General features: G+C 24.4%; 43 protein-coding genes, 1 tRNA gene and 1 other RNA gene (2 of these 45 cut by a window edge). 41 read left to right on the top strand and 4 right to left on the bottom strand.

The features are described from left to right. The 9 genes from pstA to T397_RS0100540 form a co-directional block, all read left to right on the top strand. Window positions 1–554, top strand: the 3' portion of a protein-coding gene (gene pstA, locus T397_RS0100490) for a phosphate ABC transporter permease PstA (protein WP_027123757.1). The gene continues 1,462 nt to the left of window position 1, outside the view; 554 of the gene's 2,016 nt are visible here — the last part of the coding sequence; its start codon lies off the left edge, out of view; the stop codon is at window positions 552–554. Further along, window positions 544–1,239, top strand: coding sequence for a phosphate signaling complex protein PhoU (gene phoU, locus T397_RS0100495; RefSeq protein ID WP_027123758.1), 696 nt, complete (start codon window positions 544–546; stop codon window positions 1,237–1,239). The genes pstA and phoU overlap by 11 nt, the downstream gene beginning before the upstream one ends. 300 nt (window positions 1,240–1,539) lie before the next feature. Continuing rightward, window positions 1,540–1,977, top strand: coding sequence for a hypothetical protein (locus T397_RS03745; RefSeq protein WP_036448548.1), 438 nt, complete (start codon window positions 1,540–1,542; stop codon window positions 1,975–1,977). An 81-nt stretch (window positions 1,978–2,058) separates the two neighbouring features. Then, window positions 2,059–2,511 carry a 50S ribosomal protein L11 gene (gene rplK / locus T397_RS0100510; protein WP_027123760.1) on the top strand — a complete coding sequence of 151 codons (453 nt, stop codon included), beginning with the start codon at window positions 2,059–2,061 and terminating at the stop codon, window positions 2,509–2,511. An 8-nt stretch (window positions 2,512–2,519) separates the two neighbouring features. Beyond that, window positions 2,520–3,191 (top strand): 50S ribosomal protein L1, encoded by a 672-nt coding sequence (rplA, locus tag T397_RS0100515; protein WP_027123761.1) that lies wholly within the window; start codon window positions 2,520–2,522, stop codon window positions 3,189–3,191. Between the two features lie 172 nt (window positions 3,192–3,363). Beyond that, on the top strand, window positions 3,364–6,735 hold the full coding sequence (locus T397_RS0100525) for a hypothetical protein (protein WP_027123762.1): 3,372 nt from the start codon (window positions 3,364–3,366) through the stop codon (window positions 6,733–6,735). 175 nt (window positions 6,736–6,910) lie between these two features. After that, window positions 6,911–7,310, top strand: a transfer-messenger RNA (tmRNA) gene (ssrA, locus tag T397_RS04275). Window positions 7,311–7,439: 129 nt separating this feature from the next. Further along, window positions 7,440–8,423, top strand: coding sequence for a choloylglycine hydrolase (gene bsh, locus T397_RS0100535; protein ID WP_027123763.1), 984 nt, complete (start codon window positions 7,440–7,442; stop codon window positions 8,421–8,423). 131 nt (window positions 8,424–8,554) lie between these two features. Continuing rightward, window positions 8,555–8,956, top strand: coding sequence for a hypothetical protein (locus tag T397_RS0100540; protein ID WP_027123764.1), 402 nt, complete (start codon window positions 8,555–8,557; stop codon window positions 8,954–8,956). On the opposite strand, the gene T397_RS0100545 is transcribed toward T397_RS0100540, so the two are convergent. Together T397_RS0100545 and T397_RS0100550 are read right to left on the bottom strand one after the other, a co-directional pair. Then, window positions 8,949–9,761, bottom strand: a complete 813-nt coding sequence (locus T397_RS0100545) for an ABC transporter ATP-binding protein (protein WP_027123765.1) — start codon at window positions 9,759–9,761, stop codon at window positions 8,949–8,951. The genes T397_RS0100540 and T397_RS0100545 overlap by 8 nt on opposite strands. Window positions 9,762–9,767: 6 nt before the next feature. Beyond that, the gene (locus T397_RS0100550; protein ID WP_155947917.1) at window positions 9,768–10,712 is read right to left on the bottom strand and encodes a hypothetical protein; all 945 of its coding nucleotides are present in this window, start codon (window positions 10,710–10,712) and stop codon (window positions 9,768–9,770) included. Between T397_RS0100550 and T397_RS04345 the strand changes: the two genes are divergently transcribed. The 5 genes from T397_RS04345 to T397_RS0100570 all read left to right on the top strand — a co-directional run bounded on the left by T397_RS04345 (window position 10,702) and on the right by T397_RS0100570 (window position 14,688). Beyond that, on the top strand, window positions 10,702–10,986 hold the full coding sequence (locus T397_RS04345; protein WP_155947918.1) for a hypothetical protein: 285 nt from the start codon (window positions 10,702–10,704) through the stop codon (window positions 10,984–10,986). The two genes, T397_RS0100550 and T397_RS04345, sit on opposite strands and share 11 nt — an antisense overlap. A gap of 76 nt (window positions 10,987–11,062) precedes the next feature. Then, the gene (locus tag T397_RS0100555) at window positions 11,063–12,118 is read left to right on the top strand and encodes a ribose-phosphate diphosphokinase (RefSeq protein ID WP_052663037.1); all 1,056 of its coding nucleotides are present in this window, start codon (window positions 11,063–11,065) and stop codon (window positions 12,116–12,118) included. Beyond that, window positions 12,064–12,624 (top strand): ribonuclease M5, encoded by a 561-nt coding sequence (gene rnmV, locus T397_RS0100560; protein ID WP_052663091.1) that lies wholly within the window; start codon window positions 12,064–12,066, stop codon window positions 12,622–12,624. The genes T397_RS0100555 and rnmV overlap by 55 nt, the downstream gene beginning before the upstream one ends. Then, window positions 12,608–13,444 carry a 16S rRNA (cytidine(1402)-2'-O)-methyltransferase gene (gene rsmI, locus T397_RS0100565; protein ID WP_027123768.1) on the top strand — a complete coding sequence of 279 codons (837 nt, stop codon included), beginning with the start codon at window positions 12,608–12,610 and terminating at the stop codon, window positions 13,442–13,444. Before rnmV ends, rsmI begins: the two co-directional genes overlap by 17 nt. 5 nt (window positions 13,445–13,449) lie before the next feature. After that, complete coding sequence (locus T397_RS0100570) at window positions 13,450–14,688, top strand: replication-associated recombination protein A (RefSeq protein WP_027123769.1); 1,239 nt, start codon at window positions 13,450–13,452, stop codon at window positions 14,686–14,688. Here T397_RS0100570 and T397_RS0100575 read toward each other — a convergent pair. Next, window positions 14,685–15,569: a glycosyltransferase family 2 protein gene (locus tag T397_RS0100575; RefSeq protein ID WP_036448550.1), complete on the bottom strand. Its 885-nt coding sequence runs from the start codon at window positions 15,567–15,569 to the stop codon at window positions 14,685–14,687. The two genes, T397_RS0100570 and T397_RS0100575, sit on opposite strands and share 4 nt — an antisense overlap. Window positions 15,570–15,937: 368 nt before the next feature. Here T397_RS0100575 and T397_RS0100580 point away from each other — a divergent pair, with 368 nt between their 5' ends. The 6 genes from T397_RS0100580 (at window position 15,938) to metK (ending at window position 28,330) form a co-directional block, all read left to right on the top strand. Further along, a complete protein-coding gene (locus tag T397_RS0100580) occupies window positions 15,938–17,581 on the top strand; it encodes an APC family permease (RefSeq protein WP_027123771.1) in 1,644 nt (547 codons plus the stop codon). 54 nt (window positions 17,582–17,635) lie between these two features. Next, on the top strand, window positions 17,636–19,651 hold the full coding sequence (gene uvrB, locus T397_RS03750; protein WP_052663038.1) for an excinuclease ABC subunit UvrB: 2,016 nt from the start codon (window positions 17,636–17,638) through the stop codon (window positions 19,649–19,651). 8 nt (window positions 19,652–19,659) lie between these two features. Next, window positions 19,660–21,507, top strand: coding sequence for a glutamine--fructose-6-phosphate transaminase (isomerizing) (gene glmS / locus T397_RS0100590; protein ID WP_027123772.1), 1,848 nt, complete (start codon window positions 19,660–19,662; stop codon window positions 21,505–21,507). A gap of 207 nt (window positions 21,508–21,714) precedes the next feature. Further along, a complete protein-coding gene (locus T397_RS0100595) occupies window positions 21,715–24,864 on the top strand; it encodes a CotH kinase family protein (RefSeq protein WP_027123773.1) in 3,150 nt (1,049 codons plus the stop codon). A 36-nt stretch (window positions 24,865–24,900) separates the two neighbouring features. Then, window positions 24,901–27,063 carry a CotH kinase family protein gene (locus T397_RS0100600; protein ID WP_027123774.1) on the top strand — a complete coding sequence of 721 codons (2,163 nt, stop codon included), beginning with the start codon at window positions 24,901–24,903 and terminating at the stop codon, window positions 27,061–27,063. A gap of 106 nt (window positions 27,064–27,169) precedes the next feature. Beyond that, a complete protein-coding gene (gene metK / locus T397_RS0100605; protein WP_036448553.1) occupies window positions 27,170–28,330 on the top strand; it encodes a methionine adenosyltransferase in 1,161 nt (386 codons plus the stop codon). Here the strand turns inward: metK and T397_RS0100610 are convergent, their stop codons facing one another. After that, window positions 28,331–30,130: an MATE family efflux transporter gene (locus T397_RS0100610; protein ID WP_027123776.1), complete on the bottom strand. Its 1,800-nt coding sequence runs from the start codon at window positions 30,128–30,130 to the stop codon at window positions 28,331–28,333. A gap of 108 nt (window positions 30,131–30,238) precedes the next feature. On the opposite strand from T397_RS0100610, the gene argS reads away from it, so the two are divergent. The 21 genes from argS to T397_RS0100715 all read left to right on the top strand — a co-directional run. Continuing rightward, on the top strand, window positions 30,239–31,933 hold the full coding sequence (argS, locus tag T397_RS0100615) for an arginine--tRNA ligase (protein WP_027123777.1): 1,695 nt from the start codon (window positions 30,239–30,241) through the stop codon (window positions 31,931–31,933). Window positions 31,934–32,084: 151 nt separating this feature from the next. Further along, on the top strand, window positions 32,085–35,396 hold the full coding sequence (locus T397_RS0100620) for a M64 family metallopeptidase (protein WP_155947919.1): 3,312 nt from the start codon (window positions 32,085–32,087) through the stop codon (window positions 35,394–35,396). A gap of 168 nt (window positions 35,397–35,564) precedes the next feature. After that, entirely contained in the window at window positions 35,565–39,260 is a 3,696-nt protein-coding gene (locus T397_RS0100625; RefSeq protein WP_027123779.1) for a M64 family metallopeptidase, read from the top strand. Window positions 39,261–39,377: 117 nt separating this feature from the next. Next, window positions 39,378–39,451 (top strand) — tRNA-Gly (locus T397_RS0100630). A gap of 65 nt (window positions 39,452–39,516) precedes the next feature. Next, entirely contained in the window at window positions 39,517–41,343 is a 1,827-nt protein-coding gene (locus tag T397_RS04280) for a hypothetical protein (protein WP_155947993.1), read from the top strand. Between the two features lie 13 nt (window positions 41,344–41,356). Continuing rightward, window positions 41,357–43,348: an NAD-dependent DNA ligase LigA gene (ligA, locus tag T397_RS0100640; protein ID WP_027123781.1), complete on the top strand. Its 1,992-nt coding sequence runs from the start codon at window positions 41,357–41,359 to the stop codon at window positions 43,346–43,348. 118 nt (window positions 43,349–43,466) lie between these two features. Next, window positions 43,467–44,393, top strand: a complete 927-nt coding sequence (locus T397_RS0100645) for an adenine nucleotide alpha hydrolase family protein (RefSeq protein WP_027123782.1) — start codon at window positions 43,467–43,469, stop codon at window positions 44,391–44,393. 4 nt (window positions 44,394–44,397) lie between these two features. Then, window positions 44,398–46,290, top strand: a complete 1,893-nt coding sequence (mnmG, locus tag T397_RS0100650) for a tRNA uridine-5-carboxymethylaminomethyl(34) synthesis enzyme MnmG (RefSeq protein WP_036448709.1) — start codon at window positions 44,398–44,400, stop codon at window positions 46,288–46,290. Further along, entirely contained in the window at window positions 46,277–46,930 is a 654-nt protein-coding gene (rsmG, locus tag T397_RS0100655; RefSeq protein ID WP_027123784.1) for a 16S rRNA (guanine(527)-N(7))-methyltransferase RsmG, read from the top strand. The genes mnmG and rsmG overlap by 14 nt, the downstream gene beginning before the upstream one ends. A gap of 1 nt (window position 46,931) precedes the next feature. Continuing rightward, window positions 46,932–47,690, top strand: a complete 759-nt coding sequence (locus tag T397_RS0100660; RefSeq protein ID WP_027123785.1) for a hypothetical protein — start codon at window positions 46,932–46,934, stop codon at window positions 47,688–47,690. 111 nt (window positions 47,691–47,801) lie between these two features. Then, entirely contained in the window at window positions 47,802–49,109 is a 1,308-nt protein-coding gene (cysS, locus tag T397_RS0100665; RefSeq protein ID WP_027123786.1) for a cysteine--tRNA ligase, read from the top strand. 13 nt (window positions 49,110–49,122) lie between these two features. Continuing rightward, the gene (rlmB, locus tag T397_RS0100670; RefSeq protein WP_081794282.1) at window positions 49,123–49,878 is read left to right on the top strand and encodes a 23S rRNA (guanosine(2251)-2'-O)-methyltransferase RlmB; all 756 of its coding nucleotides are present in this window, start codon (window positions 49,123–49,125) and stop codon (window positions 49,876–49,878) included. An 87-nt stretch (window positions 49,879–49,965) separates the two neighbouring features. Next, window positions 49,966–50,259, top strand: a complete 294-nt coding sequence (gene rpsP / locus T397_RS0100675) for a 30S ribosomal protein S16 (RefSeq protein ID WP_027123788.1) — start codon at window positions 49,966–49,968, stop codon at window positions 50,257–50,259. Window positions 50,260–50,268: 9 nt separating this feature from the next. Further along, window positions 50,269–50,970, top strand: coding sequence for a tRNA (guanosine(37)-N1)-methyltransferase TrmD (gene trmD / locus T397_RS0100680; protein ID WP_027123789.1), 702 nt, complete (start codon window positions 50,269–50,271; stop codon window positions 50,968–50,970). Continuing rightward, window positions 50,963–51,346, top strand: a complete 384-nt coding sequence (gene rplS, locus T397_RS0100685) for a 50S ribosomal protein L19 (protein ID WP_027123790.1) — start codon at window positions 50,963–50,965, stop codon at window positions 51,344–51,346. Before trmD ends, rplS begins: the two co-directional genes overlap by 8 nt. Window positions 51,347–51,386: 40 nt before the next feature. After that, the gene (locus tag T397_RS0100690; protein WP_052663040.1) at window positions 51,387–52,751 is read left to right on the top strand and encodes a DUF2179 domain-containing protein; all 1,365 of its coding nucleotides are present in this window, start codon (window positions 51,387–51,389) and stop codon (window positions 52,749–52,751) included. A gap of 1 nt (window position 52,752) precedes the next feature. Then, window positions 52,753–53,577 (top strand): ribosome biogenesis GTPase YlqF, encoded by an 825-nt coding sequence (gene ylqF / locus T397_RS0100695; protein ID WP_036448556.1) that lies wholly within the window; start codon window positions 52,753–52,755, stop codon window positions 53,575–53,577. Beyond that, entirely contained in the window at window positions 53,567–54,187 is a 621-nt protein-coding gene (locus T397_RS0100700; RefSeq protein WP_036448559.1) for a ribonuclease HII, read from the top strand. Before ylqF ends, T397_RS0100700 begins: the two co-directional genes overlap by 11 nt. Before the next feature lie 24 nt (window positions 54,188–54,211). Further along, window positions 54,212–55,435 carry a tyrosine--tRNA ligase gene (gene tyrS / locus T397_RS0100705; RefSeq protein WP_027123794.1) on the top strand — a complete coding sequence of 408 codons (1,224 nt, stop codon included), beginning with the start codon at window positions 54,212–54,214 and terminating at the stop codon, window positions 55,433–55,435. A 3-nt stretch (window positions 55,436–55,438) separates the two neighbouring features. Then, window positions 55,439–57,304, top strand: coding sequence for an oligoendopeptidase F (gene pepF / locus T397_RS0100710; RefSeq protein WP_052663041.1), 1,866 nt, complete (start codon window positions 55,439–55,441; stop codon window positions 57,302–57,304). A gap of 111 nt (window positions 57,305–57,415) precedes the next feature. Further along, on the top strand, window positions 57,416–57,671 hold the start of the coding sequence (locus tag T397_RS0100715) for a ribonuclease J (RefSeq protein ID WP_027123796.1). The gene runs 1,460 nt beyond the window's last position; 256 of the gene's 1,716 nt are visible here — the first part of the coding sequence; it begins with the start codon at window positions 57,416–57,418; its stop codon lies beyond the right edge, outside the window.

The raw sequence follows: 57,671 nt of genomic DNA on the forward strand, positions 1-57,671 counted from the left end.
TAGGTTTTGCTTCTGGTGGCACAACTAGTAATTCATTGATAGCAGGGATATTAACTATATCAATTGTAATTGTTCCTACTTTTATTCGCACAATTCAACAATCATTAAATAATGTTCCAAAAGAAATTAGAATGAATTCTTTTGCGTTAGGAATTAGTAAATTCGAAACTATTTATAAAGTTATTATCCCAATGGCTATTGAAGGTATTTTAGGAGCTATTATTTTATCTATAGGTCGTATTATTGCTGAAACAGCTCCTTTATATTTAACTGCGGGATTAACTTCTTCCAATCATATTGATTTAGGTCTTTGAGGTCAAACGCTTACAACTAGAATTTATGCACAATTATTTTCAACATCATCGGATGCCACTTCAATAATGTTTGAAGCAGCTTTTATGAGTATTGTTTTAATTTTAATCTTAGTTGTTATTAGTCATTTGTTTATTCCATGAATTTTTGGTAATTGAGCGAAAATAAAGTTTGAGTTTGTTAACAAAATTAATTTAATAAAAAATAAAATATATAACAAGGTGAATAAAAATGGCAATTAATTATGGAACGTTAAAACAATCTGAAAAAGAATTGATACAAAAATTTTATGAATATTTAGAACATACATATCAAATGCATTTATTACTTTTAAAAGCATTACAACAAAGTGATTTATTAAAAACAAATGATTTAATTGAAAAAATTCAAAATATGGAAAAAATTTCTAACATAACTCATGCAGATTTATTAGATGAATGCACTTGAATGATTTCAAAAGAACAACCTCAAGCAAGTCATTTAAGATTTGTTATTGCCATAATTAATTCGATAAATGATTTAGAAAGAATTTGCGATTATGCTAATAATTTATCTAAATTTATAAAACATAATCCCAACATTTATAAATCAGCTTTACAAGTTGTTGAAGATTTAGAAAGCTTAGCAATTATTACATATCAAAAAATATTTGATTTCTTCAAAAATAATGATGCTCAAGATACATACAAATATGGTTTGAAACTCCAAGAAGAATGTACAAATAAATATTTAAATGCTTTAAAAGCATTGCGAACTATTTATGCTGAACCAACTGATTCTTTTAATCATCCACACGATAGTAAAGAATTTGTTCAATTGGTTTTAGCTATTAAAAATATAGAAAGAATTGTTGATCACATTATGAATATTATTGAACATTTTATTTATATAAAAGAATCTAATTTTTTCTTTAGTAAAAACAATTAATTATGGTTTTGAATATAAAAATTTTAAAAAACATTAGTTGATGATTATCTGGTTTATATGTATTTTGGTTAGGTTTTTTAATAGCTTTATGCTTAAATTCTCAAAACCAATTATTAATTCCATTAATTATATTTTTTGTGGTTGTAACAGTAGCAAGTGGAGTGTTGTTATTTTTTTTGTTAAAAAAAATTAAAATGTTAAAAAACTTAAATTTAAAAAATTGAAAAAAAATTTTTTTAGTTGTTGTATTTCCATTTAGTTTTTATTGATTAATTAATAATTGGCAAAAGAGTTATGACAATGAATCAAAACAATAATTTAAATGAAATTAAAGATCTAAAAACTTTACGTAAATATTTTTTATTCATGTTTTCTTGAATAATAGGTTTAATTATTTTATTTTTTATTGGTTTTATTATTGTTATTGTTATGGCTATTGTTTTTAGACAAAAAGAAGGCAATAACAATCCTTTATTATATTCATTAGTTATTTATTTAATTTTATTTTTTATAGGTTTAACAATTTATTTTGTAATTGGTGCGAAAGGTGTTAAATTTTTAAATAATAATCCAGTTGCATTAATAATTTATGAACATCAAGATATTTTTAAAAATCCTTTTATTTTAAAAAAAGAAGCTAAAAAAATATCTAATGCAATTAATGAATTAAGTAAAGGGGCAACAATCAAAGAAATTAAAGAACAATATTTTTATGTGAATTCACAAGATTTAAAGTAAAATGTTTTATGCATTATTTGTCATGCAGAAGAATTTTCAATTCGTTATACTGCAAAAAGAACATGAGGTGTTGCTTTCATAATGGCAAAAAAAGAAATTACAAGAATAGCTAAAATTGAATTAATTGGCGGTCAAGCTAAACCAGGGCCTGCATTGGCTTCTATTGGTATCAATATGGCTGAATTTACAAAACAATTTAATGATAAAACAAAAGATCGTATGGGAAAAGTAGTTCCATGTGTTATTACTGCTTTCAATGATAAATCTTTTACTTTTGTTTTAAAAACAACTCCAACAACAATGCTTTTAAAAGAAGCTGCAAAAATTGAAAAAGGTGCTAAAAATCCTAAAACTGATAAAGTTGGAAAAATTAGTAAAGAAGCAGCAATAAAAATTGCTGAATATAAAATGCCAGATTTAAATGCAAATGATTTAGATGCTGCATTAAGATTAGTTGCTGGAACAGCAAAACAAATGGGATTAGAAATTGAGGGTGTTGACCCAATTACAAAATCTAAGAAGAAAGGTAATTAATTTTTATTATGGCTGGTAAAAAATTAAAGACTGCATTAGCTAAAATTGATCCTAAAAAAATTTATGAACTTTCTGAAGGTATTGATGTAATTAAAAACGCTTCATTTACAAAATTTGATTCATCAATTGATATTGCAGTTAAATTAAATTTAGATACAACTAAAGCTGAACAACAATTACGTGGCGCTATTTCTCTACCTTATTATACAGGTAAACCAATTCGTATTTTAGCTATCACAGATAATCCAAAAGTTGCATTAGATGCTGGCGCTGATTTTGCGGGTGATAACGATAAAATTAATGATATTAAGGCGGGTTGATTAGATTTTGATCTTATTATCACTACACCTAAATTTATGCCTGAATTAGGTAAATTAGGAAAAATTTTGGGCCCAAGAGGTTTGATGCCTAATCCTAAAACTGGAACTGTAACTAATGATATAGCAGCTACAGTTACAGAATTTAAAAAAGGTAAAAAAGAATACCGTACTGACACATTTGGCAACATTCATTTAGTTGTTGGAAAAGTTTCTACTCCAACTGATCATATTGTAGAAAATTGTAATGTTTTATTAGATTTAATTAAATCTAAAAAACCTTCAACTGTTAAAGGTATTTATATTCAAAATATAGCATTATCTTCGACAATGGGTCCAAGTGTTAAAATTAAGATTAATTAATAAATAAATTTAAATACTTGTTTCAAAAAATATCTTGATTTTGTTTTCTAATTTTGATATTATAAATCACAAACACACAATACATGCTAAATGCATGTATTTTATTTTATGAAAAAAGGAAATGTTTGATTTGTACTATTTTTAGAGAAACAAAACATTAAACCATTTATTTATGAAAAAAAACAAACATTATAAATTTTGATTAATAAGTTTTTTATTAAGTATTGTTTTATTTTTTATAGTTATTTTTAATATTGATTCAATTTCAGAAATTTTTAAAAATAAAAATTTAGATATTTCGTTTCAAAATCAAACAAATAATTTTTCCAAAAATACAAATATTGTTCCTAAAGATTTAATAGAAATTAAAGACTTGAAAATTACATCTCAAAATATTCAACAAGGGAAATTAAGTGCTGAAGAAGCAACATTTGGTGATAATTATATTTTAGCTGCTACAAATGACAATAATACTAAAGCAAAAGTTGTTAAATTAAATTATCAAATGAAATACTTATATGAATGAGAATTTGAAACTATTAATTATCATACTAGACAAATAATAGCTGATAAAGATGATATTGGTTATTTTTATGTATTGTTAGTAAACAATAATTTAACTATTAGTGGATCAAATATTAATTCAGCAAATACTTCTTCTTTTTTAGTACAAAATCCTGCAATTGTTATTCAATTATTTGATAATGGATCAAGTTTTGAAAAAAGAAACACATATAGTTTAAATTTACCTGATTTTAAAGTTAATGATAAAACTAAACATAGTTCTATAATTACAAGCAATGAAGCAGCTAACAATATTTGAGATCATATTTATGTTCAAGAAGCTATTCAATCTTCAGATGAAAATTCAAAATTATCATTTATTCGTAACACCAATTTAAATAATTCATCAGCAAACTCTAATAATGACATTTATATAAATGACAATTCCAAATCTGTTATTTATAAATTATTAAGTTCAGAAGGCAAGAAAAATTCTAATAGTGAAAATAGCACAGAACAATCATATTATATCCTTAAGCAATTGTATTTAAACAATGCAAACAATATGGTTTATTTAAAAGATAAAACAACAAACAAAAAAATGATTTTGTTATTTGGGGGCAATTCATATCAAAATTTTTGATTTTATGATTTTGAAGTAACCATTTCAAATTCTTATTCAAATTATTATGTAAATCCATTGCTTTACGCAAACTATAATTTTGATCCCTATGGAACAAAATATCAAGATGAAGTTATGTATAAAGCACAAAAAGATAGAAATAACTCTGATGTTTTGAAAAATTATTTTTATCCCTTGTTTATGCGTGTAAACAAAATTTCAAATTTAGCTTGATATGTTGGTGGTGCCAAAACAATCACTTTAACAAATCAAAGTAATAATCAATCAGAATCTTATGTGTTTTTAGCAATGATGCAACCTAATGTTTCTGATTTCCATAAAGATTTGTATAGCACAAATAGCAATAAAGATACAAATTCAATTGATCAAATTAAAAAGGGAACATTTGGTACACCAACAGAGGTAAGTTTATGAAATGAAACGAATATAAATAGTTCTAATAGACCTAACTATATTAGTTTCAAAAATCAAAATTTTAATCCACAAAACGACTTTTTTGCTGATGCACAAAAATATTACAATAAGGAATTGCTAGTTGGTTCATCATCAATTAATGCTTCATATCAAACTTTTTCATCTCCAGAAAACAAACCATGAGGTTCTTTAGTATCTAATTTCTTTTATTCTTTTACTGCAATTCAATCATCTACTGTTTTACCTGTAATGACTAGTGATGTTGCTTCACTAATTTGTGTGAAACCTCAAACAAGTCAAAATATTTCATCTGATGAAAAAATTTATTTGAATACTTTTTTAGATTTAGATAAAAATACTACTAAAACTTTAACTAATTTTTCTTTATTTAATTCATTTCCTTTAAATGACAAATTTTATAACTTTGATTTTGCAAAAGAAATGATTACAAACCCATATGATTGAACACAAGATATTGATACTTCTTCAAATTCCAATTACAAAGTTGGTTATGATGATGCAAACATGTCAAGAATTTTATTAAATAAAAATCCCACAAAATCAACTAAATTTAAAAGTGATGGTTGAGAAAATACGGCTAGTCAAAAAATTATTGCTTTTTCTCCGCAATTAACATCCGAAAATGTTCAAACTCCATATGGAACATATAAAAAAGTAGCAGCAACTTTAATAGTTCGTGGTTACATTTATTCATTTACTTATGATTTTGAAGTGCAACCTAATGGTTCTAGAATATTGCCTATTGCTAACCTTACAAATAAACAAATTACTGAAAATGATTTAAAATTTACAAATATATTGTCAATTTCATATATCAATAACATATGAATGATAACTTTTCAAGATAATGTTAATAGAAGTGGTGAAACTTTATTTTATTCAATTAAATATTTACCCAACAATAATAAACAATCTTGAAATGTAGTAAAAAATAATATTTTGCCAGCAAACACTGGTAAAATTTCCAAAATATTTAATTTAGCAAACAATAATTATCTTTTCATAATTAAAGAAGATAAAAATGTTAATTTAATTAATTATGAAGCAGGTCATACTACTAATTTTGATATTAATTCATTGATGACAGATCCAAGCATTTGAGGAACAGTTAGTTTAGTTAGTAGCAAATTTATAATAGATAGTGGGTTGGCAAATATGACACCAACACAAATAGTTAATGATTCTAATCTTTTGTATCAATTGATTGAATATACTGGTGGTTGAAGTATGGATTCAACTACAAATAAACCAACAGAATCCCCATTAATTATAAATGTTCAAACTACTAGCACAACCATATCTTTTGATGTTGCTATTAAATTTATTAATGGAAATTATTACACTTCAGCTAATATTGATTCTTCACAATATTCAAATGTATTTAAAAATGAAAATTTAAACATTCCAAAATTTGTTTATGAAGGTTTCGCAACAAATTTAGTTGATTGACATTTGTATGTTATTCTTGGCTGTATATTTGGTACTACAGCTATATCATTATTAATAATATTTTTAGCTTTACATTTCCATAATAATAAAAATTTTAAGAAACGTAAAAAGCCATTACCTGTTCCTGCTGATCAAAATAAATTGGATATCAATGAAAAATTATTGTTAACTAATTCTATGTATCAAAATGTTTATGATGGCGCAGTTTCTTATCCTATATATGCAACAAGAAATCTTACTTCAACAATCCAAACTACACAAACTAAATATCCAATGCTACCATCAAAAAATAATATTCCATTGATGACTAAAACAACTAAACCTATAAATAATTCTACGCAGCCTTTGATAACACAACCAATAAAAAATAATACTCCCCCAATAAAACGTAAACCAAATTCTAATTCTAAAGAACAAACAAGAAACATTCCAACTTTGACTAAAACAACTAAACCTATAAATAATTCTACACAACCAATAAAAAATAATACTCCCCCAATAAAACCGAATTAAAAATGGATCAAAGAAGAACTAAAAAATAGTTTTAAATTTAACCAAAACAATTAAATTTAAAAATAATTTTAAATAAATTGAATAATAGTGAAGTTTTGATAATAAATGACTTTTTCAATAAAAAAGTTTAGCTTTAAAAAACAATAAATTTTAATTGTAGTTATAATATGTATATGGGGATGTCACGGTTTCGACATGAATGATGGACCCATAGAGGCAGTGGGGTATGCCCCTTATAGCTCAAGGTTTAAATTAACCGACAAAACTGACGAAAACGTTGCCGTTGATACAAATTTATTAATCAACCAACAAGCTCAATTTAACTACGCATTTGCATAGTATAAAAAAATAAATTGTGCTACTCATTGTAATTAGGTTACTAAATTACTTTGTTTTATATAGTCCTGTAACTAGTTCTAGTGATGTCTATAAACTAGAATGAGATTTATAGACTTATTTGTTGGCGGTTGTGCCATAGCCTAAATCAACAAAGACAATTTATTTATGGTACTAAACTGTAGATTCTATGATGAAATTATTTGTGGAAACGGGTTCGACTCCCGTCATCTCCACCATATGACAAAATGTCACCAAATAACCTTAATATTTCAAAAATATTAAGGTTTTTTTATTTTTGAAAATATTTTAATTTTTAATTTCGTTAGCATTATAATTAGTTTAATTGTATTTAGGAGATAACTATAATGTGTACTGCAATTAATTATCATAATAACTTTTTTGGTAGAAATTTAGATTTAGAATATCCAATTGATTTTTCATCTATAGCCATTACTCCACGTAATTATTTATTTAAGAGAATAAGCAATAATAATGAAACATTTAGTGTTAAAAATGCAATAATTGGAATGGCATTTGTACTTGAAGAATATCCATTATATTTCGAGGCAATGAACGAAAAAGGTGTATTTATTGCTGGGCTAGATTTTCGAGGTTATGCACACTATTTTGATTCAATGGATGAATCAAAAATTAATGTAGCATCTTTTGAATTTGTTCCATATTTACTAGCACAATATGATTCAGTAGATGAAATAAAAAAAGTTTTAGGAAATATAAGAATTATTAATAATCAATTTAATAAAGATTTAAGAACTAGTCCATTACATTGATTTATATCAGACTCTAAACAAGCTATTGTTGTTGAACCAACTAAAGATGGATTAAAAGTTTATGACAACCCTTATGGAGTTTTAACAAATTGTCCAGATTTTTCATATCATTTGGAAAATATGCGTAATTACATTCATCTATCGCCAATTGCGGCACAAAACACAATGGATAAAAATATTCAAATGAAACCTATATCTAATGGTAGTGGTACCGAAGGATTACCGGGCGGACTTGGATCTGTATCTAGATTTGTTAGAGTTGCTTACACAAAATTAACTAGCAAATCACAAACAGATGATGAATTATCACACGTTACTCAATTTTTTCACATTTTAGATTCTGTCAAACAAGTTAAAGGTCAAGTGATAGGTTTAGAAGATCAAAATGAAATCACAATTTATTCTTCTTGCATCAGTTCTAACACTTTAACTTATTATTATAAAACTTACACTAATAATCAAATTAATGCTGTATCAATGAATAATGTTGATTTGAATGCTAAAAATTTGTATGTTTATCAATTAAATAAAAAACAAAATATAAATTACCAACAATAATTTAATTAATTTTTTGTTTTTATACAGAATTATTATTCTTTAAAAAGCAAGTTGAACCACAAGTGCAACTTGCTTTTTTTTTTTTTTTTTAGAATGCAAAATTCAATTTAAAAATTTAATTGGAGAAGTGTATGCAAAAAAAGTACAAATTAATTAAAAAGTTAAGTTTTGTAATTTTAATTTTAGAAATAATATCTATTATATTTTTAGCTATTTCACCAGTAGTTGTAGTAACTTCACAATCAGTTGGCGGTTCATCAGCATTACTTGTTTTGGGAATTATATTGTTAGTTATTGCATTTGTGTTTAATATTTTAAATGCAGTTAATATTTTTACTTTCCCAAATCCTAAAAATAATAGTGAATTAAATAATTACAAAATTATATTTGGAATTTTTACTATTATTTTATTAGGTTGAATAGCATCACTTATATTTGTAGCAATTTCAAAACAATATATAGTTGAAGAAAACATAACAAATCAAAACAATGTTTTAAATAATCAAGAACAAATAAATAATGAAACTATTTAATATTTAAATCAAAAAAATTCATTAAAGAACCATATTGATTAATAATTTCTTTTTTAGTTGTATCAATAACCTTTTTGCCGTTTCTCAAAAAAATAATATGTTCAGCAATATATTCAATTTCTTCTATATCATGAGAAACAATGATAATTGTAATCTTATTTTTAAATGCATAATTTTTAATAAATTGTTTTATTTTAGTTCGAATTTTAATGTCTAAACCTGTAGATAATTCATCTAAAAATAAAACTTGAGGATTATGAATTAAAGATAAAAGTGTATTAACTCTTTGAGCCTCACCACCAGATAATGATGAAGCGTTCTTTTTATAAATTTTGTCTATTCCAAAAACATTTATTAGTTCATTTAATATTGAATCTTTTTGCTTGATATTATATAGTTTCATAACAAATTTAATAACATCTGCAACTGATAAACTACTAGGATAATTAGCTCCTTGAAATTGAATACCAATTTGATTTTTATAATTTTCGCTTCTTAAGTTGTATATGATTTTTCCTGAAGTAGGTTTATTTAATCCAGCAATGATTTCAACTAAAGTAGTTTTACCTGCTCCATTAGCGCCCAAAATAGCTGTATGTTCATTTTCTTTAATTTGAAATGAAACATCATCTAAAGCAATCTTATGAGTTTTTTTTATTACTCCACTATTAAAAACTTTTCTAATATTTTGAACATCTATAATTGTAGATCCTATTTCATTCATTAATGCATTATTGTATCCAAAAGGTTCATCAACATTAATAATTTCTGAAATTAATTTGCTATTTTTATGTTTTATTTTCATACATTATTAACCCCTAGAATTTCATTTAAAGTTAGCAGTAGAAGTACCAAAAAATAAACCCATAAATACAAAAGGCATAACAAAAGATAAAATTTTGTCTATATTTACAAATATTTCTTGAATTTCGGGAATTGATTGATTAATGTTAGCGCCCATTGATGCAACTACTTGCATAAATGGATTATTTATTTGTCAAATATTACTTGTTTGAAAATTAAATAAACTGTTTGTAGGTAATATGAATGTTTGCTCTGTGTTTTTTAGTTGTTCAATACTTGTTTGATAAACAAATCCCTTTCCTGAATCTATAAATGTTATATAAAATTCATTGTCTGGTGGCAAAATTGCACCACCTATTGTTTGAATAGGTTCAAAAACATAATTGCCTGTATTAGAATTTAAAACAAAATGTCCCGGTATCGCAGAACTACCATATTTGCTTGCAGCTATTTTTATTAACATATCAGTTTGTGTATCAGTTGAACTAAAATTAAATTGTGATATATCAATTTGATAGTTGCTATAATGAAATAAATTATTAATGTTAGCAAACCATGATTCTATTCCTAATGCTGATGTATATCTAAATGGCATTAAATATGCTAAGTATTTTAAAATTGGTATATTTGCTACCATAGAAAATGGCACTAGTGCTCCACCAACAAACATAGCACCAATGATAATAATTAAACCTGCTGTTTGAATTGCAAGAACACTTTTTAAAATACTAGCAGTAACAAAGCCGATTGAAAGTGATAAAAAAATTGTTAATAATTGAGCTAAAGTTCATGATAAATAATCTGCAGAATTATAAATGCTATAAAAATCCGTTTGACCAAATTTACTAGAATCATTCCCAAATACTAAATACACATATAGCATTGAAATAAGTAAATTTAAAATAACTGAAACAATCATGAATGAAGTAAAGTAAATAAATATGGATGTCATAAATAAAATTGGTTTAACATCTGTGACACCAATTCTTTTTAAGATTACTGAACTTTTAAATTCAAAAATAGTTTGTGGAACAATTGTAACACCCGTGCATATTATTGGAATAGATAAAGCGTTTGCCAAAATAACAATTGGTGATGAAAATAATGACATTGAAATTATCATTATTATTGGTGCAATGATAAAAGTAAAGAACGGCCCTGATCAAGACTTTCAAAAATACTTATTAATTATGTTTAAAACACCTAGCATCTTTTATTACATCTAATAATTTATAATACATATGAATATATTCAAAAATTATACTATACATAAACTTTTTGTATTTAAGAAAGCAAAATTAAATGTCTCACAAATTTGGAAATAAAAAAGAAAATTATTTTTTAAATAATCATGTAATTTTTGGTTTGACAGGTAGTAAAGATTTAGCTAGTAAAATTTGTAAGTCATTAGGAATTAATTTGGGTAATATCGAAATTAACCATTTCGCTGACGGAGAAGTTTATGTTAGATCTGACATTTCATTAAGAAACAAGGATGTAATTTTAGTTCAATCTACATCAAAACCTGTAAATGAAAATATTATGGAATTGTTGATTGCTATTGATTCAGTTAAAAGAGCTTCTGCAAAATCTATTACTGCTTTTATACCATATTACAGTTATGCGAGGCAAGATCGAAAATCAAAGGGCAGAGAACCTATAAGTAGTAAATTAGTTGCTGATTTATTAGCAGTAGCAGGCGCAACAAGAATTGCTTTAACAGATATTCATAGCGAGCAAATTCAAGGTTTTTTTAATATCCCTGTTGATACATTACGTGCTGCACAAGTTATGTGATGTAAATTGCTTACTCAATTTTCTAAAAAAGATTTAGTAATTGTTTCACCAGATTATGGTGGTGTAAAAAGAGCTAGAAAAATAGCTGAATCATTTAATTTACCATTGGCAATTATTGACAAAAGAAGACCAAAGCCTAATACTGCAGAATCAATTAATGTTTTAGGCGAAGTTGCTAATAAAAATTGTGTATTAGTTGATGATATGATTGATACAGGGGGAACTATTCTTTCGGCTTCTAAATTATTAAAAACTAAAAAAGCCAAAAATATTATTGTTATGGCAACGCATGGTTTGTTTAATGGTGATGCAATTAAAAATTTTAAACAAGTAGCTAAAGAAAAAACAATAAATAAAATTTATATTACAGATACAATTGAACCAAGAAAAGAATTAAGTGAGATCTCTAATTTAGAAATTGTTTCATTATCTAATTTTTATTCTAAGATTATTAAATGTTATATTTATGGAACATCTGTTTCAAATGTTTATCACGAGTATGATAAATGAGCACAATCAAAAGATCTAGCAAGCAACGCAAAACTATTAAAGAAGTTGTAGTTGTTGAAGGTAAAACTGATACTCAAAAATTACAAAAATTGTTTAATGTTGAAACAATTGAAACAAACGGATCAGATTTAACTAAATTAAAAATAAATCTAATTAAGAAAGCTTCTAAAAATCAAGGTGTAATATTGTTTTTAGATCCCGATTATCAAGGAAATAAAATTCGTAAACAAATTGCTCAGCATTTGGATTCTTATAAGGAATGTTTTATTAAAATTAGTGATGTTGATTCAAAATCTAAAAAAATAGGTATAGCAGAAGCTAATGATGATGCGATTATCGATGCTTTAAAAAACCACATAACAAATATTTCAAATATACAATCTATTTCATGAAATGATTATTTGAATTTTGAATTGAATAACAAAAACAAAAGATTAGTTATTTGTAATTTTTTAAAAATTCCTTATAGTAATCATAAACAATTATTTAAAAAGTTGAATTTGTTAGGCATTACAAAAGAAGAATTAGGGAAAATAGTTAATGAAAGAAAAGAATAAATTTTTTGTAATAGCTACACCTATAGGAAATTTACAAGAAATTAATCCACGAATAATTGCAAGTATTGAAAATTGTGATTATTTATTTTGTGAAGATACAAGAATAACTCAAAAATTATTAAATCTAATTAATATCAAAAAATTTCCAAAACTTATTAGTTATCATAAATTTAATGAAAAAAGCAAATTAGAAAATTTAATAAATTTAATTCAAAATCACACATGTGGTTTAATTTCTGATGCTGGCTATCCATCTATATCTGATCCTGGACAAATAATTATTAATTCCATAAGAAAACAATTACCTTTTTATAGTGTTGAGGTAATAAATTGCTCAAATGCAATAATATGTGCTTTAGTGGGTTCTGGTTTTAATACTTCTAATTTTTATTTTGCTGGTTTTTTAAATCGTGATAATTTAGATAAAGAATTGGAATTATTAAAAAACATTAAAACAACAATTGTCATATATGAATCTGTTCATCGAATTCAAAATACTTTGTTAACTTTAGATAAACATTTTCCAAATAAAAACTTATGTGTTGCAAGAGAACTAACCAAACAAAATGAAACATATTATTTTGGTTCAGGATCAGAAATATCTAAACAATTAATTTTAAAAGGTGAATTTGTTATTATTTTAGATAACCGAGATGAATTATATTCTAAAAAAATAGCAATAAATTCTAATCATATTTCAGAGGTTAAAGAATTATTGAATTTAAATGTTAGATTAAAAGATGCTTGTAAATTTGTAGCAAAAAAGTCTAATATAAGTAATTCTGAACTTTATAAATATTTTCAAAATAAGAAAGATTAAATAAAATGGCAGATTTTTTAGCAAATAAAATGCGGCCCAAAACAATTAAAAATGTTTTTGGACAAGATCATTTATTAAATAGTAATGGCATTTTAACAAGAATGGTTAAAGCTAAAAAACCCTTTTCTTTAATCTTTTATGGAAAACCAGGAATAGGTAAATCTACTTTAGCAATTTCATTAGCAAATGATTTGAAAGTTCCATATCAAATATTTAACGCAGCAAATGATAATAAAGAAAAACTTAACAACATTTTATCAATAGCTAAAATATCTAAAAGTTACATTATAATTTTGGAAGAAATTCATCAGTTAAATAGAGACAAACAAGATATTCTATTATCTGCATTAGAGCAAGGTCAAATCTTTATGTTTGCTACAACAACAGAGAATCCATTTTTTGTGATTAATCCCGCAATTAGAAGTCGATGCCAAATTTTACAATTAAAACCATTAACAAACGATCAAGTATTTGAGGGTTTAAAAAAGTTAATAAATGATTTGAAAATAAAAAACATTGATTCAGAAATTTTAAAAAACATTTCTTATAAAGTACAAGGTGATTTACGTGCAGCATTAAACATTATTGATGTAATAGTTAATTTGTATTCAGATAAAAAAATAGATAAAAAAATTTTAGATAATATAACTAATGAATCATACATAACTAATTCTCATTATGATGATGAATTCCATAATTTAAAATCGGCATTGCATAAATCTATTCGAGGTAGTGATGTTGATGCCTCACTTCATTATCTGGCTAGATTAATATTAAGCCATGACTTGGTTTCTATTTCTCGTAGATTAATAATGGTTGCGTATGAAGATATAGGATTAGCAAATCCCAATTTATGTATGCGCACTTATTTAGGTTTGCAAGCTGCCAAAGAAGTTGGTTTTCCAGAAGCATCAACAATTTTAGGTAATTTAGTAATTGAATTAGCATTATCTCCTAAATCTAATTCTGCTTATTTAGCAATTAATGATGCATTAACAGATGCTTCCAGTGGTAATTCTTATGAAATTCCAAAACATCTTTGAGATAGTCATTATGCATCAAGTTATAAATTAGGTGTTAAAGGTTATAAATATCCCCATGATTATAAAAATGCATGAGTGGAACAGCAATATTTACCAAATGAAATAATTGATAAACAATATTATTTTCCTACTGAACACAGCATTAATGAAAAAAAATTAACAGAATGGTTGAAAAAATTGAATCGGTATAAAGAAGATTAATTTTGTCTAAAATATTTTTTTAAAAATAATTTAAAAATAATTCACATAATTCAACGATAACTCATAGGTAGAGATTTAAACTTAAATTTTCGATTTGTTTTGAATGAAAACATACTTTGATTTAGTAGTTTGCGAAATTTGTTCCGCATAATATGAATAGCAACAATTTCTTGAGCATCTAATTTCAATAAATTTAAACAAATTTCAATCTCCGTTCGATAACGTTGATTGTCTCAAGGTTTAGTCATTGAATTACCTATTCTTTTGTAATTGTAAATACCCATTGGTTTTTTAATGTGATAAATGCTTTCTGCTAAATAAATAGCATTAGCTGTATATATTGCATCTTGATAAGATATTTTTTCTTTTAATTCAGGTAGTTGATAAAAAAGTTTGTTATTTAAAAATTTACCCAATGGTATGCAAAAAGGTGTTTGTGCTTGAATTTTATTTTTTGTTTCTTTAACAAAAACACTATATGTAGGAACATAAAATTTTATTTTGTTTCCTTTTTTGTAAAAATCCCCAATCACAAGATCGTAATTTTTATTTAAATTGTTAACACATTCCAATGCATTTGGCAAGTATGTATCATCAGCATCTAGAACTGTAATGTATTCTCCTTTTGCTAAATTTTGAGATTTTACAAAATTTATAACAGAACCCCAATTGTTATTTTTTTTATAAAAATATTCAATATTTAATTTTGTTTTATTTTTTCATTCATCAACAACTTGTTTTGTATTATCTATTGATTCATCATCAACAATTAAAACTTGAATATTTTCGTGTGCAAAAGTTTGATTGTTAATTGATTCTATTGCATTTTTTAGATAGAAAGCATTATTATATGTTGGAATAATTATTGTAAATTTATACATTTTTAATTAATTTCAAATTTGTAAAAAATAAAAACTAGTCAATTTATCTTTATTTTTTTATTATTGTGTTTCATAATATTATAAATATTTAAAAATTAGATACAAACTACATTAATAAATTTATTTGTAAACTTTATAAGTTATTGCAAAAAAATAAAAATAATTTTATAATTTACTTGTAAATTAATACATAAATTTCTTACATGTTATGAATTAAAAGTACTTTAAGTATTTTTATGTATTTATTAGAGAGAATATAAGTTGACTTATAAAAGAATTTTTTTAATTCTAAGTCAACTTTTTTCTTTATATTTACCATTAAACCATTAGCAATTTTTATTAAAATTTTTATCAAAGGAATTAAGTAAATGAAAGTAGAACATGCTAGAAAAATTGGTTTTTTTAGTGCATTAGCAATGTCACTAGGAACAATTATTGGAATAGGTATTTTTTTTAAAAATATTCCAATAATAAAAGCACAAGCAATAGAAAACAGTGATATGTTTTCTTTTTGAAGTGGCATTGTTTCTTGAATTATAGCAGCAGTAATTATTTTGTGTGCTGCAATCTCTTTTTCTAAAATAGCTACAAATTATTCATCTAATGGTGGTTTAGCAAGTTGAACAGAAAATTTATCTAGAGAAGTTTCGACAACTAGACTAGGTGGAAAAATGAAAATTCAATATCTAGGTAGATTTGTAAGAATTCAACATTCAGCTTATTACTTAGGTATTTTCGCGGGAGTATTACCTTTTCTAGCAGTTGAAGGTTTATATAATGCAATTGACATAGCTGTTAATAATACACCATCTGGTCAAGTGCATTTTGGATATATATTTTTAGGTGGTTTTATAATATTAATATCATTAATAGGAATTAATTTTTTGAGCTCACGTGGTTCAAGATCTTCTTCATATATTCAAAATACTTCAATGCTTTTAAAAATTATTCCTTTAGGTATAGCTTTAATAATTGGTTTATCCAATATTAATCAATCTAATATTTTAGATAAAAATGTAAATGATTTAATGAATTCGCCTATTAAAGATTTATATCCAACAGATATTACAAAACAATTAATTCCTACGACAACTATTTTTAATGTTAAGGGCATGTTTATTGCTTTGCCAAGTATTTTATTTGCTTTTGATTCATTTACAAATGTTGGAAATCTACCTGATAGAGTCAACAATCCTAAAAAAACTATTCCAATAGTTTTAGTGGTTTCAATTATTATTGCATCAATTGTTTACATTTTGATTGCAATTGGTGCGGGTTTTACTGGTTTTGGAGATGTTGGAACTATTTTTAAAACTCTTGTCCCAGATAATTTGGCAAATGCAGCTAGTATTAGAAAAGGTCTTGATATAACAATTAACATTTTTGTTACCATAAGTGCAATCGGAGTTGTTAATGGAATGTCATTTACTCTTTTTGAAAGCTGCAAATCTTTAATTGGTTCTGGGCAAATTATGGGTTGAAAAAAATTAAGTGTATTGAATGAAAAATACAACAATAGAGGCACATTAATTCTAATTTTAATTATTACTTGTTCATTTAACATCATAATTGGTTCTGTTGCTACAATTGTAAACAATGATGCTCTCGTGGATTCGGTTACAAATTTTCCAACGTTATTTTTTATACCAATATACGCAATAGTCTTATTGCTTGGTTCTATTCAAAGAAATAGATTTGTTCGTAACAGTAAAACTATATCTTTTGAAATTATTACAGGAATTGCTATCTTAGGTTTTTTTGTTGTTTTTGGTTACTTCTTTTTTTATCAATATATTTATGAAGTAATTGCTAACGCTAATATGGATTCTAATTCTGGATTATTTTTTAATTCAAATATTGGAGCTCAAAAATGAAAAAATTATGATGATGCAATAGTTTTTTGAGTTTTATTAGCTTGATTTATAAGCTTTCCATTTATTAATCACTTTGTTATCAAAAAAACAGGCGGATATAAAGTGAGTTTTAATGATGCTATTATTGAACATAAATAAAATAAATATAATATACTAAATCAACTTTAATAATTCTTAAATTATGCAAATTAAATGAAACAAGCAAATCAAACTAAATTTCAACTTGTAAGTAAGTATAAACCAGCAGGCGATCAGCCTAAAGCAATACAAACTTTAGTTAAAAATTTAAAAAATAAAATTAAAAATCAAGTTTTGCTTGGAGCAACTGGTACTGGTAAAACTTTTACAATTGCCCATGTAATTCAAGAAATAAATAAACCAACTTTAGTTTTAGCCCATAACAAAACTTTGGCTGCTCAATTATATTCTGAATTCAAAGAATTATTTCCTAACAATGCAGTTGAATATTTTGTTTCATATTTCGACTTTTATCAACCTGAAGCTTATATTCCCAGAACAGACACATACATTGAAAAATCATCAGTTACTAACCAAGAAATTGAAATGTTAAGATTAGCAACATTAAATTCTTTAACATCTAGAAAAGATGTAATAGTTGTGGCTTCTATAGCATGTATTTATCCAAGCGCCCCGCCTGAAGATTTTGAAGAATTTAGAATTATTATTAAAACAAAAAACCAATATAAAATTAATGAATTTAAACATAAATTAGTTTCATTAAATTATAAGTTTAATCGTATTGATTTATCCCCTGGTAATTTCAGAATTAATGGAGATATTATCGATATTGCACCAGGATATACAAATGAATTTTATATTCGGTTATCGTTTTTTGGAGATACTCTTGAAGAAATAGTGAAAGTTAATCCTATTGATGGTGTTGTTTTGGAAAGATTAACAGCTTATGTAATTGGTCCTGCAGATGAATATCTAATGAATCGAGATCGAATGGATGAAGCTTTAAAAAGAATCAAGGATGAATTAAAAGATCGTTTAATGCAATTTACAAGAGAAAATAAATTACTTGAAGCAGAACGATTAGAACAAAGAACTAATTATGATTTAGAAGCATTAAAAGAATTTGGGTTTTGCACAGGTATTGAAAATTATGCTCGCCATTTAGAGTTAAGAGGACCTGAAGAAACTCCTTATACATTATTTGATTATTTTGGTAAAGACTGATTAATGGTTATTGATGAATCTCATATGTCTGTACCTCAAGTTAGAGGAATGTATAATACTGATAAATCTCGTAAAGAAAGTTTAATTGAATATGGTTTTAGATTACCTTCAGCCAAAGACAATCGACCTTTAAATTTTGATGAATTCCAATCAAAACTTTCAAATGTAATTTTTGTTAGTGCAACACCTAACGAATGAGAAATTGATTTTTCAAAAAAACACGTGATTGAACAATTAGTTCGACCTACTGGTTTAGTTGATCCTGAAATTGAAATTAGACCCACAAAATATCAAATTGATAATTTAATTGAAGAATTACACAAACAAATAGCAAAAAAACAAAGAACTTTTGTAACTGTAATGACAATTAAAATGGCTGAAGATTTGACAGAATATTTAAAAGAACGAAATATTAAAGTTGCTTATTTACATAATGAATTAAAAACATTGGAACGTTCTTTAATAATTAATGATTTGCGACGTGGTAAGTATGATTGTGTAGTTGGAATTAATTTGTTGCGTGAGGGTTTGGATGTACCCGAAGTTTCATTAGTTTGTATTTTTGATGCAGATAAACCAGGTTTTTTTAGAAGTGATAAATCCCTGATTCAATTAATTGGTCGAGCTGCAAGAAATATTGAAGGTAAAGTTATTATGTATGCTGACGTAATAACTCCCGCAATGAAAATTGCAATAGATGAAACAAATCGTCGTCGAAAAACACAAATTGAATTTAATAAAAAACACAACATTAAACCCCAAACAATTGTTAAACCAATATATGATGATTTAAGTAACAAAGAAAGCGCTAGAGATTTACAAAATTTTGTTTCTAAAAAGAACAAAGGTGAGAAAGCTACTAAGAAACTAATTGAAAGTTTTAGAATTGAAATGTTGGAAGCTGCAAAAAAGCAAGATTATGAACGAGCTGCTGAATTGCGAGATATTATTTTAGAATTAGAAGCACAAATGCCTTATACAAAAAATAAAAAGAAAAATAAATAGTAAAAATTATGTGTGGTATTATTGGTTTTATTGATAGTCAAAAAAATGTTATTCCTAACATTATAGAAGGTTTAAAAAATTTAGAATATCGTGGATATGATTCTGCTGGTGTAGCTTGATTTGAAAGAACTAACTTTAAAATTGTTAAATCTAAAGGCAGAATTAATTTTCTTGAAGACAAATTAAAAAAAATTAAAAATCTAAATTCATTTTGTGGAATTGGACATACACGATGAGCAACTCATGGTGAACCTAAAGATGTTAATTCACACCCCCATTTAGGCGGAATAGATTCATACAATTTTGCAATTGTTCATAATGGTATTATTGAAAATTATCAAGAAATTCATGAATTTTTAAAATCTAAAAACTACACTTTTAAATCTGAAACTGATACAGAAAATGTTGCTCATTTAATCGATTATTATTATCGTTTGAATCCAAAACGTCCTATTCAACAAATTATCAGAAAAGTCTTAAATCAAATTAAGGGCTCTTTTTCTTTTGCTATTATTCAAAAAGATCGTCCAGATCAAATAATTGTTACTAGACGAGATAGCCCTTTATTAATTGGATTAGGTAAAACTTTTAATATAGTTTCATCAGACACAACAGCATTAATTAAGCACACGAAAGATTACATAATTTTAGATGATAATGAAATAGGTATTATTAAAAGTAGCAAAGTTACTATTTTTAATAAAAATAATAATCCTATTAAAAAACAAATTAATAAAATTACTTGAGATATTTCAAAATCACAAAAAAACGGTTTTAAGCATTATATGCTTAAAGAAATTCATGAAGAACCTAAAGTTGTTGAAAATATTACAAATGTTTATTTAAAAAAGAAAAATTTTAATTTTGGTTTTAATAATGAAATTATTAAAAAACTTAAAAATATTGAAAATATTTCAATAGTAGCTTGTGGTTCTGCTTTATACGCTGGAATGATTGGAAATCAATTATTTGAGAGTATAGCTAAAGTAAAAAGCTATTCTTATGTTGCAAGTGAGTTTAGATATCAAAATCCTATATTAAATAAAAATGATATTTGTTTATTAATTAGTCAATCGGGCGAAACAGCTGATACGATTGCTGCTTTAAGAGAAGCTAAATCAAAAAAAATATTAACAGTTGCAATAGTTAATGTTGTGTCATCAACAATTGCTAGAGAAGCAGATGTTGTTTTATATACACATGCTGGACCCGAAATTGCTGTAGCAACAACCAAAGCTTACCTTTCACAAATTAGCTTGTTATCACTTTTGGCTTTATATATAGGCAAATTAAAACAAAAAGTAACTGATAATGAAATTGATAAAATTATTAGTGATTTTTACAAATTGCCTAAATTAATTCAAAAAATTTTAAATAATAAAAAAGATATTCAAAAATTAGCAACAAATTATTATTCACATAATAATGTATTTTTTATAGGTAGAGGTTTGGATTATGCTTCATGTTTGGAAGGTTCTTTAAAACTTAAGGAAATATCTTATATTTATTCAGAAGCATATGCTGCTGGTGAATTAAAGCATGGCACAATATCTTTAATTGAAAATAAAACATTAGTGATTGCTCTCGCAACTCAACCCCATGTTTATGAAAAAATGATCTCAAATATTGAAGAAGTAATTGCTCGTGGAGCTTCTATATTAATGATTTCAAATAAAAAAATAGATAAGAAAAAATTAAAAATTAAGAATTTAATTCAAGTACCTGAAATTAATTCAAATTTAACTTTTGTACTAAATACAATTGTTTTACAATTATTTGCTTATTATATTGCAATGAAACGCGGATGCGATATAGATAAACCAAGAAATTTGGCTAAATCTGTGACTGTTGAGTAATTCAAAATTTTTATATTATATATAATAATATAATCCAAATTTAGAACAAATTTCTCTTGTTGCTCCCTTTAAATTTCGAATTAAAAGAATATAATATTTAGTATCAAAATTTCAAAATATGTGCATTAAAATTTTTTAAAAATATATGTATGTATTGTTGAATTGAATAAAAAATATTTGTTAATAATTTAGTAGAGGGAAACAAATATGGCTAAGCTATCATGAAAAAAAGTCACATTTTTTTTAACTAGTTTTGTATTATTATCTTCAACATTAATGCTTACTGCTTGTGGCACAAGCACTAATGATAGCAATTCAAATAGTTCATCCGATCAAAATCAAGATATAAAAAATAAAGTTAATTTAATCTTTGCGGGTGTTCAAGACTATATAAACAAAGATTTAGATAATGTTAAAAATAGTCTTCCCTCTGATTATTTAGTAAGCATTAAAACGGGTTTGGATTCAATTTTTGAACAAAGTGGTTTAAATGTCTCAGGATTAAAAATTATTTCAGATGATACTTCGGGAATTATAGAACTTTCTTATAAAACTGAAAATGGATTAGTTGTTAAAACTACTATTAGTGGATTTAAAAAAGATACAGAAGAAAATAGTCCCACTCCTGAACCAACTCCCCCAATTGAATCTAATCCCAATCCATTACCACCACCTACGCCAACACCATCAATTACTCTAGATCAATTTAAATCAAAAATAGATGAATGTTTTGAAAAATTAAAAAGTTATATAGATTCAAACAATTTAAAAAATCAATTAGCTTCACAATCAGAATCAAATATAGAAGCAGAATTAAGAAGATTATTAGGAAATGTAAATATAACTATTAAAACATTAAGTCTTACATATAATGATACAGATGGTTATATATTAATTAACTATACTTTGACTTATGAAACTTTAGAAGTTTCCAACAATATAAAATTAGAAAACTTTAAAACTAAACAACAACTTAAAAATGAAGTAGATGGCAAAATAAAAGAAATTTTTTCTAAATTTGAAACACAGTGTGAGGCATATAAAACAAATTTGCCATCTAGATCAATTTCTGTGATGCAAACCAATTTAGAAAACTTATTTTCAAATGCTAATTTAACACCTAATGTAATTGAAATTGTTCCTAATGATGATAATGGTTCAATAAAAATTAATTATGAATTAACATTAAATGGGTTAGATCCTATTAAGGATAGTAAAGAAATTTTTAATTTTAAAACAAAATCTAAATTTGAAGAAGAAATAACAGATAAAGCAAATAAAATTCTAGAATCGTTTCAAAATGAAATTTCTAGCAACAGTGAAATTATTAAAACAAAACTTCCATCTGAATGTGTAGATCAACTTAAAGAAAATTTAAAAAAAGCATTTATTGGCGCAGGATTCACAACAACTTTAACTAGTGCAATTAATTTATCAGAAGGTTCAATTACAATTCAATATGAATTAGTTTTAGATGGTTTTACAATAACAAATAGCATAAAATTTGAAGGTTTCCAAACATCAGAACAAAATAAACAAGAATTACAAGACAAAATTGAATCTATTTTTACAACATTGCAAAATGATCTTACTAGTAGTAGTTCAACAATAAAAACTTTTGCTTCTGATTGTGCTGATCAAATTAAAACACGTTTACAAAATGTATTTAGAGAACAAAACTTAGAATTTACATCACTTGAAACTATTCCAAATAATAATGACGGCACATTAACTATAAATTATGCAATTTCTAGTAATGGGGAAACAATAAATGGTAGTAAAATTTTTACAGGATTTTCACAAATAAAAAAACCAACAGCGCCTACTCCAACCGTTCCATCAGATAAATATGAACCACACTTGCGTGAAAAAATACCAGAAATTCGTATTGATACAGAAACAAAAAATAATGAATTTGCAACAAAAAATTATTGAACTGATGATTCAGATATAAAACCCAATTTTCCTTATATTAATGCACAAGTATCAATAAACGATCCAAATGATGAAAATAATGACAAAAGCAATTTAACAGGTCAAGTTAAAGTTCGCGGTAACTCTACAACTAAGTATAAAAAGAAACCATTTCGTATCAAGTTTGACGCAAAACAAAGTATGCTAGGGTTAAATAATAATGTCCAAGCTAAAAATTGAGTTCTACTTGCTGATTATAAAGATTTAACAATGTTAAGAAATCAAGTTGCTTTGTATTTAAGTAATCTTTTAAGTAGACCGCAAGGATTGTATGTAACTGATTTTAGAACAGTAAAATTATATTTAAATAATGAGTATTGAGGTCTGTATTTACTTTGTGAACAAAATGAGGTTGGTCCAAATAGAGTTAATATTACAGAAACACCTAAATATTATACTGGTACTGACATAGGTTATTTATTAGAATTAGATACTTATGCTATATGAGAACCAGCACTTGAAAAATTTGATATAGATTATGATGGCGGAAAACCATTAACACCTATTAATCAATCTAAAAATCCAAATGATGATTCTCCTGATTATGAGGATATTATTAATACAGATTTTGATCCAGCCGTAAGATCTTATGTTATTAAAAGCAAAATATATAGTGAAAATCAACGTGATTTTATTCAAAAATACTTAAGTAACGTTTATTGTATTTTGTATCGTGCTATTGTTGAAAAAGAAGCATGAAAATTTAATGATGATAAAAGTAGTATCATAAAAGATGATTCAATAAATATAGAAACCGCTATAACAAATGTATTAGATGTTGACTCTGCAGCAATTACTTTTTTAATACAAGAAATTGCTTGTGATTCAGATTTATGACAATCTAGTTTTTATATGACAGTTGATTTAGGTCCGAATGGTGATGGTAAATTGCGTTTCCAAGTTCCTTGAGATTTTGATAGTGGATTTGGATTTGATAAACATTATGGAAATATTAATATAAATTGAGCTGCAGGTAGTTATAGAACTGAAGGCGGATTTAGATATGGTGGTAATGTTTGAACTATACTAATGTATAAATCAGAATTTATTAAATCTAAAATTATCGAACAATGAAATAAAGCAAAATCAAATAAAATGTTTGACAAAATATTTGGATATATAGATTATTGTTCAACTAAATATGTTGAAGATTACAAAGAAAATTTTGATAAATGACAAAATATTGGCGATTCCTTGATAGCAGCAATTAAAAATGAAACATATGATTCTGGAGAGGCAGACATATACATGGCGTTTCCTGAATTTGCAGAAAAATGCAAAACTCAAGCCGATGCTGCAAAATACTTAAAATTATGATTAAAAAACCGTCTAAATTATTTAGAAACTAATTGAAATTCTTCAGAAGATGGTAGCAAAAGATAAACATTAAAATTATTTTAATTTTTGTAAAAGTAAGTTATGCGTAAGTTAAGATTTAAAAAATATATTATTTATGCAAGTTCATTCTTGTTTTTATCTAGTATACTAGTTGCTACCAGTTGTGGTGCAAATAATAATTCAAACAATAATCAACAAAATCCATCAAATGAAATTCAAACAAAAGTTGAATCTATATTTATGGATTTAGAAAATAAAGTAAATAATCAAATTAATTCATTATCAACTAAATTACCTTCAGAATGTGTTGATGACATTAAATTGTATTTAAATCAATCTTTTGTTGAAAACAATATTGATTTATCAGGATTGACAATAACACCAGATAATAAAAATGGAAAAATATTAGTTGTTTATAAAATATCCAACAATAGCACATTAGTTGAAAAAACTTTATTAGGTTTTAAAAAACAAGAAAACATTAATGATGAATTTAGGAATACAATTGATCCAATATTTACTGATTTGCAAAATCGCATTACATCTAATGCAACAACAATTAAATATCCCCAAGACAATTTGAATGAAATAAAATTGTATTTAGAAACTCAATTTAAAAATTCTAATTTTGATGTAATAAAACTTGAATTAACACCTAATAATCAACTTGGAATTATATCAGTTTATTATGAGATTAAATTTAGTAATAATGTTTTTATAGAAACAAAAGAGCTTAATAATTTTTTAAAAGTGACAAATCCTGTTGCGCCAACACCGACTCAACCGTATAATTACACACCACATTTAACTCAAGAATTACCAATTATAAATATTGTTACAAATTCAGGTAATAATGATTTTGCTACAGAAAAACGCGATTATTTTACAGAAGATCATGAATTTATTAAACAAGAATTTGCATATAATACTATGAAGTTAAGCATAGGTAATTGCAATGAATCATATAAAAAATTAGATATTCCTGGTCAAATCAAAATTCGTGGAAATTCAACTCCACAATATGATAAAAAACCTTTTCGAATTAAATTTGATACAAAGCAAAGCATGCTAGGTTTGAACAACCAAGCTCCAGCAAAAAATTGAGTTTTACTTGCTGATTATAAAGATGCCTCTCTTTTACGCAACAACATAGGTTTTTATTTATCTAAAATTTTATATGGATCACAAGGTTTATATGCAAGTGATTTTCAAAATGTAGATCTTTACTTGAATGGAGAATATTGAGGTGTTTACTTATTATGTGAACAAAATGAGGTAAGTTCCAAACGAGTAAATATTACTGAAACTCCAAAATATTATACAGGTACAAACATTGGTTATTTAGTTGAATATGATTGTTATGCTCATTTTGAAAAACCATTAGAACAATTTCAAATTGATTACGATAATTGAGCTGAATTAAAGCCTGTAGATTCAAATAAAGATATAGTTAGTGGAATTAATGATTTATATGCAATAAAAAATGATGTATATAGTCAAGAACAACAAAATTTTATTTCAAAATATATTGCTAATGTATATCGCATTCTTTATCGTGCTATTGTTAAAAATGAAGCATGAAAATTTAATGATGATAAAAGTGATATCATAAAAGATGATTCAATAAATACAGAAACTGCTATAACAAATGTATTAGATGTTGAATCTGCTGTAAGTACTTATATTTTGCAAGAAATTGTATGTGATGCTGATCTAGCACAATCTAGTTTTTATATGACTGCTGATTTTGGTCCAAATCAAGATGGAAAATTAAGATTTCAGGTTCCATGAGATTTTGACACATCTTTAGGTTTTTATAATATGTGAGAAACAGGTAGCCAATATTATGGAATAGATAGAGTATTTGCTGGAAACTATAATGGTAATCCTTGAACAGTATTATTTTATAAATCTGATTTTATAAGAAATAAAATTAAAGAAAAATGAAATAATCTAATTACAAGAGAAAACATCCAAAAAATATTTAGTTATGTAGATTCTTGTGTAACTAATTATGAACAAAGTTACAAAAAGAATTTTGATAAATGGAAAAATATTGGTGAGAATCTTAAAATTGAAGCTGAAAAAGATAACCCAAACAAAGGTTTTTCTGAAATGTATTGAGCATTTCCAGATTTAGCTAATGTTTGTACATCACAAGCTGATTATGCAGGATATTTAAAATATTGATTGCAAACTCGTATTGAAAATGTACATAAAATTCTTACAACATCTCAAAATTAAAAAATTTTTTGTTTTCTTTTTATATATTTAAATTCTAATATTTATAAAACAACTATTAATTTTTCCAGTTTATAATATTTAAACAAAACTTTTAGATGGTTAAAAAATGAATTGAGTAGAAATTAAACACAAAAGACAAGGTTTATTTACAAGCGAATCCGTAGGTAAAGGGCATCCTGATAAAATATGTGATCAAATTGCAGATTCTATTTTAGATCACATTTTAAAAAAGTCACCTAATAGTAGAGTCGCATGTGAAGTTTTAGCAAGTAATCGTTTAATTTTAATTGGTGGTGAAATAACGACAACTAAATATGTTGATGTAGTTCAATGTGCTTGAGATGTTATTAAACCATTAGGTTATACAGAAAATGATTTCACAATTATTTCTAATATTAATTCTCAATCATTAGAAATAGCAGAATTAGTAAATCATCTTGATGGAGATATTGGTGCAGGCGACCAAGGTATAACTATAGGATACGCTGTTAATGAAGCTAACAATTATATGCCTTGAGCTACATTTTTGGCAAATGAACTTTTAGAACAAGCAGAAGAAGTAAGAAAAAAATCTATTGTTAATGGTTTAAAAAGTGACATGAAAAGTCAAGTAACAATGGAATATGTTGATAATCAAGTTAAAATTAATAAAATTATAATTTCAGCGCAACATGAAAAAAATATTGATTTTAATATTTTTAGATCTCAAATTATTGAATATGTAATTACTCCTGTTTTACTTAAATATAACTTTATAAACACTAGAGATGATTTAGATAAATTAATATGTCTTGTTAACCCATTAGGTACATTTGTTGTTGGTGGTCCTATAGGAGATACTGGATTAACAGGTCGCAAATTAATGGTTGATTCATATGGTCCATATGCTCACCATGGTGGTGGCGCATACAGTGGTAAAGATTTTACAAAAGTTGATCGGACTGGTGCATATTATGCTCGATGGATTGCTAAACATATTGTTGCATTAAATTGAGCAACAGAATGTGAAGTAAGAATATCTTGGGCTATTGGACAAACTAAACCATTAGATATTTCCATTGAATGTTTTAATACAAATCAAATTCCTTTAGATGAAATAAAATTTAGAATTAATTCTGTGTTTAATCATAGTGTTAAAGAAATAATAAACATTTTAAATTTACAAGAAATTGATTATTTGCCTTATGCTACTTTTGGACATTTTGGTAAAGAAATAGCACCTTGAGAAAATTTAAAACTATTAGATGAATTAAAAAAAGATATTTAATTATTTTTTAAATAATTTTTTTCTAATATTGTTAATTGCTTCATTAGGATTTGAATATTTTTCTTTTTTACCCATGTAAATATGTAAGTAAATTAAAGAAATGATAAAAATTACTATTGATGAAATTACTATATTAATAAATCCACAATAAATCATTAATTGTCATGAATGAAGCAATATAGCAATTCAACTCACAATATATAAAATAGGGAAAAATGTAATTATTCCTTGGATAATTGAACAAATGATGTTTAATCACATTTTTCCTGTTGATTGGAATAAACATAAACCACTAATAGTAAGTGATAAAAAAGGTAATTGAAGCATCATTGAAGGAATCAATATATATAAAATTTCTTGTCTAATAGGAATTATTGTTCCATTAGAATTTCCAGCACCTAAAAATATTAAAAATTGATTGTTATCTTTAGGTACATATGTTGGTATATAAATAATAATGTTTACAATGATAGCATAGATTAAACTTAAGTAAATTGCATTATAAAAAGCTTGTTTAACTCTTTTATAATTTTGAGACATATAATTGTATGAAAGTATAGGCCTTAATCCATCAATGATTCCAAAAATGGCAAAGAAAAACAAATTATATATTGGAGCAGCACTAACACCCCCAATATCTATTAAAATGTTAGCACTTCCTGTAGAACTTATTGTTGATGTTCAAACAGGTAAATAGAGAATATTTGCAATTGCTAGTGATAAATCTCTTAAAAAAGTTCCAGATCCTAAAACAAAAGATATAAATAAGATTTCTCAATTCAATTCAAATTTTCTTAAATAAGTATATTTGATATCTGTTAAATTTTTTAGATTTAAAAAATATAAGTAAACAACAATAGAAATTAAATTAATTAAATAACCAAGTAGGGTTGCTAAACCGCTGCCTAACATACCTAATTTGGCATAGTATAAAAAAACAAAATCAAATAAAATGTTTAAAAAACTAGCACCGATAGAAAAAAGTGTAATTCATAAATTTTTTCCTTCAACTCTTAATAAAAACATTCAAAGATTTATTATTGAAACAAAAGGGATACTTGCTGATAAAAAATAAATGTATTGATTACTTAAATTTAAAATTACGTCATTTCTTGATGAGTAAAATCCTGTTAATATTTGTTTTATTTGATCAAAGTTATTTGTAGAAATTAATACTTGCTGTTCATTTGTTAATGCTGTATTAGGATTAAATAAATTATTAGTAGAATCTATTGCAGTTAATGTTGGATTAGGCAACATGGAATTAATAACCAAATTTTGAATTCCAATTATTATTAACATGAAAATAAATCCACTAATTAATGAACCATAGAATCCATTAGATACAATTTTACTTTTTGAAAAATTATCACTTGTAGCAAAAGACTTGCTATAAATTATTGATGAACCTGTATTAATAAATAATCCAAGTGAAAGTATTACAAGACTAATAGTACTTGAATATGTGATTGCTGATCTAATTAAATCTTGATTTATTTTAAATGTTTCAACATTATTTGTTCCATAAACAGCAATTAAGGCATTGTTCCAATTTGCACCCATTTGATTTTCCATTAATTGAAAATATTTGTTTCCATCAAACGGGGCAATATTTTGCACGATAATCTGATCAGCAAAAATAAAAATGCCAAATAGTAGTGAAACCATTAGTGCGGGAAAAATTATTTTTAAACTTAATTTCCATAATTTTTCATTTGAAAATAAATAATGAATAGATTCAGATAAATTTGAATCTAGTTTTTTCTGTTTAGATTTTTTAATGTTTTTTATTGAATGCATGTTAATGAAATTTATTTAAAGTTTAATTTATTAAAATTTTATATATAACATATTAATAATATAGAATTTATATTGAAACTATTATATTAAATCTTTTATTTCAAAATTATGAATTACCTATTTATAAATAAATGTATTGATAAAGCTTTAAAAAATTTAAATTATAAAAAGCCAAAAAACTATATTGTTGAGCCAACTAGAGATATTTTATTTGGAGATTTCGCTACAAATATCGCAATGATCTTAGCTAAGACATTGAAAAAAAATCCAATAGATATTGCAAATGATATTACAAAAATTATTAATAAAAACAACAAACAATTTTTTTCAAAAATAGAAGTGGTTAAACCTGGTTTTATTAATTTTTTTGTTAATCCAATTTGTTATAACAAAGTGTTATCTCAGTTTGTAAAAACTTCTAAATACAAACCTACATTATTACCAAAATCTAAAAGAAAATATATTAATTGTGAATTTGTATCAGCTAATCCAACTGGTGCATTGCATTTGGGTCATGTTCGCAATGCTTATATTAGTGAAGTTTTATACAATGTTTTAAAATCTTTAGGTCATAGAGTAGTTAGTGACTATTGGTTAAACGATATGGGAGCTCAAATTGATTTATTTGAAGTTTCATGTTTATGTAGATATTTAGAATTGTTTGGCAAAAAACCAAAATTTCCTGAAAATGGTTATAAAGGAGAAGATCCTTTTGTTATTGGTAAAAAAATGAAAGAAAAATTTGGTAATAAATTTTTAAACACCAAATTTAATGATTTAAAAATTGAGGATACAAAAGCAAGAACAACAATTTGAAAATTTGCAATTGGTTGTATGGTTGAACAAATCAAAGATCATTTAAAAATGATTAATGTTTTAGATATTAAATTGTGAACTAGTGAAACATGAGTTTATAAATCAGGTATTTTAGAAAAACTTTTAAACACATGTTTAAAAAAATATACGTACACAAAAGATGGCGCAGTTTGATTAAAAACTACAATTGCTGGCCAAGATGATAAAGATCGAGTTTTAATTAAAAATGATGGAACAAGAACTTACATGTTAACAGATATTGGCTATCAATATTACAAGAACATGAGAAAATTTGATTTATTTTTACAAATTTGAGGATCTGATCATGAAGGTCATTTACGTAGAATGAAGTCAATTATGCCAATGTTAGGTATTAAACCTGAAAAACTTTGTGTTGTTATGATGCAAATGGTTAAGATTGTAAATAACGGACAAGAAATTAAATTATCAAAAAGATTGGGTAATGCAATCACAATACCAGATATGTTAAAAATTATGTCTGTAGATACATCTCGATGATATATATTGGCACAATCTCCATCTACGTCAATCATCATTGATTTAGCTAAAGTTTCTAAAATGGATAATACAAATCCTGTATTTTATGTTCAATATGCACATGCACGAATTTCGCAATTATTGAAAAAAGTTAAATTAAAAGATAAAAAATTACCAACTTCATATAAAAAATTAACATCTAATAACGAAAGACATTTAATTAATATGTTAATGTCATTAGAACCTGTATTGCATTCAGTTAGTGCTACATATGAACCTAATCGTTTGGTTACATATGTTCATGAATTAGCTAAAACTTTTCATGCTTGATATAATGAATTCAAATTAAAAGATTTAAAAGATGATGAATTAAAAAAACAAAGATATTATTTAGCTAAATCTGTTGGAAATGCAATTAAATTTGTTTTAACTTTATTAGGTATTAATGCTCCAAATAAAATGGATCATTTAAATAGTAAAAATTTTTAAAATTTAAAATTTCTTTTTTTATATTTATATATTAAATATTTTTATTAAATTTGATTTTTTGATCAATGCTAGTTAAAATTAAATAAGCTAGTTGAATTTCATTGTATACATTTAAATTTTTATTAAATTAATTTGCATTATCATAAATAAAATGAAAAAAACAAAGTTCATATATAAACATATACATTCTCTAATAGTTTTATTAGTGATTTCAGTTTCTTCTTTATTTGTATTTGATTTAAGTAATACAGTTATTTATTCTCCTATTAACACTAATAATAGTTCTGAAGCTACTGAAAATCTTGATTACTACAAATATGCAAAAGTAGATCCTCTTTATCCTGTTAAAATTTTAAGAAAAACTGGAAATGATCGAAAGAAAATTAATTTCCTTTTTTTAGGTGATAATTATGCAGAAAACGCTGATCCAAATGCATTTGCAGATTTTATATATCCTAAAGTAGTTTTACCTTGATTGTCTAGTTCCTCAAAAAAAAGTAGTTCTACTATTAGATATCCTTGAATACCTAGAGCAAGAGTTCCTTATCAAACATTTTTGAATGATAAATTTAATATTTATTCTATTCAACCTAATTACAAAATAGAATCTAGTCCAAGCTCTCAGGAAAGTTTTTTTGGAATGACAACTTCACGTTTTATCTCTACCCCTGATTTTGGAGTAACAAAATTAAGAGTTTTATCCTATGATCTTTCTAAAAATTTCTTAGAAGATGGAGGAATAATAAAACCTAATTGAATTGGTATGGTTAGAAATGGTGGCGTAGGTCGAGCTAATTCATCACCAAGCACTGGACAATACAATACTACTACAAGTGATTGATGATTAACTCATGTTCATGAACAAGGACACTCAATATATGGATTAAGTGATGAATATGTGGAAAATATGCCTACTAATTCTCCAAATAGTATTTATCTTACTGGAGTTAAAGATGATTTGAGTAATGCAAAAGATTATTTATCTAACATCCCTTGAAGAGAATTTCTAGGATTTCGTGGAATAACTTTAGAAGAAAATACAAAATTTCATAATTGATATGTTCCATCATATAGTTGCGACATGCGTAGTCTTTCTCATTATCAAGATTTTTGTGAAGTATGTACTCATGAAATGATTAAAAGGGGAGCGAAAATAACTCAGGAAGAATTATTTTATATTGCTGATCCACAATTGACACCACAAGAAAACCGTCCTATATGAAATAAAAAATTTTCTTCAGATAACACATATTCTAGAGCTTCTTTAGAACAAATGGAATTATATAGTTACAACATTAATACTGCTTCAAACAAACATTTAGATTTTAGAACAGTTGTTGATAATCTTACACCTAAAACAAAAAGAATAAAAGCCAAAATATTAATAACAAATTCATCTGGAAAATCTAAATTTTCTGAAGATTCAGATATTTATACAATTCAACCTCGAGAACTTAAAGGAATTACATTCCAAACTAAAAAAAAGGTTTTAGGTGAATTAGTCAATGATCAAGACAAAATAATTGGTGAAATCATTGATGTTGATACGAATGAAGTATTAGCAACAAGTTTGGATAGAATAAATGCTTATAATCAACAATACAAAAAAAATGAAGAAAATATAGGTAAAGAATTATATAAAGTTACAATTAATTTTATTGATAAAAGTACAAATAAACCATTGGCTGACGTCAAACCAACTATTTTAATAAAAAGAGACAAAACAAAATTTAAGTTAGAAAAAATTCTTTTTGATGGTTATAAATTAGATTCATCTCTAAGTAAGATTAATAATCAGGAATTAATGATTAATGGTCAAGATAAAGAATTTAATTATTATTATGATAAATTGCGATCAAAGAAATTAAAGCTAAAATTAATTGATCCTTCAAAAAATAATCAAACAATTCAGCAAAAAGAAGCAACTGTTTATGAAGGGCAAACTTTTGTTCCAAGTGATTCTGATTTTTTCTTATATGATTTAAAAAATCTTAACAATAAGAACCCAAATTATAACGCTGAATGAAAACAATCTGTTATTTATCCAAAAATTAATTATGATTACAACAAAATTAATGATGATAGTGAACTAATATATTCTGTTAGTGATAAAATTCCTTATTATACTCTTGGTAATAATTTTGAAATTAATCAAGGAAATAATATTGAATCCATCAAAAATGATTTTGATCATTTTGTTGAATACAATTATACTTTCAACCAACAACATAATAATAAAAATATAATTTGAAATGAGGTAGATACTTCTACACCCGGATATTACAAACTTTACTTTTTTCATGATTACAATGAAATAAACAGAAAAAACAAATTAAGTGATCCTTTTGCTTTTCAAATAATTAATGTTAAAGTTAAAAAAATTGATAGTTATATACCAGATCAACTAGAAGCAGAAATTAATCGAATAAATTCATTAATGTTATGAATGAAAAATTTTGAAGAAGATCGCGGAACTCTTAAAGATTTTGAATCTTTAAATAAAGACAACTTACTTGATAACTTGTCAAATTTTAATTTTAATAAAACCAAATTTAATTACGAAGTTGTTAATTTTCAAAAAAATGACTGAGGATCTACGGGTAATTCTAAAGAAATAAAATTTAATATTAAAGTATTAGATAAAAAATCAAAAAAAATTAAAGAATCAAAACTTTTTGATAAATACATTTATTTAAATGATGATCCATTGATACCAAAAAAAGATTTGATTGATTTAGACAATGAAATTATTAAACTTAACTCAAAAAATATTTTATTAAATAAAACAACATTTACTAAAGATGAAATTAATGTTATTAACGAATTAAATTTCGTCAATTATATAAATTGAAGTGATATAGCTATTGATTCAAACAGAAAAGATTATTCTATTACAAACTTTGATAAAGAAAACAATATTTTTACTTTTCAAATTCAAATCAAATTAAAAAATTATTCAATGTCTCAAAAAACAAAAATGTTTATCTTAAACTATAGTATTAATAATAGTGAAAAAGATAATGAATTGAATATTGAAAAAGAAAGAATTGATGGTTTGACATTATCTTTAAATAAAATTTCATTCACTAACGACGAATTGAATAGTTTAGTTAAAAATCCTAATTCATTATCAAATTATTTAGATGATTGAAATCCAATAAGTGGATTTTTATATAAATTTGAAATTACAAATAATTTAGAAAATAAACAATTAAATTTAGTAATTGAAATAAGTAAAAGTAATGATATTGATAATAAAGTGTTATCTAAAATTTTTGTTTTTAATTATTCACTTGAAAATGAAGGATCCAAACCTGATCAGCCAATTATGCCTAAAAACCCTGTTAATAAAGAAGATAATTCAAATAACACGTTATTAATTTCTTTATCAGTCTCAATACCTTTAATTATTATAGTTGCTTCAATAATTGCTTTTTCTATTCGTAGAAAAACCAGAAAATAAAGTTATTTTGAAAAAAATTATTATTTATAGTTATTTTTTAGACCAATAAATTTAAAGGCAAAATAATTTAAATTTTTTATATTGCTTAACATTAAATATTAGAAATAAGTAAGTCATTTTAGTACAATTATATACATTTAAATTTTTGTTTGCTGGACATGCGTTATTATGAAAAAATGAGAAAAAACAAAATCCCTATATATATATATATATTCGCTAGTAATTTTATTAGTAGTTTCAGTTTCTTCTTTATTCATCTTTGATTTAAGCAACACTGTTCTTTATTCACCTATTAATACTAGCAATAGTACTAAAGTTAATGAAGATCTTAATTACTATAAATATGCAAAAGTCGATTCAATGTATCCAGTTAAAATTTTAAGAAAAACTGGTGATGATCGAAGGAAAATAAATTTTTTGTTTTTGGGTGACAATTATGCTGAAAATGCAGATCCCAATGTTTTTTCAAATCTTATGTATTCCAATATAGTTTTGCCTTGATTATCTAGTCCAACGTGGGGCAATAATACTGATGGATATTATAAATCTTATACACAAAGAACAAGAATTCCATATCAAACATTTTTAAATGATAAATTTAATATTTACTCTATACAACCTAATTATAAAACTGAATCTAGTAGTTCAATTCCAAATAGTTTTTTTGGTATGACAACATCGAATTTTACTTCTGTGGCAAATTTTGGAGTAACTAAATTTAGAGTTTTATCTTATGATCTTTCTAAGAATTTTTTAGAAGATGGAGGATTAATAAAACCCGATTGAATTGCTATGGTTCGAAATGGTGGAGATGGTAGAGCTAACACAAACCCATTTGGTAAACAATACAACACTACTACAAAAGATTCAACATGAACTCATATTCACGAGCAAGGACATTCTATATATGGTTTAGAAGATGAATATGAAGAAAGTAAACCTGATGGAGCAGCCAATAGTGTTCATATTGTTGGTATTAATGATGACTTAAGTAATGCAGAAAATTTTTTATCTAGCATTAGATGAAGAGAATTTCTAGGATTTAGAGGCATAAGTTTAGTAGAAAATTCTAAATTTCCCAATTATTATATACCGTCATACGATTGCTTGATGTCAAACGGAAAAAATTATATAGATTTTTGCGAAGTATGTACTCATCAAATGATCAAAAGAGCAACACAAATAACTCAACAAGAATTATTTTATATAGCTGATCCACAATTAACACTGAAAGAAAATCGGCCAGTATGAAATAAAAAATTTTCTGCAGATAATATATATTCTAGAATTACATTAGAAGAAATGGAATTATATGATTACAATATTGAAAATGCATCAAGCAAACATTTAGATTTTAGAACAGTTATTGATAATCTTACATCTAAAGCAAGAAGAATAAAAGCTAAAATTTCAATAACAAATTCATCTAAAAAATCTAAATTTTCTGAAGAATCAGAAATTTATACAATTCAACCTCAGGAACTTAAAGGAATTACATTTCAAACTAAAACTTCTGCTCCAAGTGGTTTAATCAATAATCAAGATGAAATAATTGGTGAAATTGTTGATGCTGATACAAATGAAGTATTAGCAACAAGTTTAGATAGGATAAACGAAAATAATCAAAAAAAAGTGAATAATTCAAAAGAAAATGAAAACAATAATATTGAAAAAAATGTAGGTAAAGAACTACATAAAGTTTCAATTAATTTTATTGATAAAAGCACAAGTAAGCCATTACCCGATATAAAACCAACTATTTTAATAAAAAGAGACAAAACAAAATTTAAATTAGAAAAAATTCTTTTTAATGGTTATAAATTGGATGCTAATCAAAGCAAAATTGATAATCAGGAATTAATGATTAATGGTCAAGATCAAGAGTTTAATTATTATTATGAGAAATTGCCATCAAAAAAATTAAAACTAAAATTAATTGATCCTTCAAAAAATAATGAAACAATTCAACAAAAAGAAGTAACTGTTTACGAAGGACAAACTTTTGTTCCAAGCGATTCTGATTTCTTCTTATATGATTTAGAAAATTTTAATAATGATAATTCAAATTATAATAATGAATGAAAACAATCAGTTGTTTATCCAAAAATTAATTATGATTACAATAATATCAATAATGATAGTGAATTAATATATTCTATCAGTGATAAAATTCCTTATCATACTTTAGGCAATGATATTGAAATTAATCAAGGTGATAATATTGCATCTATCAAAGATGATTATGATCATTTTGTAGAATATGATCATACATTTAGTCAAAAAATTAACAATAAAAATATAATTTGGAATGAGGTAGACACTTCTACACCTGGATACTACAAGCTTTATTTTTTCCATGATTACAGTGAAATAAATAGAAAAAATAAATTAAGTGATCCTTTTGCTTTTCAAATGGTAAATGTCAAAGTTAAAAAAATTGATGGGTATACCCCAGATCCATTGGAAGTAGAAATTAATCGAATAAATTCATTAATGTTATGAATGAAAAATTTTGAACAAGATCGTGGAACTCTTAATATTTTTGAATCTCTAAATAAAGATAACTTACTTGATAACTTGCCAAATTTTAATTTTAATAAAACCAAATTTAATTATGAAGTTATTGATCTTCAAAAAGATAGTTGAGGATCTACAGGATATTCAAAAGAAATAAAATTTAAAATTAGAATTACAGAGAAAATTTCCAAAAATTTTAAAGAATCAAAACTTTTTGAAAAATATATTTATTTAAATGAAAATCCATCTACACCAACAAAAGATTTAATTTCTGTGGATAATGAAATTATAAGAATTAATTCTATAAAATTTAAGTTAAAAAAAGATAAATTTACTCAAAATGAAATTAATTTAATTAATGAAAATAATTTTGCTAGTCAAATAAATTGAAATGATGTAACAAATAATTCTTTATTAACTAATAATTACTCTATTGTAAATTTCAAAAAAGGAAATAATATTTTTACATTTCAAATTCAAGTAACTTCAAAACAAAATTTAATAAGTCAAGATTCTTATTCATTTATATTACCTTATACTATAGACAATAATATTCAGGAAGATGAACTAGTAAATGAAAAATTAAGAATTGATAGTTTGAATTTGTCATTAAAGAAAAATTCTTTTTCTTCTCTTGAAATAAACAATTTAATTAATAATCCTGATTCATTAAAAAATAATTTAAATAATTGAGAACCAAAAGAAGGTTTTACATATAAATTTGTACTAGAAACTAAGCAAAATGAAAATCAATTAAGTTTAGTCATTAATATAAACAAAAATAATGAAGTTGATAGAGTTTATTCTTCAAAAGAATTTTTATTTGAATATCAACTTAATGATCCAATACCTGAAAAAAATGATTTACAAATTGAAAAAGAAAGAATTGATAATTTGTCATTATCTTTAAACAAAACTTCATTTACTAATGATGAATTAAATAATTTAATTAAAAATCCTAATTCATTATTAAATTATTTAAACAATTGAAGCACAACAACTGGATTTTTATATGAATTTGAAATTACAAACAATTTACAAAACAAACAATTAAATTTAATAATTAAAATAAGCAAAATTAATGATTCTAACAATAAAATTACATCTAAAACTTTTGTCTTTAATTATTTACTTCAAAATGATGAATCTAAACCTGATCAACCTAGTATTCCTGAAAATCCAGATGTAAAACCAGAAGATAAACCAACTATAAATCCTGAAAATCCCATTACAAAAGAAGATAATTCAAATAATACATTACTAATTTCTTTATCAGTTTCAATACCTTTAGTTGTTATAGTTGCTTCAATAATTAGCTATTTTGTTTTTAAAAAAATTAAAAAATAGTTTTTAGAAATATAAAAATGTTTAATTTATAAAAATTAAAGTTTTGAATTAAAAAATAAAACACATAAAATTTACAAAACTAACAAATATAAAAATGTTATAATATTTGTTAGTTTTGCAGATGTAGTTCAATGGTAGAATGTGACCTTGCCAAGGTCAAGACGCGAGTCCGATTCTCGTCATCTGCTCCATTTATTTTTTCAAATTTAAATTCTATTTAAATTTTCAAATTACAAAATTAGCGGAGGTTATTCGCTTGCCATTAACAATAGTTGGGGCATGCGTAGTCCCGCTAATTTATTTTTTTAATAGTTATTTTATTGGAAAGCTTTTTAAAAGATTTTTCCCACAATATAATTCATATTTTTTAACAAGTTTAGGGATGTTTGTATTCTTAGGGTTAATGTTTATTTTTTCATTATTAACTTTTACCCTTAATACCACTATATTAAATTATTCAATCATTCTTTTAGTTGCTCAAATATTTGCATTATTTTTTTATCTAATTAATTGAAAATATAGCTTTTCATTTGAAAGAGTTTCTTGGAAAACAATTGTAATATGTTTTGCAATTGCATTAATAATTTTAGGTAGTTGATTTTTATCCAATAATATTGTTTATGTCAATAACTCAAACAATTTTGATCAAACTTTAAGTTTTAATTCTTATCAAAATGCTTTAAATACTTATTTATCAAAAAAAACCACTTGAGATACTTTAGTTTATGATCATAATACTGATCCTTCAGTTATTCAATATAGTTCTTGAAATTCATTAAATTTACTGTGAATTTTTTTATTTAATATTCCAAAAAATACTTTATTTAGTTCTTATAGCTCTTATTTTGCTAGTTATTCATTATTAGTTATTTATGCAATAATAACTTCAACTGCAATTGTGGGTATTTTTAAAAACAATATTGATAACGGAGATCATTTAAAAATTGTTATGATTTTTCTTGTCAATTTTGGAATTAATATTAGTTTATTTTTATTTGTAACAAATCCTATTAACGGTTTAACATGAATTGTTCCAATAACAATTTTAATTTTAAGAATAATGTATGATAACAACTTAAAAAATTTAAGTTTTAAATTAGATTTTTTATTTGCCTTTTTAATGATATCAATGTTTTCATTAACTCAAATTTTTATTATATTGATAATAGCTTTTGTTATTTTTAAAATAATCATGGGTTTACTGGTAAAACAACAACACGTGTTATCAAGTTTTATGGTTTCATCATTAGGTTTGATGTTTGTTTTAATATTTTTAATACAAAAATTTTCACAAATAGGTTCAATTATCTACATTATCTCTTTTATTGTATTTTATAGTTTTTGATTTATTTTTATAAGACAAGTTAAATTTAAATCATTGGTTAGATATTTAGAACTTTTTTTGCAAAAAAATCTTTTTATTATTTTGGCATTGTTTTTGTCAGTTATTTATGTAGTTTCAATTATTTTGACTTTTGCAAATGGACAAATTAATTTTAATATCAATTCTTGAATTATTTTTTATAACCCATTTAATATTATAGGTACTAATGTTGAAAATTCACAAACCATAATTAAGATATTTATCAATATTGTTTTTTGATTATTAAATTTATCTATTTTAGTTTTTTGTTGTTGAAAAATTATATTTTCAAAATTACCTTTATATATAAAATTAAAAAGTAACATTAACCAAAACAAACAAATTTTTTGGAATCGAACTATTAATTTTAATAAAAAAACAAATACTAATTTAATTATGGTTAACACTAATTCTTTGCAATCAAAATTGACAAAACAAGAAATATATTTAAAAACAGTTAATTTTGAAAATGAATATTTTGTTTTTCTATCATTTTTAATTTTGTTGGTTATTTGAAACCCTTTATCTACGAATATTATTGATAAAATAAACATTGGATGAAATTTAGATGTTTCTTGATTATTTTTTCTATTAATTATTAGCTTGTTGTTCAACAATTTACATTTTAAGAAAGTCTGAATGAATATTTCTTTAATAAGTTTGTGCTCTGTAACATTATTAACAATCACTACTTTAATTAGTGTTTACAATTTTATTTAATTTAGGATTAATTATGACTGACAAAGAGTTAATGGATAAATTGGTTAAACTTCTCACAGAATGAGAATATGCATATTATGCTTTAGATAATCCTATTGTGTCTGATGCAGAATATGATCATAACCTACAAAAATTAATAGAATTAGAAAAAAAATATCCTGAATGGAAAGACAAAAATTCACCTACATCAAGAGTTGGTGGAATTGTTTTGAATAAATTTCAAAAAATTGCACATGAATATTCAATGCTTTCATTAAATAATGCTTTTGATGAAGGGGACATATTGCATTTTGATAAACAAATAAATGAATTTATTAAAAAAGATGTTAATGAATATGTTGTAGAGCCAAAAATTGATGGTTTAAGTATTTCTTTAATATATGAAAATAATGAACTAAAACAAGCTTTAACAAGAGGCGATGGTATTAATGGAGAAGATGTTACAGAAAATGTTAGATCTATTAAAACAATTCCATTAAAAATAAAAACACCTTTTAAAAAAATTACTATTCGTGGCGAAGTGTTTATTAGCAAAGATAATTTTGAAAAAATTAATTCTACTTTGCCAGATAATAAAAAATTTGCCAATCCTAGAAATTTGGCTGCTGGTTCATTACGCAATTTAGATTCTAAAGTAACTGCTAAACGTAATTTAGATGCATATTTATATTATGTACCAAATGCACAAGAACTAGGCTTTAAATCACATTGAGAAACAATTGAAAATTTAAAACAGTGAGGATTTAAAGTTGCACCTCAAGTTAAACTTGTAAAAAATATAAATGAAGCATGAAAAGAAATTTTAAATTTTCAAAAAATTAGATCTGATTTATCTTATTCTATTGATGGAGTTGTTTTAAAATTAAATGATATTAATACTTATGAATTATTAGGAAATACTAGTAAGTTTCCTCGTTGAGCTATAGCATATAAATTTCCAGCTAATAAAGTTCTTACTCAATTAATAGACATTACTACAAGTGTTGGCAGAACAGGCAGAATTAATTATGTAGCTAATTTAAAAAAAGTAAATGTTGATGGTTCATTTATTAGCAATGCCACTTTACATAATTATGAATACATTAAAGAAAAAGATATAAGAATTAATGATTATGTTTATATTTATAAAGCCGGAGATGTCATTCCTAAAGTTTTAGATGTAGCATTTGAAAAACGCGATTCTAAGGTTTATGAATTTTCTAAAATAAATGTTTGCCCAGAATGTAAAGAAAAATTAGAGCAAATTAATGGAGAAGTTGATCAATATTGTATTAATTTACTTTGTCCAGCTAGAACTTTACAAGGCATAATTCATTATTGTACAAGGGACGCAATGAATATTGAAAATGTTTCTGAAAAAATTATTGAATTACTTTATCGCCATCGGTTTATTGAAAATATTTTAGATTTATATAGTTTAAATGAAAAAAGAGACACTATCATTGCTGGTTCTTTTAAAATAAAAACAAAAAAAATGAATAACATTTTAGATTCAATTGAAAAATCAAAAAATCGAAATTTAAGTAATTTAATTTTTGGTTTAGGGATTAGGCATGTTGGGTATACAACAGCAAAAGTTTTAGCAAAAAAATATAACACTATGGATAACTTGATGAATGCTACGTTTGACGAATTATGCATAATTAAAGATATTGGCCCAATTGTTGCAAAATCTATTGTTGATTGATTTGCAATGACTAGTAATCAAGAATTAATTAAAAACTTGAAAAAATTGAATGTGAATATGATAGAAAACACTATTTCAAATTTTTTAGTTGATTCAAGTTCACCATATTATGATAAGTCGTTTTTAATTACTGGCTCTTTTTCTATATCAAGGAATATTATTAAAGAAATAATGTCTCAAAAATTTAATGCTAAATTTAAAAGTTCAATTAGTAAAAATATAGATTATATTTTAGCTGGTTCCAATCCCACTAATTCCAAAATTAATTTGGCAAAAGAATTAAATATTCCTATTATTTATGATGAAATTTGAAATTAATTTTTTTTATTTGTTTTGATTTCTTTTTAATCTTTTCAATCAGCAAAATTCAATTATTTTATAATTACACCATTATCATTAATAATGCTTTTTAATTTAAAGAGAGACTATATTTTTAATGTCGTTAAATCAATGAAATCCTTCAGAATATATAAATAGTAAAATTCAATCAATTAGAAAAAAGGTTGGAAATAATTATGTTATTTGTTTAGTTAATTCAGATTTGAATTCTGCAATTTTAGCATCAATTCTTAATCAAGCATTAGGCCCTCAAGTACGATTTCTTTTTATAGATACAGGATTAATATCTATCAATGAAGAAGAAAAAGTAGATAAATTATTTAATGAATTTCTTAAACTTAAAGTAATAAAATTAAAATCTAATGATTTGTTTTTTAATAATATTGTTTTGGAATTAAACAAAGAAAACAAAGATTCAGTAATTTTAAACACATTTATGGAAGTTTTTTGTGATTTTATTAACGAATTAGATATACCTATTTATTGCGTTGCAGATGGAACTTTATTTACTACAGTTTATAAGAGTGAAGATAAACAATATATTGAATACATTCAAGCAATGAAAGATTTAAATTTATTAATTTTACAACCATTACGTAATTTAGAGCGCAATCAAATTTTGGATTTAGCTAAATTTTTAAATTTACCAATGAATGTTGCAGAAACTAATTGAAATTCTATTTATGGTTGTACTGATGCCATGAACTCACCAATTACTAAAAAGAAATTAGAGCTATATTCAAAAATTCAAGATTTGTATACAAAAGAATTACATAAAAATAAATTATCAGTATTGAATACAAGATGTTTAATTAATTTTTTAACTAATCAAAGTTTGCGTTATAAAACTTTTTTAAAAAATGAATTTTATATTTCTTTAAGTGTAGTTGATTTATCCATAAATAAAAATTCAAACAAAATTAATTATTTAAATTTTCCAATTAATTTTTGATCTTCTTTATCTAAAAATATAAAAAATGAAATTCCTGAAATTAAAGGAGTATCATTAGATTTAATTGAATAACAAAATGAAAAACAAACATTCAAATAAAAAACCTATTGTTGTTGTAGTTGGTGCAGGTCATGCTGGTTTGGAATCAGCATTTAGTGCTTCAAAAATGGGTTGTTATGTTTATTTAATAGTTTTAAAAAAAGAGTATATTGCAAATTGTCCTTGCAATCCTTCAATTGGTGGCCCCGCAAAAGGAATAGTAACTAGAGAAATAGATGCATTGGGCGGAATGCAAGCTATAGCTGCAGATGCATGTCAATTGCAAATGAAACTTTTGAATAGTTCCAAAGGTCCGGGTGTCCAAGCTTTACGTGCGCAAATAGACAAAATTAAATACCATGAGTGGTTCTTAAAAAAAATTAATAATTCAAAAAACATAAAATTAATAGAAGATGAAGTAACTAAAATTGTTGTAAAAAATAATAAAGCAATTGGTGTTGAATTAAGCAGTAGAAAAATTGTTAAATCAGATGCAACTATTCTTACTACTGGAACATACATGCAATCAGTTACATTCCAAGGTAAAAAACAAATTGCTGAAGGACCTAGTGGTTTTAAAAGAAGTCAAAATTTATCAGAAAACCTAAAAAATTTAAATTTTAAATTAATTAGATTAAAAACAGGAACTCCACCACGTATTGATAAAGATACAATTGATTATTCATCAATGAATTTAGAATTAGGTAGTGATGGCGAATATGCTTTTAGTTTTTCAACCAAAAAATTTGTGCCATTAAATAAACAATTACCTTGTTATTTAATCCATACCAATTCCAAAACGCACGATATAATTAAAAAAAATTTTAAAGATTCAGCAATGTATTCTGGTCAAATTCAAGGTATTGGCCCTAGATATTGTCCTAGCATTGAAGATAAGGTATTCAAATTTTCTGATAAGGAACGCCACCAAATTTTTTTAGAACCTGAATCATTAAAATTAAACACAATATATTTAGGTGGTTTTTCGACTTCATTTTCAAACAAAATTCAAAATCTTTTAATAAAAACCTTACCTGGATTAGAAAAATGCAAGATTATATCTTATGGTTATGCAATTGAATATGATGCCATTGATCCTTTACAACTTTTCCCAACACTTGAAACTAAATTAATTAAAAACTTATATACAGCAGGACAAATTAATGGATCTAGTGGTTATGAAGAAGCTGCAGGACAAGGAATTATGGCAGGAATAAATGCGGCCTTAAAATTACATAATAAAAAACCTTTTATTTTAAAACGCGATGAAGCTTATATAGGTGTAATGATTGATGATTTAGTTACAAAAGGTGTTACTGAACCATATAGACTTTTAACTTCCAGAGCTGAACATCGTTTACTTTTGAGAAATGATAATGCACAAAAAAGATTAATTGATTATGGTAAAAAATTTGGTCTAATAAGCAATAAGGTTTACAATGAATATCTTATTTCAAAAAATAAAATAAAAAAAGCTATTGAATTTTTGAAAAAAAAGAAAGTGGGAGAGTTTTCTTTTTTAAAGAAGAAAACAAATAACACAAATTTCACTTTATATCAATATTTAAAAAGACCTGAAATTAAATTAAAAAAATTATTGTCAGATTTAAAAATTAAGAATTTTAAATTAACAAATTTAGAAATTAATATTATTGAAATAGAAATAAAATATGAAGGATATATTAAAAATCATCTAAAATCTTTAAAGAGTATTGGAAATTTACAAAATGTAGTTATTCCTGCAAATTTTAACTATAAAAACATTTTAAATTTATCTAATGAAGCAATTGATAAATTAAGTAAAATTCAACCATTAAATTTAGATCAAGCTAGTCGAATTAGTGGAATAAATTTTCCTGATATTGTTGCTATAAAAACTCATTTAGTTAAATTTTCATCTAGAAAGAACAATAAAAATGGACAACAATAAAAATTTATTGTTAAAAAAATATGCTAATTTAATTTTTGAATGAAATAAAAAATTTAATTTAACAGGATTAAAAACTATTAATGATATAAATGAAGTTTTAATTGATGAAACTTTATTGTCAATAGCAAACATAAATTTTGAATTTTTAAATGTTAAAAAAATTATAGATGTGGGTTCTGGTAGTGGTTGTCCAGGGATTTTACTTGCTATAGAAAAACCTAATATTGAAGTTACTATTATTGAATCTAACAAAAAAAAATGTAAATTTTTAGAAATTGTAAAACAAGAATTAAATATTGAAAATGTAAAAATTATTTGTTCTAGAGTAGAGGAATTAGATCATAAAATTTTTACAGAAAAATTTGATTTAGGTATAAGTCGTGCAGTTTCTTCTATATCAATAATGAATGAATTATTATGTAGATTTATTAAAATAAATAAATTTATTTGTCATTTAAAATCTTTAAATTTTCAAAAAGAATTAAATGATGCTGAAAAATTTTTAAATGAACTAAAATTAAAGTTTTACAATAAAATTATTGTTGCACAAATTCCTAAATTTGGTATTAATATTTTTTATCAAAAAATAGATCAAACACCTTCAAAATATCCGAGAAGATGAAAAGAAATTAAGAAATAAAATGCAAATTATTGGTTTTTTTAATTTAACACATAATTCTGATAAAACATTATCTGCGTTATCATTTGCAAATGCTTTGATTGCAAACGGGAATAATATTCTTTTTTTAAATATTAATTTAAATGAAAATCATAAAATTTTAGAACCTTTTTGTGTCGGAAATTTTATTGATTTTGTTAATAAAAAAAATAAATTAATGCAAATTACTACTAGATTACATTTTTTTAATTTTGATTTAATAAATTTACTCAATACTGATTTTGAATGATTAAATAAAATGGAAGAAACATATTTAAAAACAATTATTGATAATTTTTTTAAAATGATTGCTAATTCTAAAAAATATGATTTTGTGATAGTAAATATGTTTTCAAATTCTTTAGATAATTTAAATAAAAATTTAATAAGAAAATTAAATTATTTAATTTGTCCTACAAATGCTTCTATGGTAAATCAAGAATCTTATAATTTAATTTACAAAATAATAAAATCAGAAAATAAAAATAATTTATTTAAAAAAATTTTTATTTTATTTACAAAATTTGAAAATTTTTCCAAAAGTACTATGCAAACTATTGATCAATTTAAAATTTCTTTTCCTTTAATGATTATCGATTATCATGTTCCTCAATTAATTCTTAAAAACAATAAAAAAGTTAATTTTTTGGAAAATGAAAAATCTTTTAATATTTGAAATACAAAAACACATTTTTTATTTTCTCAAATAGTTAATTTTTTAAAAATAGATAAAAATACTTAATAACATGTAAATTTTCAAACAAATTTAAAGTATTTAAATTTCATTTGTTTTATAATATTTGAAGTAAATTATTTAAGCTAATTTATAATGAAATAATTTAATATTTAAAATATGAAAATTTTTGATACGTATTCTCAAGAATACCAAGAAATAAAAAACAAAATTATCAATATATATGTTTGTGGACCTACAGTGTACAACCATGTGCATTTAGGTAATATTCGACCATTAATTACATTTGATGTATTGAACCGATATTTTCAGTTTCAAAAAATTAAAGTAAATTATGTACATAATATAACTGACATTGATGACAAAATTATTAAACAAGCTGCATTTGAAAATGTTCCCGAATTAGTTTTATCTGTAAATTATGCAAATGCTTATTTAGAGATTATGAATAAATTAAATGTTATTCCCATGAAAAATCCTAAAGTTTCAGAAAATATTGAAGGAATTATTAGTTATATAGAAAAATTAATTCAAAATCAATCAGCATATGTAGTTGATGGAAATGTATATTTTGATATCTCTTTAATACCAAATTATGGTTCTTTATCAAAAATGAAAACTGAAGATTTGCTTTCGGGCGAAAGAGTTGAAGTTAATGAAGATAAGAAAAACCCTTTAGATTTTGTTTTATGAAAAAAAACAACAGAAGGTATTGTATGAGATTCACCATGAGGTAAAGGAAGACCCGGTTGACATACCGAATGTGCTTTTTTAATAAATTCAGAATTTAATTCAGAATCCATAAATATTCATGGAGGAGGTATCGATTTAAGATTCCCTCATCATGAAAATGAAAATGCACAGCATTATGCATTATTCCATAAAAATATAACTGATAATTGAATGCATGTTGGTCATTTAAATATTGACAATCAAAAAATGTCTAAATCTACTAATAATTTTATATATGTTAAACAATTATTAGAAACATATAATTATGCAACCATTCGTTGAATATTTTATCAAACCCATTATCGCTCACCATTAAATTTTAATAATCAAGTTTTGCAAGTTGCAGTTAAAGATATTGAAAGAATATTTTTGACACTAAATAAGAGTAAAACATTATTAATATTAGCTAATAAACCTTTACCAACAAATTTAACCACTAATACTAATTTTTTAGCAGCTATTGAAGATGATTTAAATTTTGCAAATGCAACAAAAGCTATTTGATCTTTAATTTCAAATATTAATACTTCTCAAAATAACAAAGATTATGATAAATTGATAACATTGTGTGAAGAATTAATGTGATGTTTATGAATGTATGGAATTGAACCTCAAAATATTCATAATAAATCTAATATCGATTTAATTAAACAATGAAACAACAAATTAAAAAATAAAGAATATGATAAAGCTGATGAATTGCGAACTAAATTGATGAATAAAAAATTACTTTAATGTTTTTTAAATTATGAGTTTTAATAAAAAAAATAATAAAAATAAAGCTTTATCTTATTTAATAGGAAAGAAAAGTGTTCTAGATGCTTTAAAAAATAATTTTCCTATTAATTTAATTTATTTATTGAAGCAAGATAAAGAAATTGAAAATCTTGCCAAAAAGAATAATATTAAAATTGAATTTCATTCTTCTACATGATTTGATAAACAAGTAGATCCTGGCGCAAAACACCAAGGAGTTGTAGCAAAAATTTCTAATGAAAATTTATTAATAAATTTAGATCAATTGATGGCACAAGTTGCTTCAAAATCTAAATCAATTATTTTGATTTTAGATGAAATTGTTAACCCCGGAAATTTTGGTGCAATTCTTAGGACCGCGTTAGCAACAAATGTAGATGGTGTAATATTTAAAAATAATAACCAATCAGCAATAAATACCTTTGTTATAAAAAATAGTTTAGGGGCAGCTTTTTATTTAAATTTAGTAGCTGTTTCAAATTTAAGATATGCAATTGATAAATTAAAAAATATAGGATTTTGAACTGTTGCTTCATCATTAAAAGATGATAGTCAAGATTTTAGAAAAATTAATTTAGATAAGATAGCATTAATAGTTGGTAATGAAGATAAAGGTATAAGTCCTTTAATTGTTAAAGAAGCTGACTATAGAGTAAAGATTCCTATAAATCCAAAAATTGAATCTTTAAATGTTTCGGTTGCTACAGCGATTTTATTATTTGAATATACCAAAAATAACATTTTTTAATGTCAAGTAATCTATCTTGACACTATATGCATTATTTGCTAGAATTTATTAGTTTATTAAACTAAATATATTTGGAGATATATAACATTGGTTAAATTAAGATTAATGCGAACTGGAAGAAAAAGATTACCTAATTTTAGAATAGTAGCTGTTGATTCTAGAGTTAAACGTGATGGTAAATATATTGCGTTATTAGGAAGTATGGATCCTACAACAGGTAAGTTTATATTAAATGAATCTCTTGCTATGGAATGATTAAACAAAGGCGCTCAACCAACTGACACTGTAAAATCTATCCTAAGTCAGCAAGGTGTATGATCTAAATTTATGCTTGCTAAAAACAAAAAATCACCTAAAAAACAATCTAAAAAATCTGCTTAAATTTATTTTGTGAAAATAACAATATTAACTTTGTTTCCAAAGATGTTTAATTCTTTTGTTGAAACTTCAATAATTAAAAATGCAATAGCTAAAAAAATAGTTAAGATTGAAATTATTAATTTTAGAGATTTTGCAATTGATAAACACAAAAAAGTTGATGATGTTATTTATGGCGGAAGTCCTGGAATGTTATTAATGCTTGATCCTATTGTTAAATGTTTAAAAAAAATTAAGAATAAAACATCTAAAGTTTTTTTACTTTCGCCTGAGGGAATTACATTTAATCAAGAAATGGCATTAAATTTGTCACAAAATATTAAACATTTAATTTTGATTGCTGGTCATTACGAAGGTTTTGATTATAGAATTCATAATTATGTTGATGGAATAATTTCAATAGGTGATTATATTTTAACGGGTGGCGAAATACCTGCAATGCTTGTTGCTGATGCAATAATTAGATTATTGCCAAATGCTATCAATTCAAATAGTTTAATACAAGAATCTTTTAATAATTATTTATTAGATTATCCATCATACACAAAACCAGCAAAATACGATTCATATGAAGTTCCATCTATTTTGTTATCAGGCAATCATCAAAAAATTAAAAAATTTAATAGTGAAGAACAAATTAGAATAACAAAAGAAAAACGTCCAGATTTATACAAAAAATATTTAAAATTTAAGAAAGGTTCTAACAATGAGTAAAACAAAAATTAATAAAAATAAAATTTTAACTAATATTGAAAATAGTCAATTAAAAAAAGATGTACCAAATTTTCAAGCAGGAGATGTGGTAGTTGTTTCAATTAAAATAATTGAAAACAAAAAAACTCGTATTCAAAAATTTGAAGGTGTAGTTTTAAGACGTCGGGGTCGTGGTATTTCTGAAACATTTATAGTTAGAAAAGAAACTGATGGAGTTGGAATTGAAAAGAATTTTCAAGTACACAATCCAAATATTTCTATCCAATTAAAAAGAAAAGGTCATGTAAGACGTGCTTACATAAGTTACATGAGAGAACGTTCCGGAAAATCTGCTCGTATTAAAGAAAAAAATAAAAATGTTGCTAGTGCAGAATAATTTTTTAATTTAAATATAAATAGAACTTAAATTTAAAAATATGAAAAATCAAGAAGATATACAAGAAACTATTACAACTAATAACATTGAGAACAAAAAAGATTCTAATATTCCAAATAAAAATCTTATCAATGTAAATCATGGAAAAAATGTAAAGCGAGCACATTTAACTAGTTCATTGTTACATTTTGCATCATTTTATGAATTTAAAAAAACTTGATATCGAGTTTTAATTATAGTTATTTGTGCTTTAGCGCAAGGTTTTTTATCAATATTGTTAATTCAAAATACTGGTTTATATAACTTTGGTATATCTTCTATTACTCAAGGTTTAGCAAGAATAACATTTGTTACTTTATCACTACAAGATAACATGACTATTGATATTAATTTTGTTTATCAATTAGTTTTTTGGGTTCTTTATATTGTTATCAATATCCCTTTAATCATATTTTCTTGATTTAAAATCGGAAGAAGATTTACTTATTTAACAACTATATATTTAGTTATAACTAATGTTTTTGGTTTTGCATTAGGTCAAATTCCAGGAATTGAAAATTTATCTTTGTTTACCAATGTAAAAGATAATGCAATTCATAATTTATTAATAAGTGCATATAATAATCAAAATTCTATATCAGATCCTATATGAAAAGAGAACATTAATAAATTGGTGAATGATCCAAATTTTATTAAAAGTTTAAATTTTATTCCCGGAATGTGGGAAGTTTCTGGAGATGCTAGTCGTGCAATAGCATTGATGTGCTATGGCTTATTATTTTCATTAACATCTGCTTTATTCTACACAGTTATTTTTATTGTTGGTGGTTCTTCTGGTGGCTCTGATTTTATTAGTCAATGATTTGCAATTAAAAAATATCGATCAATTGGTTCAATGTTAGTATATGTAAATTTATTTACTTTAACTATTGGAGTATTATTAGGTTCATATGTTCCGGGAAGTTTGATTTTAGAAAGATTTCAAAACACAGGAATTCAAACTGGTGGATTTAATGATTTAAATCAACCAACATACTTAAATAATTTGGCATGAAGTGCACCATTATTCTTTTCTCCTAATATTGTTGCTACATTGTTGTCAGTTGTTATTTTTTCTCAAATAATGGATTCATGATTCCCAAGATATCGTTTGGCTAGAGTTGAAATATTTACAGACAAAACAATGGAAATTCGTGAATTGATGTTAAATGATGAACATCCACACAGTTTATCAATTCAAGACATAATTGGTGGTTATAGTTTAGATCACAAACAAGCCATAGTGACAATTTCAATGTATATTGACATTCCTCAATTAATTAAAAAAATTAGAGAAATTGACGAACGATGTTTAGTATCTATAACTTCGATTAGAGGAATAGATGGATTTATCTATCTAAATTAACATGAGCGATTTATCTAAAATAAATTGGTTTCCAGGGCATATGAAAATTGCAACAGATGCAATTTTAAATATGAACAAACAAATTGATTTAATTTTAGAAGTTGTAGATGCTAGGGGAATTCATATTTCTAGTAATACTGATTTATTAAAATTATTACCTAATAAACCAATAGTTAAATTAGCTTTAAAAAGTGATTTATCTGATTTAAATTTAGTTAATAAATCTAATTTAATTTTTGCATCAAAATTTCAAAAAAATTTACGTAGTATTTTATTAAATAGCTTTAAACATTTAATGCATGAAAAAACATTAAAATTTAAAAATAAAGGTTTATTATTACCAAACTATAACATTGTAGTGATTGGTTTACCTAATGTTGGTAAAAGTACAATTATTAATATTCTTGCTAATAAGATAAAAGCAAAAACCGAAAACAGACCTGGTGTTACAAAATCAGTCTCAACAATTAAATTAAATGAGATGTTCAATTTAATTGACACTCCCGGGATATTGTTTAAAAAAATTGATGATTTTGAAGTTGGTGCAAAATTAACGTTGATGGGAATTATTAAAAGCAATGTTGTACCATTAGATGACATTTTATTTTTTGCATATAATTATTTAAAAACAAATTACGTTAGTTTATTAAAAGACTATATTTTAAACTTTGATTTAGATGATCAATATGAAGATTTTTTAATTAAATTAGCAACCAAAAGAAATTTTATTTCTATTAAAAATAAATTAGATTTGCAAAAAACTGCAGAAACTTTTTTTAATAATTTAACTAATGGTAATATTGGCAAATTAAATTATGAACATTAAAAATAATTATTATCAATTTGATCGTGAAAATTTAAAAATAAATGAATTAGTTTTAGGTATTGATGAAGTTGGTCGTGGTTGTTGAGCAGGTAATTTAATAGTTTGTGGCGTTTTACTTAATGGGAAATATTTTAATTCCAAAATTAAAGATAGTAAATTGTTATCTTTTGATGAAAGAGAAGAAATTTTAAAAGATATTAAAACTCATAATCTTCAATATTTAATTAAATCATTTACCCCAATGCAAGTAGATAAATTTGGTCCCAAATTATCTAGTAAAATTTTGATGACTGAAATAGTTAATGAACTTGGAGAACAAGCTTCAAAAATTTTAGTTGATTATGAAACTTTGCTAAATGCAAAATATGAATATATTTCTTTAGTTAAAGGAGATCAAAAATCTTTAGCAATCGCTTTAGCAAGTATTATTGCAAAACAATATCGAGACAATGAAATGATTAAATTAAATAAAAAATATCCAGAATATGGTTTTAAAAATCATAAAGGTTATGGAACTAAAGAACACAAATTAGCTTTAGAAAAATATGGCCCCATTTCAAAAATACATCGATTTAGCTATAAACCAATAAAATTGGTAAAATTATTTTAGTAAAATACAACAAATTTTTTAAAAATGAATAAAAAACATATTTTAGATTTTTTAGAAGAACGTGGTTTGATAGCTCAAACTGTTTTTTATGAAGAATTAAAAGAATTATTAAGTAAAGAAAAAATTAATTTTTATATTGGATTTGATCCAACTGCAGATAGTTTGCATGTTGGACATCTTTTAATGTTACGTGTAGCTAAATTATTACAGGAATATGGTCATAAACCATTTTTAATTTTGGGTGGCGGAACTGGTCATATTGGTGATCCTAGTGGTAGAACTGATATGCGACAAATGCTTGATACTGATAATATCAATGAGTATGTGAATAAATTTAAAAATCAAATTGAAAAATTTTTAAATTTTGACAGTGAAAATAAAGCTATATTTTTAAACAATGCCAGTTGACTTTTAGAACTTAAATGAGTTGAAATTTTAAGAGAAGTTGGGCAACATATTTCAGTAAATAAAATGCTATCTACTGATGCATATAAAAATAGATGAGAAAATGGTTTATCATTCTTGGAATTAAATTATATGGTAATGCAAGGATATGACTTTTTGTATTTAAATCGAAATCATAATGTTGTTTTGCAATTAGGCGGTAGTGATCAATGATCTAATATTTTATCTGGAATAGATTTAATTCGTAGATTAGAAAAGAAAACTGCATATGGTTTGACTTTAACTTTGCTAACAAATTCAGATGGAAAGAAAATGGGCAAAACAAGTAATGGAGCTTTATGACTAAATCCAAATAAAACTTCACCATATGATTTTTATCAATATTGGATTAATGTAGATGATAGAGATTTAGAAAAATTATTTTTGTTATTAACTAATCTAGATAAAAAAGAAATTGAATTTTTAATTAACAAAAAAGGAAAAGAAATTATTGAATCTAAACATAGATTGGCTTATTTGATAACTGAATTAGTTCATGGCAATGATGCAGCTGAAGATGCTAAGAAAAAATCACTGGCTGCTTTTATTGATAATGATGTTAATAATATGCCTGAAATTTCTATTAAATTGTTAGATAAATCAATAGCCAGTCTATTAGTTGATATTAAATTTTGTACTTCAAAAAGCGAAGCCAAACGTTTAATAAACTCTAAAGCTATATACATAAATGAAACAATAATTCAAAATCCATTGGAACTTTTACATGATGAATGAATAAACAATAAATTTTTTATTGTTCATAAAGGTAAAAAACAACACATTAAAGTTATCTTGAAGGATTAAAATATGAAAAAAAAATTAAAAAAACCAAATAGCAATATAACTAACAAATATGATTGAGATCTAGATGCAATTTTAGAAGGTTCAACCTTAGAAAAATTACATGAAAATTGAAAATTAGCTTTTGAAAATTTAATTAAAGTTTATGATAAATCTAAATGTTTTAAAGATATTAAGAAATTTGATTTATATTTAAAGGCATCAAAAAAATTAAATCTTTTGTCAAATCGCTTAATGAATTATATTTCCAATAATTTGAATGAAGATATAACAAATCCAAAATGAAATGAATGAAAACAAAAATTAACTATTGAAACTAGCAATTATAGTATTAAATTATCTGATGTTTCAAATGCAATAATTAAACATAAAAAAGAAATTCAAAAATATTTGGAAGCACCTAAATATAAGATATATCAACGTAGTTTTGATTTAATTTTTCGAGAAGAAAAACACATATTATCAAATGAAGAAGAAAAAGTGCTTACCAAGCTTTCTATTTTGAATGGTGCTGCAGAAGATATTTTTGATACATTGACACGTTCAGAAATTAAATTTGAAGATGCGTTATCATCACAAAATAAAAAGCATAAAATTAAAACATTAGCAGATGTTCCACCTTTATTAAAATCTAGTGATCGAAAATTGAGAAAATCAGCATGATTATCTGAATACAATGGATTTTATCGATATAAAGAAACTTTAGCAAAAATTTTATATCATGCATATTTAAACTTTAATACGAATGCAAAGATTCGTAAACATAAAGATTATATAAGTGCTACAGCTTTTGATGATGAAATACCTGTTGAATTCATTAGTTGAATATACACAGAAGTTGCTAAATTTGCACCTATTGTTAAAAAATATAATTCAATTATTAAAACAGCAATTAAAAATAAATTTAATTTAAATAAAGTAGAACCTTGAGATACTCAAGTTCCTTTGTTCAATAAAAATACTAAATATTCAATAGAAGATGCACAAAAAATTGCTATTGCCGCTTTATCTCCAATGGGGAATGAATACATTGAGATGGTAAAAAAAGCATTCAATGAAAAATGAATTTCATGATTGCCAAAACAAGGTAAACAAACTGGCGCTTATTCAATTGGAAGTGCTGAAGGTTTAAGCAAATATTATATATCTATGAATTTTGATAATACTTTAAGATCAGTTTACACAATAGTTCATGAGTTAGGACATTCTATGCATACTTGAAAATTGCTAGAAAAACAAAAAATTTATACTGATGTTTCTATTTTCTATGCAGAAATTTCATCAATTGCTAATGAAATGTTATTGAATTATTATTTATTAAATAAATATAAAAACGATTCAAAAATGAAAGTACTTATATTAAACGAAATGATTCAAAATTTCTTTGCAACAACAACTAGACAAATTATGTTTAGTAACTTTGAATATGAAGCTAATGAAAAAATAAACAATGGTGAAGAATTTAGTAGTGAATCAGCGTTTGATTTATACACAAAAATGTATGAAAAATATTTAGGTTTTTCAAAGAATGCAGTTAAAAAATTAAAAACAAGTAATTATAAAAAAGGTTTATCAATTATTGTAGCTGTTCCTCATTTTTACGCAGGAATTTTTTATGTATATAAATACGCAATCGGACAAGTAGCTTCTATAATTGCTACAAAACGCATTTTAGAAAACAAACCAAATGCTTTAAATAATTTTATGAAATTTTTATCTTCAGGTAATTCATTATCACCTTTAGATACAATTAAATTATTAGATATTGATTTAACTAAATCAAATTCTTGAAAAGAGGCTCTTGATATAGTTTCTGAATGAATTGAAATGCTATCTAAAGAATTGAAAAAAACCAAATTAATTAAAAAGTAAATTTTAATATCTTATAAAAATTATTTATAATTCATTTTGTAAGTTTGTTTACAAACCTAATCAGTATATTTTGTTAAAAACAAAAATTTAATATTAATATGAGGACATAAAATGATTAATGAAATTGATCAATCTGTACTAGTAAAAGAGCCCACAAAGATATATGCTTTTGGCGGATTAGATGAAATCGGCAAGAACATGTATGGTATTGAATATAAGGATGAAATTGTTGTAATTGATTGTGGAATTAAATTTGCTCATGAAGAATTATTAGGGATTGATGGTATTGTAGCTAATTTTGAATATTTGAAGAAAAATGCTGAAAAATTAAAAGCAGTTGTTATTACACATGGTCATGAAGATCATA

This window comes from Mycoplasmoides pirum ATCC 25960, from assembly GCF_000685905.1.
GTDB lineage: Bacteria > Bacillota_I > Bacilli_A > Mycoplasmatales > Mycoplasmoidaceae > Mycoplasmoides > Mycoplasmoides pirum.